The following is a 41,157-nucleotide window of genomic DNA, read 5'->3' as shown; positions in this document are numbered from 1 at the left end:
ACCGTACTGGCTAAAACCTACGGCGGTGCTGCTCGTGCATTCGACCAGATCGATAACGCGCCGGAAGAAAAAGCTCGTGGTATCACCATCAACACCTCTCACGTTGAATATGACACCCCGACTCGCCACTACGCACACGTAGACTGCCCGGGCCACGCCGACTATGTTAAAAACATGATCACCGGTGCTGCGCAGATGGACGGCGCGATCCTGGTTGTTGCTGCGACTGACGGCCCGATGCCGCAGACTCGTGAGCACATCCTGCTGGGTCGTCAGGTAGGCGTTCCGTACATCATCGTGTTCCTGAACAAATGCGACATGGTTGATGACGAAGAGCTGCTGGAACTGGTAGAAATGGAAGTTCGTGAACTTCTGTCTCAGTACGATTTCCCGGGCGACGACACTCCGATCGTTCGTGGTTCTGCTCTGAAAGCGCTGGAAGGCGAAGCAGAGTGGGAAGCGAAAATCATCGAACTGGCTGGCTTCCTGGATTCTTACATCCCGGAACCAGAGCGTGCGATTGACAAGCCGTTCCTGCTGCCTATCGAAGACGTATTCTCCATCTCCGGTCGTGGTACCGTTGTTACCGGTCGTGTAGAGCGCGGTATCATCAAAGTTGGTGAAGAAGTTGAAATCGTTGGTATCAAAGAGACTGCTAAGTCTACCTGTACTGGCGTTGAAATGTTCCGCAAACTGCTGGACGAAGGCCGTGCTGGTGAGAACGTTGGTGTTCTGCTGCGTGGTATCAAACGTGAAGAAATCGAACGTGGTCAGGTACTGGCTAAGCCGGGCTCTATCAAGCCGCACACCAAGTTCGAATCTGAAGTGTACATTCTGTCCAAAGACGAAGGCGGCCGTCATACTCCGTTCTTCAAAGGCTACCGTCCGCAGTTCTACTTCCGTACTACTGACGTGACTGGTACCATCGAACTGCCGGAAGGCGTTGAGATGGTAATGCCGGGCGACAACATCAAAATGGTTGTTACCCTGATCCACCCAATCGCGATGGACGACGGTCTGCGTTTCGCAATCCGTGAAGGCGGCCGTACTGTTGGTGCGGGCGTTGTTGCTAAAGTAATGAGCTAATTATTGATTAATTAGCTTTGAGCTTAAAAAGGGCGCTTCGGCGCCCTTTTTGCTGTCCGCTATTTAGCAGTTGTCATATTTATTCGCATTTTTCATTCATTCTCCCGCTGCGTAAATAGCGTTGTGCTATTGTAATCATAACTATTCTCATTTACACTTTGCGCAGAAATTGAACGGGAGCGATCATGTACGTTTGTTTGTGTAATGCGATAAGTGATAAAAAAATACGTCAGGCTGTTCGCCAGTTTCATCCTCAGTCCTTTCAGCAATTGCGTAAATTTATTCCTGTTGGAAATCAATGCGGTAAGTGCATTCGTGCTGCCCGCGAAGTCATGCAGGATGAATTAACGCAAATGCCAGAATTTAAAGAGATCGCCTAAGTCACACTCTTTTTTTTGACATCCCTGTAGCCCCATCTACGCTCTAAGAGTGGAAGCGGAGGGACTATAAAATGAAAGGTGATGTTAAAATCATAAATTATCTCAATAAACTATTGGGAAATGAGCTTGTCGCAATCAACCAGTATTTTCTCCATGCTCGTATGTTCAAAAACTGGGGACTGACTCGCCTCAATGATGTTGAGTACCATGAATCTATCGATGAGATGAAACACGCTGATAAATATATCGAGCGTATTTTATTCTTAGAAGGGCTCCCAAACTTACAGGATCTTGGTAAGTTGGGTATAGGCGAAGATGTTGAAGAGATGCTGCAATCCGATCTTCGACTCGAACTCGATGGGGCTAAAGATTTACGTGAAGCTATTGCCTATGCCGACAGCGTCCATGACTACGTTAGCCGGGATATGATGATCGAAATCCTTGCTGATGAAGAAGGTCACATTGACTGGCTGGAAACGGAACTGGATCTGCTCCAGAAGATGGGACTCCAGAACTATCTTCAGGCACAGATTCGCGAAGCGTAGACGCAAACTTTGCAGAGCGGCAGGCCTGCCGCTCCTTTCAGTACCCGATAACACCTGAGCTTTGCGCGCTGAAAATCAACCAGCCTGCCAGTCCAAGCCACGGACCGAACGCGATAAGCGGTATCGACGTCCTTCGGGTAAGGCGTAGGATCAGCCACCAGACAATGCCCAGCAATGATGCAGCGAGTAAAATGGGCGGTAGCGCTGGCCATCCACACCAGGCACCCATCGCCGCCAGTAGCTTAGCGTCACCCAGGCCGATGCCCTCTTTTCCCGCGAGTATTTTGCATCCCCACCAGACCAGCCATAGCGTCAGATAGCCAGCGACAGCGCCGTACAGCGCGTCGGATAACATCTCTCTGTCGTAAACGCTGTGATACATCAGACCGAGCCAGAGCATCGGCTGCGTCAGCACATCCGGCAGCAGGTACGTCCGGAGATCAATTTGCGCCAGCGCGAAAATAAACCAGAACAGCGTCATGATGGCAATCGCATCTGACATTGAAGGGACAAACGCGGCGCTAAGCGCAAAAACACAAGAACACGCCAGTTCAGTCAGTGGGTAACGCCATGAAATTGGCTTAGCGCAGGCCTGGCAACGCCCCCGCTGCCACAGCCAACTGAATAGTGGAATAGTGTTACGCACCGATAGCCTGTGCTGGCAGTGCGGACAGTGCGACGGAGGCCAGGCGATATTCCATGTTTCGCTGTGCCGATGCTCAATCATGATCGGCAGTCGATAAACCACTACATTCATAAAGCTGCCGACTATCAGCCCGACAAATGCGATTGCTGCAATGTTAATGAGTTCCGTCATTTCCCCACCGGATAGAGTTCAAGGGCTTCCACCGCAATCTCCCCGGCGACCGGGCGGGCGCTAAACGTGAGTTGCGAAACCTGTATTCCCTCATTTTGTAGGGTATTAAGCCACGCAAATAATGGTTCGGTTTTGACAACGGGAAGCGAGATCGCAAAATGATCGGGAGTGGATGTCACAACGCTGATATTCAGACCTGCCTGCTGCGCGCTATGTTGTATCAGTGCCGGATCGGTCTTTGTGCCCGGTCTACTGGCAACTAATCCGCGACGCTGAATCGCCTCATTTACCCACAGGATCTCACTCCTGAGACGATCATTTTCCTGCCTCTGCTGTGCAATAGCGTTATCCAGGGGCTGAACCACGCCGTACCAGAATCCCGCCAGCAGACAGAAAACGGCGAGGAATATCAGACTGCGTTGCTCTCTGCCCTTTTTTTCGCTCCACCAGCTATTCATATTCATTTGCGCTCCTTCAGGGTCAGCCGGACGCTATCTGTCGTCCCTTCTGGCGGTTGAGTCAGGATAAATTCGTCGTTTGTCTGCACCATAAAGCGGCGAAGATGTTCCGGATCGCGAACGTTGAGCGTCAGGGTAAAAAGGCGTTGTTCGAGCCGGTAGTTGACCTCGCGGATGGTAAGCCCCGGCAATGTGCTTAATCGGGTCTGAAGCTGAGTCAGTAACGTCAGCACATCCGGATAGCGATCCCTCGCGGACGATTCGAAGAAATATTTAAAATTGCTGTTGCGGTTATCACCTGGGAAATAGCGGTTCCACAGGGTGGCACCTTCCGCTGAGAGTGCCTGTTTCTGTTGATGAAGCTGCCAGAGCATCACCCCTTTCAGCCCTGAGAAGAGCGCTATTGCCAGGGCAAATGTTGCTATGGCGGCATATTTCAGCAGACGCGGGGTCGGTTGTGTCGGAGGCAAAGGGCGGAAGCTGCCGTGTAATACGTTAATGTCCTGAATATTATCGCTATTGCAGGCACACGCCAGCGGTGGCTGCCAGTCAAGGTATTCGACATGAGCGTGAGGCACAGGAAGCGGGCTGGCGCTGATGATTTTTTGCTCTGTATGGCTGGCGAGTAAATGCGTGAGCAGTGTTTCACTCAGCACGCCTGTTTTCCACGCGTCGTAACGGATTAACCATCGCTCATCTTGTTTTAGCAGACTCCAGCTATCCGTGACATACGGCAGCCAGAAACCATCCGGAACGATATACGTCAACGTCACGCCAGCTGTGCGGAAAGTCGTCAATAGCTCGTTCAGCGTGGTCCTGGCGATCCCGGCGAGATGGAGCGTGTTTTCCTCTCTGGCGAGAACCGTCCAGTGCAGGCTGTCCGTATCACCGACAACGGCGTCCTCCACCAGCCAGCCCAGCGTTTGTTCACTGATTTTGTAGTTTTCCGTCGGTAATTCGACGCGGCGAAAACAGAAATAATCAGGTGACAGGAACAGGCAGGCGTTACCGGCATCCGGCAGGTCGGCCAGCGCGTTCGGCTGGAGGTAAGCCGCCTGTTCAACAATAACCGGAGGCTGTGCCTCGTTGGGGCAGCACCATTCCAGTTTTCCCGGCAGCGGACGTAGCAGTAATGTGTCTGGCGTCATTTAGTTCCCTTTAATGGTCGCGCGCCACGCTTTTGCGGGCTGTAATAAACAGAGCCTTTCTTTTGGGATCGTATTCCAGCTGGCTGATGGTGCTCCCGGCGCTATCGCCCTGTTCGATAGTCGTTTCAAGGCGGAAGTAACGACTGGTCGCCACCGCAATGCTTTTGAATGTGGACTGCGACAGCTTATGAGCTGGATTATCCTTATCGAATGTCTTTAACAGCGTCTCAATGCTGATTTTTCGTCCTTTGCGCGGGGTATCAAAAAAGCGCTCAATCTCGCGTGGCGGGACAGCATTATTGATCATCGCCGCAAGCAACGGTGCATCCCGGCGCGTCAGGGTGTTGATGTTGATTTTTAGCTCATCATCAGGCAGCGCGCAGAGTAGCGGGGAGATTTGCTGGTAAAGAGAAAGCGTCATCCCTTTGATTTGTTTGAGCTCACTGATTGACCAGATGCGTCGTCCGCCAATGGTGTGGGGGTCGTTACTTGTCTGGTAATACTCATTTTCGGCACCGGAGGCGCGTGGAATATCGTCGTTATCGATGTAGTCGGCGATAGCATCAACCAGCGCCTCTGCCTGGGCATTGGTGACGCCAATGTTTTCCAGCAGTGCCAGAAAGACGCTCACGCTGGCGGGCGGCTCTTTCATTCGATCGGTCGGGGCGTTAATCAGCGCATTAATGTTGTAACAGGCCTGCTCGTCAGATAGCTGCCAGCTAACAGCGTCGCCGCTGGCGAGCTGAATACGCTGCGGCTGCGCCCAGAGCTGCTCGTGAGTGAGGTATTTCTCATTATCCCGCAGGTCCTGTTCAAGAATACGCATGGCCTGGCTTTCAGCCAGCTCTGCCAGCCAGTTTTGCTGTAGCCGCATCCGGGTGTAGCTGGTACGTTTGAGGTTGATCTGGTAGCGCACGGTCATTTCGCTGGCCAGCGCCGCCATAATTGCCAGGATCATCAGCACTACCAGCAGCGCCACGCCCTTTTGCCGGGTCATTGCTGTTCTCCTGGCTGGCGGTTCTCTGGTAACAGCGTCAGACGAGTTATCGTGCCGGAATCAGCAAGTTTGAGAGTGACTTCCATCGCGCCAGGAGATGGAATTTTCGCCGTGTCCGTCCACGCTTTCTCTTTACCGTTGTAATAACGCAACGTGAAGGTGTTCACACCATTGAGCATCGGCTGAGTGATGGCCGCGGTTGCATCTTCCGGGTAGCGCCAGAGCGTGCGGTATAAAGTATGATCCTGCAGATACCACTGAACTCGCTGGATATCGGGCGCGCAGCAGGCGCCAGGATAACTGTTACTGCTGGCTGTCGTCAGCATCAGCGTCTCTTTTTCGCCCTGCAATTGGGTTACCGGCACCCGCTGTCGGATATCTTTATCCAGCAAATTGACGGTACGCACGATAGCGGAAAAACGCTGCTGATGCTTTTTGGTCTGCTCGTTACTGTCAATTGTCGTCGTCAGCATCTGCGCCGTCAGCAGGCTGAGCATGGCGAACAGAGCAATAGCCAGTAAAACTTCCAGCAGGGTAAAGCCGCGCTGTTTCTCAGGGCGGGGAGACATTTTGCGGTCCTCCTTGCGGCGAGGGGATAAAGCGCTGCAGGCGGATCTGCTGTTTGTCCTCAAGAGCGACGTCTGCTGTCCAGGTGCTGAGGCCGGAAGCATCGGCGGGTGAGACTGTTAACGACCAGTCCCAGCGGCGTTTACCCATAATGCTGCTGCCTGTCGCTGTTTTAGCGGGGCTCTGCCCGGCCAGTTGATAGGTTTTGAGCACATTATCTGCTACCCAACCGGCAAGCACCTGTTCTTCCATTTTCGCGGTGGCGCTAACCTGACCGTGCAGGCTGTTGAGTAGCGCGAGAGAGCAGGTGGCGAAAATGAATATCGCCAGCAGCACTTCCAGAAGCGTCATTCCTGATTGCCTTTGGCTCATCGGCTTTCGCCTCGGGTGAGCACCAGCGGCAGCCCGCCGGTACTGGCGAGCGTGAACAGCAGCGTATTATTTTTACGGCTGCGGATGTGTAGCGTAAACGGCGTAATTTCACCGTCCGGGTGAATCAGAATTTGCGGCGTGCCGACGGATTGCCTGGCGAGCGACGCCGGGAACAGAGCCACCTGCCAGTCACTTTCCCACTTGCCCTCGGTCGCCAGGCGATAGAACTGGGTTGGCGTCTGCCAGCGATCGCCAATCGGTGTGACGATGCGCCAGCCTTGTTCGCGGATCTCAATACCGGTACTGCGGTCCTCCATGGTTGACCAGTCAGCGGCATATTCAGTCAGCGCCGCCAGCTGTTCGGCTGCAGTAATAGCTTTCGCGGTATCATTTTGTCGCCCGTAGGTCATCATCACCAGCGAGGCGCCAAGCGCGATAATCGTTATCACCAGAATGACCTCCAGTAGCGTGAATCCCTTCTGCCTCATTCCGATTATTTCGCTTTACCCAGTTCCCAGTTAGTAATGTCGTCAGCGGTGCCGGGTTCACCGTCCTGACCTGCGGAGAGAATATCGTAATCGCCGTGTTCACCAGGGCTAACCAGCAGATACTCATTGCCCCAGGGATCCTGTGGCAGACGCTTGATATAGCCCTTCGCGTTGTAATTTTCCGGGATTGGGCTGGCGGTCGGTTTTTCGACCAGCGCCTTTAGCCCCTGCGCCGTTAGCGGATAGCGATAGTTATCCAGTTTGTACATATCCAGCGCATTCTCCAGCGCCACGATGTCGCTGACGGCTTTCTGGTGATCGGCTTTGTCTTTATTGCCCATTAAACTGGGGACGACCAGGCTTGCGAGGATGCCCAAAATAACCAGCACCACCATCATCTCAAGCAGCGTAAATCCTCGCTGCTTATGTGCATCACTATTCACGTTTTATCCTTAACTTACCAATGAGTTGAGTTGCAAAATGGGTTGCAGAACCGAGATGATGATGAACAGCACAATCATCGCCATCGTAATAATCAGCGCGGGTTCAAACAGCGCCAGCGTCAGCGCAATGCGGTTTTGTAGCAGTGTTTCCTGCTGGTCGGCAGCGCGCGCCATCAGCTCGCTGAGCTGGCCGCTTTTTTCCCCGGAGGCAATCATGTAGAGCATCATCGGCGGGAAGAGATCGCATTTTTCCAGAGCGAGATGAAAGCCTGAGCCCTGGCGTACGCGCTCCGCGGCCTGACCCAGCCGCTGACTGATTTCTCGGTTACCGATGCCTTCGGTTGCCAGCGTCATCCCTTCCAGCAGCGGAACGCCGCTGATATTAAGAATGCTCAGAGTGCGCAAATAACGGGCGCAGTGGATAGCGCGCAGCAGGGCGCGACTGAGTTTGAAATCAAGAAGCCAGCGGTCAAGCAGATGCCGTTTGCCGGGGCGGGTGAGCCAGTGGCGAAACAGGAAAAAGGCAATCAGCAGCAATGCGATTACCCACAATCCGTAGTGGCGCATGGCATCGCTGATTGCCAGCAACACGCGCGTGGACATTGGCAGCGCTTCTTTCATATGCAGAAACTGCTCGACGATTTTGGGTACTACGGTGGTGAGCAGGATAGCGACGACGGCGATCGCCACGCTGGTCAGCAGAGAAGGATAAATCAGTGACTGGATGAGTTTACTGCGTGTTGCCTGGCGTAACTCATTGTAGTCAGCCAGCTTTTCCAGCACACAGCCGAGCTGTCCGCTTTTTTCACCGGCTTTCACCAGCGTGCGGTAAACGGAATCGAAGATCCGCGGCCAGGCGGCCAGCGATTCGGAAAGCGTATGTCCGGCGAGGATCCGTTCGCGCAGGTCGTGTAGCACCAGCCCCAGTTTATTATTTTTGTTCTGCCGGCCAATAACGAACAGCGCCTCTTCAAGCGGTAGCGAAGCGTTGGCCAGCGTGGCGAGCTGACGGGTGAACAGCGCCAGTTCACTGCCGCTAAGCCGTAAACGAGGCGTTTTTTTTACCGTCCGTAACAGCGAAATGACCTTTTTCTCATTTAACACCAGCGGGTGCAGACCCTGGGCGCGTAGCGCCTCGCGCGCCTCTTTGCTGCTGGCGGCATCCAGCGTTCCACGGTGAGTCGTGCCGCTGTCATCCATTGCCTGCCACTGATATTTCATCGCGAATCCTCTTGCGCAGAGGTGACGCGCATGACTTCCTCAAGCGTGGTCTCGCCTGCCAGCACGCGCAGCAGGCCGTTGTCCCGCAGGCTCCGGCTTTGCTGGCGCAGGCACTGCTCCAGGGCGTGTTCATCGGCGTCGCGATGGATGATGCTGCGCATAGTTTTATCCACCAGCATAATTTCATGAATCGCCAGTCGCCCCTGATAGCCAGTTCCCCGACATTCGCCGCATCCGCAAGCCTGCCAGATTGCCTGAGCGGTGGGATCGAGCGCGTGCAGGAGGGATTTCTGAGAGTCAGGAATGGGAGCATGCACGCGGCAGGCCGGACAGAGGCGACGCACCAGGCGTTGGGCGATAACGCCGCTTAGCGATGATGAGAGCAGGAAAGGTTCGACGCCCATATCCCGTAATCGGGTAATCGCACCGCAGGCGCTGTTAGTGTGCAGGGTGGAAAGCACCAGATGTCCGGTGAGCGATGCCTGAACCGCTATCTGCGCGGTTTCGGCGTCACGAATTTCGCCGACCATGACGATGTCCGGATCCTGGCGCAGGATGGCGCGCAGTCCCCTGGCGAAAGACATATCCACCCGGCTGTTTACCTGGGTTTGTCCGACGCCTTCCAGCTCGTACTCGATGGGATCTTCGACGGTCAGGATATTACGCTGGGGGGAATTCAGCTCGGCGAGAATCGCATACAGCGTGGTGCTTTTTCCCGACCCCGTCGGGCCGGTGACAAGAATGATGCCGTGCGGCTGCTGTACTAAACCCTTCAGCCGCAGGCTATCCACCGCCGATAGCCCCATATTCTCCAGCGTCAGGCGCAGACTGTTTTTATCCAGCAGACGCAGCACGGCTCTTTCGCCATACTGCGAGGGTAACGTCGAAACGCGGACATCAATATTTTTGCGTCCGAGGCGCAGGGAAATACGCCCATCCTGCGGCAGTCGTTTTTCGGCAATATCCAGTCGTGCCATTACTTTGATACGCGAAATCAGCAGCGGCGCCAGTTTTTTAGCGGGCTGAAGGACTGGCTTGAGGACACCATCGATACGAAAACGCACCACCAGCGATTTTTCGAAGGTTTCGATATGCACATCCGACGCGCCTTCCCTCACGGCTTCATGAAGAACCGCGTTGATCAGGCGGATAACCGGTGCGTCGTTTTCATCACTGAGCAGATCGGCGTTGTCGGGTAACTCCTCGCTCAGCGCCGTCAGGTCGATCTCCTGATCGATATCCTGGGCAATCTGCCGGGACTCTCCGGAGCCGTGCTGGAAAAGTTGCTCCAGGTGGTCGTCAAATTGCGCTGGCGTCAGGCGACTGAAGCGCTGACAGGCAACGCTGGCCTCGAGCACGTTTTCCAGCGGCGTGTCGGTGCGGTAGAACAATTCATCCGCCGCGACCGCGATACCAAATTTTTGCCCCTGCGCGTAATTAAGCGGCAGAGGATGCTGGGGAGGAATGCGCGTCCATAAGTCAGTCATGTTGGATCATTCCCGGAAGGGATTGCGCGATGGCTGGTCGTTGGGCGCGTCGGTCGGCACATCGAAATTCAGCTCTTTAAGCATCGGGCGTTCTTCGTCCTTCACGCCGACCAATCCACTGGATTGCTTATCAATACGCTGCTGCTGTAAATCACGAAATCGGGTGTACTTATCCTTTGAGAGCGAACGATAAACCTCGTCGTCGCGAATAATGGTCGGCCTGATAAAGACCATTAAATTACGCTTCGCATTTTCCGTTGAGGTGTAGCGGAATAGCTGTCCGAGAACAGGGATATCGCCCAGCAGCGGTACTTTGGAAACCTGCTCTTTGCTTGAATCATCCAGCAGGCCACCCAGCACCACGGTTTCGCCACTTTTGACCAGCACGGCATTCTGGATAGTACGGGTGTTGAACGTCGGACCGAGATCGCTGGCGTTACCGGAGGCGGTATCGACGCTCGACACCTCCTGCTCGATCTCCATCAGCACCGCGTCGCCTTCGTTGATTTGCGGTGTGACCTTCAGTTTGGTGCCGACGGTTTTACGTTCGACCGTATTAAAGACGTTGTCGCCGGAGGTCGTTTGCGAGCCGGAAAGCACCGGCACATCCTGGCCGACATTAAACGATGCTTCTTTGTTATCCAGCGTCACAATGCTGGGGGTGGCGAGGATATCGTTTTTGTTGTCGGAGGAGATCGCGGTGAGCAGGACGCTCCAGTCCCCCTCAAAGAAGCCCGTCGCCAGGCCGTTAAAACTGCTTAACGCGCTGGCAATAGGGTTGTCACTGGTCATCGAACCGTTTTTATCAAACTGGCGCGCGCCTCTTGAGGCGTCGAAAATCGGCAGCCCCGTTTTAGTAAACTGCTGACCGCCGACGTTGCTGTTGGCCCATTGCACGCCAAGATTCAGGCCGTTGCCATCCTGGACTTCCACAATGATGGCTTCAACCAGTACCTGTGCGCGGCGAATATCCAGACGAGCGATGACTTTTTCCAGTTCCTGCATGGTGCTCTGGTCTGCGGTAATGACCACCGAGTTGGTTTGTTCATCGGCGTTAATCGAGACATCCCGGGAAGGGGTAGCCACGCTCTGCGAAGACGACTGCTTGTCTTCCGTCAGTTTGGTTGACACGCCGGTCAGCACTTCAACGATTTTAGTGGCTTTGGCGTATTTCAAATAGAACACGCGAGTATTGCCCTGCGTGGTCTGTTCGATATCCAGTTTAGCGATTAAAGATTTCATCCGCTGGCGCACATTGTCCGGCCCGCTGATAAGAAGGGCGTTGGTGCGCTTGTCGGCGACAATTTTAGGCAGCAGGATCTGCGTTGGGTTTTCCTTTGACTCTTCGCGAATCAGGCTGTTAATTACGTCAGATAAATCAACTGCCGAGGCGTAGCGCAGTTTGATAAGCTCACGTTCCTGAGTACCGATAACATCGACCCGTTTCACAACCTCAAGGATGCGATTGACTATATTGGCTTTACCGGTGATCAACAGCGCATTAGAAGGATCATAGTGTACGACGTTGCCAATGCCGCCGCTGTCCATCATCTGGCGTAATAGCGGAGCCAGATCTCGTACCGGGACATTTTTCAGCGCCACGACGCGGGTGATAAATTCATCGCCAACCGCCGGTTGCGACTGTGCCAATACTTTTCCCGGCGCGGTCTTAAGCGTTGCGGAGCGAACAACCTTCAGCAGGCCGTTATCCAGGGTGATAACCGAGTAGCCGTAGATATCGAGAACGCTGAGAAAAAACTGGTAGTATTCCTCCTCGTTGAAACTGTCAAAGCTGCGAACGGAGATTTTTCCCTGGACGGACGGATCGATCAGAATGGTTTTGCCCATTTGCTTACTGACCGAGGTAATAAACTCCCGGAGATCCGCATCCTGGAAGTTTGCCGAATATTGCGCTGACATGGTTTGAAATGGAAAGGAGCAAAACTGTAGCGCCAGTATCCATGCAGCCGTTTTTTTAATTCCTTTGCGCAATTTTGTCGTCCTTAAGGTTAATCATTCTCAGTAACGGATACATTCACCAACGCTTCCTGACCGTTTCGTATCACGGTAAACTGGGCAGAGTTTAAGGTTACAAATTCCTGTAGTGCCGCTTTTGCTGACGTTTCCTGAGTTAGCGGATGGTTGTTCATTTTGATCGCAATATCGCCAGGCCTGAGTCCGGTTGCTATAAAACGTTCAATCGGACCACGGGCGTTTAATCTGACGCCCTGTAGCGCTTCCTGCTGATAGATAAAGTTAGTAATAATGATGTCGCTGAGGGAATGTGGCGCGCTGTCATGTGGCAGCGATGGTGCCGGTGCCCTGGATGATATATTAGGCTCATCAATAAAAACGATGCGTTGCCGGGCTCCATTGTTATCAATCGTCACGCTATTATTATCAATATCCGTAATTTTTACGTCCGGGAGATCGTCAAGCTTATCTCCGGTACTGTAAAATTTTGCTTTCTCATTAATGGTGATAATAGCCTGTGAACGTGTTTTTAGCGTGCTCGCAATAATGCCATTTAGCTGGAGATTGAGCATCGAATTTTTAATTGAAACATCTTCTTTATTATCAGTCGCATTTTCCCTACTGTTTTTCGGTAAATTCATTGGCAGCCTGAGGACAACGGACGTTATTGAGTGACTGGTTTTGTTTTTTGTATTTGTCGAATCAATAAATAATCTATAGGCATATAACGAATGAATAATAACAATGGCACCGACAAAAAACATAACGCAGTACAGCACATCGTTACGCTTTCTCTTAAATATAAAGGTAAATTGCTTCGCGATAACATCCATTGTTAATAGCACGCCTGTTCTTTTCGGGAGAAGCATGATATAGGCTTACTTTCAGGTTTTCAATTTAATCGTCGGAACATGTCGTTTAATTCAAATATAAAAAATTGATAATATTTACCTGGCATATAATAAGTTAAATACCCGCATAAATTACTGGAACTTATCGATGACTGAACGCGAATTACCGTATGCAATTTACTCTTTTTCGCAACATACCCTTATCAAGAATATCTTTATTCATGAGCTGGGCGCTGGCGATGTGGGCGTATTATGCGGCAAACCGGGGTGTGGTAAATCGACGCTTATTTATCAGTTAGGTAAGGATTTTCCCGGCAGGGTAGTGGTGTTTACCGCCACCGGTTTATCTGGTTTCTGTCAATTGACACACACGGCGTGTACGCACGGAAAACTCCAGCCAGACTGGCGAGATGTGAGAATTAGCCGTTTCTGGTCAACGCTGATGCCTGCCCTTAGTCCGGCAGCGCAACCAATAATAATTGTCATTGATAATGCTGACGCACTCGCCAGACATCTTCCGGCATTTGTCGATAATTTCCGTCATCTGGCGGCTTCATTTGACGCTGGCGCCAGCTTGCTACTGGTGGGGGGCGAAGCGCTCAGGCGTAACCGACGACTTAAACGGCGTATTACGCTGTCGGCGATCATCGCTGCGCCGACGGACGATGAATATCTTGATTTTATGCATCAACAGCAACTGCGTGAGGCGGATGGCGAGCCTGTGCGGATGCGTCATGAATTTGTGCGCAAAGCGGTTCGGGCAGAGCAGGGAAACCTGCCGTTGTTGGGGCGCATCGCCCGGGCGGCGAGAAAAATGGCAACGGACAGGCAAGCGGATGTGTTAACCGCTCAACAGGAAAAATTGTTGCTGGAAACATTTACTCTCCGCTCTTGCGTATTGCGCAAGGGAATATTGCCCGGACTTTACGCTGCGCTGGCTTTGACGTTCGGCTGGCTGGCGGTCGATGTTTTTCCCCTTCAACTTCCTGTGCCCGCCGGGTTAACGGTGGCGATGACGCAAAAAAAGGAAAACCTGCCGGATATTAGCGATGCACGGGGAGGATTACGCGACGCCATGCAGCAATTATTCAGCGTCTGGGGATTCGACACAGCGCATGACGAGGCATGGTGTGACCAGGCCGATCGCGCTGAGTTGGTGTGCGAAAGCGGTAAGGAACGTTTAGATAACCTCATCAGGCGCGGGTTGCCGTGGATCGCGCATTTGAATATCGATAAACAACCGGTCTACGGTGTTGTGATGCGTGTATCAGGAAACGAGCTGGATCTTATCATTGATAATAAAACCTGGATCGTCAGTCAGGAGTGGCTGGCGAAGCACTGGCAGGGAAATTATACCCTGATGCTCAATTTAACGCCTGACAGGAAAATGCAGATCGGTGAAAAGAGTCCGGCGGAAACCATCATCTGGTTTGATACGATGCTGAGCCGCGCGCTGGGCGTTCCCGGCGATAAATCAGGCTCATGGACGCCATGGTTAATCGAAAAGGTCAAAGCATTCCAGCAGCGGGAGAATTTGCCTGTGGATGGTAAGCCGGGAAAAGAGACGCTGATAAGGCTACGTCAGAGTCTTGGAGACGCGCCGGTATTAATCAATGAGGCGGCACCTGTGCTCACACATGTGTCATCTAAGGAGCGTATGTGATGATGCACATCTATCAACCCATTGATGCGAAAACAGTGTCGAGTTGCCGCTGGCGGCAGGCGCTGCATTCCTGTTGCTGGCTGTTGTGGGTCAGCCTGATGCTAATGTGCGGCTACTACGGACATTATGTCTGGTTGGTGCGCCATCCGACAACCACCACGCAGGGAGTGCCCGATTCTCAGGCGTATCGACTCTCGGATGTGCATTACATTTTTAAGCGGAAACCTCTGCCGATACGCATCGATTTACCCACCCAGAACGAAGAGGGTGACAGTATGTTGGAAGAGATACCCTATGATGAAGCATCCGGGCAGGAAGTGCCGGATGGCGAAGTATTGCGCTCACGTGTGCAACAAGCGCTGAGAGAAATCGATGGCAAATAGCCATAATCACTTGCATCCGTACCGGCTATACGTATAATACGCCAGCCTGTCAAATCTGACGGGTAGTTCGATATGAACTGTGGCGGTTTACCGTCAACAACGCTCCCAATCAGGGGGCTACGTAAGAACGGTTACACTCTCCCATCAATCGTAATGGGTTTGAGGAGTAACTATTTCGTCTATAAAATAATTGGAGCTCTGGTCTCATGCAGAACCAAAGAATCCGTATCCGTTTGAAAGCGTTTGATCATCGTCTGATCGATCAATCAACCGCGGAAATCGTCGAGACTGCCAAGCGCACTGGTGCGCAGGTTCGTGGTCCGATCCCGCTGCCGACCCGCAAAGAGCGTTTCACCGTTCTGATCTCCCCGCACGTCAACAAAGACGCGCGTGATCAGTACGAGATCCGTACTCACAAGCGTCTGGTTGACATCGTTGAGCCAACTGAAAAAACCGTTGATGCTCTGATGCGTCTGGACCTGGCTGCCGGTGTAGACGTGCAGATCAGCCTGGGTTAATCAGGTCATCGAGCGATTGAGAGGTTGATACAATGATTGGTTTAGTCGGTAAAAAAGTGGGTATGACCCGCATCTTCACTGAAGATGGCGTATCTATCCCAGTAACCGTTATCGAAGTTGAAGCAAACCGCGTTACTCAGGTTAAAGATCTGGCTAACGATGGCTATCGCGCTGTTCAGGTTACCACCGGTGCTAAAAAAGCTAACCGCGTAACTAAGCCGGAAGCTGGCCACTTTGCTAAAGCTGGCGTAGAAGCTGGCCGCGGCCTGTGGGAATTCCGTCTGGCAGATGGTGAAGAATACACCGTTGGTCAGAACATTAGCGTTGAACTGTTTGCTGACGTTAAAAAAGTTGACGTAACCGGTACCTCTAAAGGTAAAGGTTTCGCTGGTACCGTTAAGCGCTGGAACTTCCGTACCCAGGACGCTACTCACGGTAACTCCTTGTCCCACCGCGTTCCGGGTTCTATCGGTCAGAACCAGACTCCGGGCAAAGTGTTTAAAGGCAAGAAAATGGCAGGTCAGCTGGGCAACGAACGTGTAACCGTTCAGAGCCTGGACGTAGTACGTGTTGACGCTGAGCGCAACCTGCTGCTGGTTAAAGGTGGTGTTCCGGGTGCGACCGGTTGCGACCTGATCGTTAAACCAGCTGTGAAGGCGTAAGGGGATAGCAATGGAATTAGTATTGAAAGACGCGCAGAGCGCGCTGACTGTTTCCGAAACTACCTTCGGTCGTGATTTCAACGAAGCGCTGGTTCACCAGGTTGTTGTTGCTTATGCAGCTGGTGCTCGTCAGGGTACTCGTGCTCAGAAGACTCGTGCTGAAGTAACTGGTTCAGGCAAAAAGCCGTGGCGCCAGAAAGGTACCGGCCGTGCGCGTTCAGGTTCTATCAAGAGCCCGATCTGGCGTTCAGGTGGCGTGACCTTCGCTGCTCGTCCACAGGACCACAGTCAAAAAGTTAACAAAAAGATGTACCGCGGCGCGCTGAAAAGCATTCTGTCCGAACTGGTACGTCAGGATCGTCTGATCGTTGTCGAATCATTCTCTGTAGAAGCGCCTAAAACTAAGCTGCTGGCACAGAAACTGAAAGACATGGCTCTGGAAGATGTGCTGATCATCACCGGTGAGCTGGACGAAAACCTGTTCCTGGCTGCGCGCAACCTGCACAAGGTTGACGTACGCGATGCAACTGGTATCGACCCGGTTAGCCTGATCGCCTTCGACAAAGTCGTAATGACTGCTGATGCTGTTAAGCAAGTTGAGGAGATGCTGGCATGATTCGTGAAGAACGTCTGCTGAAAGTGCTGCGCGCACCGCACGTTTCTGAAAAAGCGTCTACTGCGATGGAAAAAACTAACACCATCGTTCTCAAAGTTGCTAAAGACGCGACCAAAGCAGAAATCAAAGCTGCTGTGCAGAAACTGTTTGAAGTCGAAGTCGAAGTCGTTAACACCCTGGTAGTTAAAGGGAAAGTTAAACGTCACGGACAGCGTATCGGTCGTCGTAGCGACTGGAAAAAAGCTTACGTCACCCTGAAGGAAGGCCAGAATCTGGACTTCGTCGGCGGCGCTGAGTAAGTCGGAGGAGTAATACAATGGCAGTTGTTAAATGTAAACCGACATCTCCGGGTCGTCGCCACGTTGTTAAAGTGGTCAACCCAGAGCTGCACAAGGGCAAACCTTTTGCTCCGCTGGTTGAAAAAAACAGCAAATCCGGTGGTCGTAACAACAATGGCCGCATCACCACTCGTCACATCGGTGGTGGTCACAAGCAGGCTTATCGTATTGTTGACTTCAAACGCAACAAAGACGGTATCCCGGCAGTTGTTGAACGTCTTGAGTACGATCCGAACCGCTCCGCGAACATCGCGCTGGTTCTGTACAAAGACGGTGAACGCCGTTACATCCTGGCCCCTAAAGGCCTGAAAGCTGGCGACCAGGTTCAATCTGGCGTTGATGCTGCAATCAAAGCAGGTAACACCCTGCCGATGCGCAATATCCCGGTTGGTTCTACTGTTCATAACGTAGAAATGAAACCAGGTAAAGGCGGTCAGCTGGCACGTTCCGCTGGTACTTACGTTCAGATCGTTGCTCGTGATGGTGCTTATGTCACCCTGCGTCTGCGTTCTGGTGAAATGCGTAAAGTCGAAGCAGACTGCCGTGCAACTCTGGGCGAAGTTGGCAATGCTGAGCATATGCTGCGCGTTCTGGGTAAAGCAGGTGCTGCACGCTGGCGTGGTGTTCGTCCTACCGTTCGCGGTACTGCGATGAACCCAGTCGACCACCCACATGGTGGTGGTGAAGGTCGTAACTTTGGTAAGCACCCGGTAACTCCGTGGGGCGTTCAGACCAAAGGTAAGAAGACCCGCAGCAACAAGCGTACTGATAAATTCATCGTACGTCGCCGTAGCAAATAATTTTAGAGGATAAGCCATGCCACGTTCTCTCAAGAAAGGTCCTTTTATTGACCTGCACTTGCTGAAGAAGGTAGAGAAAGCGGTGGAAAGCGGAGACAAGAAGCCCCTGCGCACTTGGTCCCGTCGTTCAACGATCTTTCCTAACATGATCGGTTTGACCATCGCTGTCCATAATGGTCGTCAGCACGTTCCGGTATTTGTTTCCGACGAAATGGTCGGTCACAAACTGGGTGAATTCGCACCGACTCGTACTTATCGCGGCCATGCTGCTGATAAAAAAGCGAAGAAGAAATAAGGTAGGAGGAAGAGATGGAAACTTTAGCTCAACATCGCCATGCTCGTTCTTCTGCTCAGAAGGTTCGCCTTGTTGCAGACCTGATTCGCGGTAAGAAAGTGTCGCAGGCTCTGGATATTCTGACCTACACCAATAAGAAAGCGGCTGTACTGGTCAAGAAAGTCCTGGAATCTGCCATTGCTAACGCTGAACACAACGATGGCGCTGACATTGACGATCTGAAAGTTACGAAAATTTTCGTAGACGAAGGCCCGAGCATGAAGCGCATTATGCCGCGTGCAAAAGGTCGTGCAGATCGCATCCTGAAGCGCACCAGCCACATTACTGTGGTTGTGTCCGATCGCTGAGACTCTGGAGACTAGCAATGGGTCAGAAAGTACATCCTAATGGTATTCGCCTGGGTATTGTAAAACCATGGAACTCAACCTGGTTTGCGAACACCAAAGAATTCGCTGACAACCTGGACAGCGATTTTAAAGTACGTCAGTACCTGACTAAGGAACTGGCTAAAGCGTCTGTATCTCGTATCGTTATCGAGCGTCCGGCTAAGAGCATCCGTGTGACTATTCACACCGCTCGCCCGGGTATCGTTATCGGTAAGAAAGGTGAAGACGTAGAAAAACTGCGCAAAGTCGTAGCGGATATTGCTGGCGTTCCTGCTCAGATCAATATCGCCGAAGTGCGTAAACCTGAACTGGATGCAAAATTGGTTGCTGACAGCATCACTTCTCAGCTGGAACGTCGTGTTATGTTCCGTCGTGCTATGAAGCGTGCTGTACAGAACGCAATGCGTCTGGGCGCTAAAGGTATTAAAGTTGAAGTTAGCGGCCGTCTGGGCGGCGCGGAAATCGCACGTACCGAATGGTACCGCGAAGGTCGCGTACCTCTGCACACACTGCGTGCTGACATCGACTACAACACCTCTGAAGCGCACACCACTTACGGTGTAATCGGCGTTAAAGTGTGGATCTTCAAAGGCGAGATCCTGGGTGGTATGGCTGCTGTTGAACAACCGGAAAAACCGGCTGCGCAACCTAAAAAGCAGCAGCGTAAAGGCCGTAAATAAGGAGCGTCGCTGATGTTACAACCAAAGCGTACAAAATTCCGTAAAATGCACAAAGGCCGTAACCGCGGTCTGGCGCAGGGTACGGATGTTAGCTTCGGCAGCTTCGGTCTGAAAGCTGTTGGCCGTGGTCGTCTGACTGCCCGTCAGATCGAAGCAGCACGTCGTGCTATGACCCGTGCAGTTAAGCGTCAAGGTAAGATCTGGATCCGTGTATTCCCGGACAAACCGATCACTGAAAAGCCGCTGGCAGTGCGTATGGGTAAAGGTAAAGGTAACGTGGAGTATTGGGTTGCCTTGATTCAGCCGGGTAAAGTCCTGTATGAAATGGACGGCGTACCGGAAGAGCTGGCCCGTGAAGCATTCAAGCTGGCAGCAGCGAAACTGCCGATTAAAACCACCTTTGTAACTAAGACGGTGATGTAATGAAAGCAAAAGAGCTGCGTGAGAAGAGTGTTGAAGAGCTGAACACCGAGCTGCTGAATCTGCTGCGTGAGCAGTTCAACCTGCGTATGCAGGCTGCAAGTGGCCAGCTGCAACAGTCTCACCTGTTGAAGCAAGTGCGTCGTGATGTCGCACGCGTTAAGACTTTACTGACTGAGAAGGCGGGTGCGTAATGACCGATAAAATCCGTACTCTGCAAGGTCGCGTTGTTAGCGATAAAATGGAGAAATCCATCGTTGTTGCTATCGAACGTTTTGTGAAACACCCGATCTACGGTAAATTCATTAAGCGTACGACCAAACTGCACGTACATGACGAGAACAACGAATGCGGTACTGGTGACGTGGTTGAAATCCGCGAATGCCGTCCGCTGTCCAAGACTAAGTCCTGGACGCTGGTTCGCGTTGTAGAGAAAGCCGTTCTGTAATACAGTAGGCATTCTCAACGAATAAACGGCTCAGCGATGAGCCGTTTATTTTTTCTACCCATATCGTTGAAGCGGTGTTATAATGCCGCGCCCCCGATATGGGGCTTTTTTAACGACCTGATTTTCGGGTCTCAGTAGTAGTTGACATTAGCGGAGCACTAAAATGATCCAAGAACAGACTATGCTGAACGTCGCCGACAACTCCGGTGCACGTCGCGTAATGTGTATCAAGGTTCTGGGTGGCTCGCACCGTCGCTACGCAGGCGTCGGCGATATCATCAAGATCACCATCAAGGAAGCAATTCCGCGTGGTAAGGTCAAAAAAGGTGATGTGCTGAAGGCGGTAGTGGTGCGCACCAAGAAGGGTGTTCGTCGCCCGGACGGTTCTGTCATTCGCTTCGATGGTAATGCATGCGTTATTTTAAACAATAATAGCGAGCAACCTATCGGTACGCGTATTTTTGGGCCGGTAACTCGTGAACTTCGTAACGAGAAGTTCATGAAAATTATCTCTCTGGCACCAGAAGTACTCTAAGGAGCGAATCATGGCAGCGAAGATCCGTCGTGATGACGAAGTTATCGTGTTAACCGGTAAAGATAAAGGTAAACGCGGTAAAGTTAAGAATGTCCTGTCTTCCGGCAAGGTCATTGTTGAAGGTATCAACCTGGTTAAGAAACATCAGAAGCCGGTTCCGGCCCTGAACCAACCAGGCGGCATTGTAGAGAAAGAAGCAGCTATTCAGATCTCTAACCTTGCTATCTTCAACGCGGCAACCGGCAAGGCTGACCGTGTAGGCTTTAGATTCGAAGACGGCAAAAAAGTCCGTTTCTTTAAATCTAACAGCGAAACTATCAAGTAATTTGGAGTAGTACGATGGCGAAACTGCATGATTACTACAAAGACGAAGTAGTCGCTAAACTCATGACTGAGTTTAACTACAATTCTGTCATGCAAGTCCCTCGGGTCGAGAAGATCACCCTGAACATGGGTGTTGGTGAAGCGATCGCTGACAAGAAACTGCTGGATAACGCAGCAGCTGACCTGACAGCAATCTCCGGTCAAAAACCGCTGATCACCAAAGCACGCAAATCAGTTGCAGGCTTCAAAATCCGTCAGGGCTATCCGATCGGCTGTAAAGTAACTCTGCGTGGCGAACGCATGTGGGAGTTCTTTGAGCGCCTGATCACTATTGCTGTTCCACGTATCCGTGACTTCCGTGGCTTGTCCGCTAAGTCTTTCGACGGTCGTGGTAACTACAGCATGGGTGTCCGTGAGCAGATCATCTTCCCAGAAATCGACTACGATAAAGTCGACCGCGTGCGTGGTTTGGATATTACCATTACCACTACTGCGAAATCTGATGAAGAAGGCCGTGCTCTGCTGGCTGCCTTTGACTTCCCGTTCCGCAAGTAAGGTAGGGTTACTGAATGGCTAAGCAATCAATGAAAGCACGCGAAGTAAAGCGCGTAGCTTTAGCTGATAAGTACTTCGCAAAACGCGCTGAACTGAAAGCTATTATCTCTGATGTGAACGCGACCGACGAAGATCGTTGGAACGCAGTTCTCAAGCTGCAGTCTCTGCCGCGTGATTCCAGCCCGTCCCGTCAGCGTAACCGCTGCCGTCAAACAGGTCGTCCGCATGGCTATGTGGGCAAGTTCGGGTTGAGCCGTATCAAACTGCGTGAAGCCGCTATGCGCGGTGAAGTACCAGGCTTGAAAAAGGCTAGCTGGTAATTACCAATTGAATCACGGGAGTAAAGACAGATGAGCATGCAAGATCCGATCGCGGATATGCTGACCCGTATCCGTAACGGTCAGGCCGCGAATAAAGCTGCGGTCACCATGCCTTCCTCCAAGCTGAAAGTGGCAATTGCCAACGTGCTGAAGGAAGAAGGTTTTATTGAAGATTTTAAAGTTGAAGGCGACACCAAGCCGGAACTGGAACTTACTCTTAAGTATTTCCAGGGTAAAGCTGTTGTAGAAAGCATTCAGCGTGTCAGTCGCCCAGGTCTGCGCATTTATAAGCGTAAAGACGAGCTGCCGAAAGTTATGGCTGGCATGGGTATCGCAGTTGTTTCTACCTCTAAAGGTGTTATGACTGATCGTGCAGCGCGCCAGGCTGGTCTTGGTGGCGAAATTATCTGCTACGTAGCCTAATCGGAGGAAAAAATGTCTCGTGTTGCTAAAGCACCGGTCGTTATTCCTGCCGGCGTTGATGTAAAAATCAACGGTCAGGTTATTACGATCAAAGGTAAAAACGGCGAGCTGACTCGTACTCTCAACGATGCTGTTGCAGTAAATCATGCAGATAATGCACTGACCTTCGGTCCGCGTGATGGTTACGCAGATGGATGGGCTCAGGCTGGTACCGCGCGTGCCCTGCTGAATGCAATGGTTGTCGGTGTTACCGAAGGCTTCACTAAGAAGCTACAGCTGGTTGGTGTAGGTTATCGTGCAGCGGTTAAAGGGAATGTAGTAAACCTGGCTTTAGGTTTCTCTCACCCTGTTGACCATCAGCTGCCTGCGGGTATTACTGCAGAATGTCCGTCTCAGACTGAAATCGTGCTGAAAGGCGCTGATAAACAGCTGATCGGTCAGGTTGCAGCAGATCTGCGCGCCTACCGTCGTCCTGAGCCTTATAAAGGCAAGGGTGTTCGTTACGCCGACGAAGTCGTGCGTACCAAAGAGGCTAAGAAGAAGTAAGGTAACACTATGGATAAGAAATCTGCTCGTATCCGTCGTGCGACCCGCGCACGCCGCAAGCTCCAGGAGCTGGGCGCAACTCGCCTGGTGGTACATCGTACCCCGCGTCATATTTACGCACAGGTAATTGCACCGAACGGTTCTGAAGTTCTGGTAGCTGCTTCTACTGTAGAAAAAGCTATCGCTGAACAATTGAAGTACACCGGTAACAAAGACGCTGCTGCAGCTGTAGGTAAAGCTGTTGCTGAACGCGCTCTGGAAAAAGGCATCAAAGATGTTTCTTTTGACCGTTCCGGGTTCCAATATCATGGTCGTGTCCAGGCACTGGCAGATGCTGCCCGTGAAGCTGGCCTTCAGTTCTAAGGTAGAGGTGTAAGATGGCTCACATCGAAAAACAAGCTGGCGAACTGCAGGAAAAGCTGATCGCGGTTAACCGCGTATCTAAAACCGTTAAAGGTGGTCGTATTTTCTCCTTCACAGCTCTGACTGTAGTTGGTGATGGTAACGGTCGCGTTGGTTTTGGTTACGGTAAAGCGCGTGAAGTTCCAGCAGCGATCCAGAAAGCGATGGAAAAAGCCCGTCGCAATATGATTAACGTCGCGCTGAACCACGGCACCCTGCAGCACCCGGTTAAGGGTACTCACACGGGTTCTCGTGTATTCATGCAGCCGGCTTCCGAAGGTACCGGTATCATCGCCGGTGGTGCAATGCGCGCCGTTCTGGAAGTCGCTGGAGTTCGTAACGTTCTGGCTAAAGCGTATGGTTCTACTAACCCGATTAACGTGGTTCGTGCAACTATCGATGGCCTGGAAAATATGAAATCTCCGGAAATGGTCGCTGCCAAGCGTGGTAAATCCGTTGAAGAAATTCTGGGGAAATAAACCATGGCAAAGACTATTAAAATTACTCAAACCCGCAGTGCAATCGGTCGTCTGCCGAAACATAAGGCAACGCTGCTTGGCCTGGGTCTGCGTCGTATTGGTCACACCGTAGAGCGCGAGGATACTCCTGCTGTTCGTGGTATGGTCAACGCGGTTTCCTTCATGGTTAAAGTTGAGGAGTAAGAGATGCGTTTAAATACTCTGTCTCCGGCCGAAGGCTCTAAAAAAGCGGCTCGCCGCCTGGGTCGTGGTATCGGTTCTGGCCTCGGTAAAACCGGTGGTCGTGGTCACAAAGGTCAGAAGTCTCGTTCTGGCGGTGGCGTACGTCGCGGTTTCGAGGGTGGTCAGATGCCTCTGTACCGTCGTCTGCCGAAATTCGGCTTCACTTCACGTAAAGCAGCGATTACAGCCGAAGTTCGTCTGTCTGATCTGGCTAAAGTTGAAGGCGGTGTTGTAGACCTGAACACGCTGAAAGCAGCTAACATTATCGGTATCCAGATCGAGTTCGCGAAAGTGATTCTGGCTGGTGAAGTCACTACTCCGGTAACTGTTCGTGGCCTGCGTGTTACTAAAGGCGCTCGTGCTGCTATCGAAGCTGCTGGCGGTAAAATCGAGGAATAAGTAGCAGATGGCTAAACAACCGGGATTAGATTTTCAAAGTGCCAAAGGTGGCTTAGGCGAGCTGAAACGCAGACTGCTGTTTGTAATCGGCGCGCTGATTGTGTTCCGTATTGGCTCTTTCATTCCGATCCCTGGTATTGATGCCGCTGTACTTGCCAAACTGCTTGAGCAACAGCGAGGCACCATCATTGAAATGTTTAACATGTTCTCTGGTGGTGCTCTCAGCCGTGCTTCTATCTTTGCTCTGGGGATCATGCCGTATATTTCGGCGTCGATTATTATCCAGCTGCTGACGGTGGTTCATCCAACGCTGGCAGAAATTAAGAAAGAAGGGGAGTCTGGTCGTCGTAAGATCAGCCAGTACACCCGCTACGGTACTCTGGTGCTGGCAATATTCCAGTCGATCGGTATTGCTACCGGTCTGCCGAATATGCCTGGTATGCAGGGCCTGGTAATGAATCCAGGCTTTGCATTCTATTTCACCGCTGTTGTAAGTCTGGTTACAGGGACGATGTTCCTGATGTGGTTGGGCGAACAGATTACTGAACGTGGTATCGGCAACGGTATCTCAATCATTATCTTCGCCGGTATTGTCGCGGGACTCCCGCCAGCCATTGCCCATACTATCGAGCAAGCGCGTCAAGGCGACCTGCACTTCCTCGTGTTGCTGTTGGTTGCAGTATTAGTATTTGCAGTGACGTTCTTTGTTGTATTTGTTGAGCGTGGTCAACGCCGCATTGTGGTAAACTACGCGAAACGTCAGCAAGGTCGTCGTGTCTATGCTGCACAGAGCACACATTTACCGCTGAAAGTGAATATGGCGGGGGTAATCCCGGCAATCTTCGCTTCCAGTATTATTCTGTTCCCAGCGACCATCGCGTCATGGTTCGGGGGCGGGACTGGTTGGAACTGGCTGACAACAATTTCGCTGTATTTGCAGCCTGGGCAACCGCTTTATGTGTTACTCTATGCGTCTGCAATCATATTCTTCTGTTTCTTCTACACGGCGTTGGTTTTCAACCCGCGTGAAACAGCAGATAACCTGAAGAAGTCCGGTGCATTTGTACCAGGAATTCGTCCGGGAGAGCAAACGGCGAAGTATATCGATAAAGTAATGACCCGCCTGACTCTGGTTGGTGCGCTCTACATTACCTTTATCTGCCTGATCCCGGAGTTCATGCGTGATGCAATGAAAGTACCGTTCTACTTCGGTGGGACCTCACTGCTTATCGTTGTTGTCGTGATTATGGACTTTATGGCTCAAGTGCAAACTCTGATGATGTCAAGTCAGTACGAGTCTGCATTGAAGAAGGCGAATCTGAAAGGCTACGGCCGTTAACAGTCGCCCGAGAAGTTACGGAGAGTAAAAATGAAAGTTCGTGCTTCCGTCAAGAAATTATGCCGTAACTGCAAAATCGTTAAGCGTGATGGTGTCATCCGTGTGATTTGCAGTGCCGAGCCGAAGCATAAACAGCGCCAAGGCTGATTTATTCGCATATTTTTCTTGCAAAGTTGGGTTGAGCTGGCTAGATTAGCCAGCCAATCTTTTGTATGTCTGTGCGTTTCCATTTGAGTATCCTGAAAACGGGCTTTTCAGCATGGTGCGTACATATTAAATAGTAGGAGTGCATAGTGGCCCGTATAGCAGGCATTAACATTCCTGATCAGAAACATGCTGTGATCGCATTAACTTCGATCTACGGCGTCGGCAAGACCCGTTCTAAAGCCATTCTGGCTGCCGCGGGTATCGCTGAAGATGTTAAGATCAGTGAGCTGTCTGAAGAACAAATCGACACGCTGCGTGACGAAGTTGCCAAATTTGTCGTTGAAGGTGATCTGCGCCGTGAAGTTAGCATGAGCATCAAGCGCCTTATGGACCTTGGTTGCTATCGCGGTTTGCGTCATCGTCGTGGTCTCCCGGTTCGCGGTCAGCGTACCAAGACCAACGCACGTACCCGTAAGGGTCCGCGCAAACCGATCAAGAAATAATCGGGGTGATTGAATAATGGCAAAGGCACCAATTCGTGCACGTAAACGTGTAAGAAAACAAGTCTCTGACGGCGTGGCTCATATCCATGCTTCTTTTAACAACACCATCGTTACCATTACTGATCGTCAGGGTAACGCACTGGGTTGGGCAACAGCCGGTGGTTCCGGTTTCCGTGGTTCTCGCAAATCCACTCCGTTTGCAGCTCAGGTTGCAGCAGAGCGTTGCGCTGAAGCCGTAAAAGAATACGGTATCAAGAATCTGGAAGTTATGGTCAAAGGACCGGGTCCAGGTCGCGAATCTACTGTTCGTGCTCTGAACGCCGCTGGTTTCCGCATCACTAATATTACTGATGTGACTCCGATCCCTCATAACGGTTGTCGTCCGCCGAAAAAACGTCGCGTATAACGCTGTCGTTTCTAGGATTGTTGGAGAAAGAAAATGGCAAGATATTTGGGTCCTAAGCTCAAGCTGAGCCGTCGTGAGGGCACTGACTTATTCCTTAAGTCTGGCGTTCGCGCGATCGATACCAAGTGTAAAATTGAACAAGCTCCTGGCCAGCACGGTGCGCGTAAACCGCGTCTGTCTGACTATGGTGTGCAGTTGCGTGAAAAGCAAAAAGTTCGCCGTATCTACGGTGTGCTGGAGCGTCAGTTCCGTAACTACTACAAAGAAGCAGCACGTCTGAAAGGCAACACCGGTGAAAACCTGTTGGGTCTGCTGGAAGGTCGTCTGGACAACGTTGTATACCGTATGGGCTTCGGTGCCACTCGTGCAGAAGCACGTCAGCTGGTCAGCCATAAAGCAATTATGGTAAACGGTCGTGTTGTTAACATCGCTTCTTATCAGGTTAGTCCGAATGACGTTGTTAGCATTCGTGAGAAAGCGAAGAAGCAGTCTCGCGTGAAAGCCGCTCTGGAGCTGGCTGAGCAGCGTGAAAAGCCAACCTGGCTGGAAGTTGATGCTGGCAAGATGGAAGGTACGTTCAAGCGTAAGCCGGAGCGTTCTGATCTGTCTGCGGACATTAACGAACACCTGATCGTCGAGCTTTACTCCAAGTAAAGCTTAGTACCAAAGAGAGGACACAATGCAGGGTTCTGTGACAGAGTTTCTAAAACCGCGCCTGGTAGATATCGAGCAAGTGAGTTCGACGCACGCCAAGGTGACCCTTGAGCCTTTAGAGCGTGGCTTTGGCCATACTTTGGGTAACGCACTGCGCCGTATTCTGCTCTCATCGATGCCGGGTTGCGCGGTGACCGAGGTTGAGATTGATGGTGTACTACATGAGTACAGCACCAAAGAAGGCGTTCAGGAAGATATCCTGGAAATCCTGCTCAACCTGAAAGGGCTGGCGGTGAGAGTTCAGGGTAAAGATGACGTTATTCTTACCTTGAATAAATCTGGCATTGGCCCTGTGACTGCAGCCGACATTACCCATGATGGTGATGTCGAAATCGTCAAGCCACAGCACGTGATCTGCCACCTGACCGATGAGAATGCATCTATTAGCATGCGTATCAAAGTTCAGCGCGGTCGTGGTTATGTGCCGGCTTCTACCCGAATTCATTCGGAAGAAGATGAGCGCCCAATCGGCCGTCTGCTGGTCGACGCATGCTACAGCCCTGTAGAGCGTATTGCCTACAATGTTGAAGCAGCGCGTGTAGAACAGCGTACCGACCTGGACAAGCTGGTCATCGAAATGGAAACCAACGGCACAATCGATCCTGAAGAGGCGATTCGTCGTGCGGCAACCATTCTGGCTGAACAACTTGAAGCTTTCGTTGACTTACGTGATGTACGTCAGCCGGAAGTTAAAGAAGAGAAACCAGAATTCGATCCGATCCTGCTGCGCCCTGTTGACGATCTGGAATTGACTGTCCGCTCTGCTAACTGCCTCAAAGCAGAAGCTATCCACTATATCGGTGATCTGGTACAGCGTACTGAGGTTGAGCTTCTTAAGACGCCTAACCTTGGTAAAAAATCTCTTACTGAGATTAAAGACGTGCTGGCTTCCCGTGGACTGTCTCTGGGCATGCGCCTGGAAAACTGGCCACCGGCAAGCATCGCTGACGAGTAACCGGATCACAGGTTAAGGTTTTACTGAGAAGGATAAGGTCATGCGCCATCGTAAGAGTGGTCGTCAACTGAACCGCAACAGCAGCCATCGCCAGGCTATGTTCCGCAATATGGCAGGTTCACTGGTTCGTCATGAAATCATCAAGACGACTCTGCCGAAAGCGAAAGAGCTGCGTCGCGTAGTTGAGCCGCTGATTACTCTTGCCAAGACTGATAGCGTAGCTAATCGTCGTCTGGCATTCGCCCGCACTCGTGATAACGAGATCGTGGCAAAACTGTTTAACGAACTGGGCCCGCGTTTCGCGAGCCGCGCCGGTGGTTACACTCGCATTCTGAAGTGTGGCTTCCGTGCAGGCGACAACGCGCCGATGGCATACATCGAGCTGGTTGATCGTTCAGAGAAAACAGAAGCTGCTGCAGAGTAATCTGTAGTAACGTAAAAAAACCCGCCTCGGCGGGTTTTTTTATATCCGTCATATCCCCACTTACCTACAATATCTGTACTTTTTTTGTTCATCACTGGAGTGTTGTATGTGGTTACTGGACCAGTGGGCAGAGCGCCATATTATTGATGCGCAGTCTAAAGGTGAGTTTGATGGTTTGCCTGGTACAGGAGAACCGTTGGTTCTTGACGATGATTCCCACATTCCGCCTGAACTTCGAGCCGGATTCCGTTTATTAAAAAATGCGGGATGTCTTCCTCCTGAGCTAGAGCAGCGCAGAGAGGCAATACAGCTGCTTGAAATACTTGCAGGGATCCGCAAAGATGATCCCCATTATCAGGAAGTGAGTCGAAGACTGTCACTACTGGAACTGAAACTTCGGCAAGCTGGACTCAGCACCGAGTTTTTACACGGTGAATACGCAGATAAGCTGTTACAGAAGATCAACGACGAATAGCGGAGATAGCATGTACCGTATTGGTGAATTAGCGAAACTGGCTGACGTGACGCCTGATACTATCCGCTACTATGAAAAGCAGCAGATGATGGAACATGAAATACGTACAGAAGGCGGGTTTCGTCTCTATACGGAAAGCGATCTTCAGCGTCTAAAGTTTATTCGCTATGCCCGTCAGCTTGGTTTCACTCTGGAATCGATCCGCGAACTGCTTTCGATCCGCATCGATCCCGAACACCATACCTGCCAGGAATCAAAAGGGATCGTCCAGGAAAGATTGCAGGAAGTGGAAGCGAGAATAGCTGAGCTTCAGGCGATGCAACGGTCGCTGCAGCGATTGAATGACGCGTGTTGTGGTAAGGCACACAGCAGCGTGTACTGCTCTATCCTTGAAGCACTTGAGCAAGGCGCCAGTGGATCACCATCAGGCTGTTGATTTATTGAACGGTCAGGTCTACACTCGCGGCGTAAATTACGACAACTGGAGGTATTATGAGTCGTTATCAGCACACTAAAGGGCAGATAAAAGATAACGCCATTGAGGCGCTTCTACATGACCCACTGTTCAGGCAGCGCGTTGAGAAAAATAAGAAAGGGAAAGGAAGTTATCTACGTAAAGGTAAACATGGTAATCGGGGTAACTGGGAGGCCAGTGGCAAGAAAGTCATTCACTTTTTTACCACTGGCCTTCTTGTTTCAGTGAGTGCTTAAGAGCGGTTATTCTGTTCTTTCAGCAGGTCACGAATTTCACTCAGCAATACTTCTTCTTTCGATGGCGCTGGCGGTGCTGCTGGCTCTTCCGCTTTTTTACGGTTCAGTTTGTTGATCAGCTTGATTGCCATAAAGATAGCAAACGCAACAATAACGAAATCAAAGATATTCTGAATAAATACACCGTAATGCATAACGACTGCAGGAATATCTCCCTGTGCATCACGTAGTGTTAAAGCAAACTGTTTAAAATCAATTCCACCAATTAACAACCCCAGCGGCGGCATGATGATATCGGCAACCAGTGATGAAACAATCTTCCCAAATGCCGCACCAATAATGACACCCACTGCCAAATCGACAACATTCCCGCGCATCGCGAATTCGCGAAATTCTTTAATAATGCTCATCTTATTCTCCCTATGCAGCTGACGTTTATAAGTTTAACAAATGTTTAGGCAATTTCCATTTATGTATTGCCTAAATAGAAATTTATTAAACCATGAAAAATAAAGGGAAATAATTTAGGCGCAGTTTCAGCGCCCAAATTATTACAGGAAGAACGGACTTGGCTGGAATAGTCGCTCGACGTCGGTAATAAACTTTTTATCTGTCAGGAACATAATTACGTGATCGCCCTGTTCAATACGCAGGTTATCATTGGCAATCATCACATCGTTACCACGCACAACGGCGCCAATAATGGTTCCTGGTGGAAGTTTAATTTCATCAATTGAGCGACCCACAACCCGTGACGTCGTTTCATCACCGTGTGCAACGGCTTCAATGGCTTCCGCGACGCCACGGCGCAGTGAAGATACACCAACAATATCCGCTTTACGCACATGACTGAGCAGCGCAGAGATGGTTGCCTGCTGCGGTGAAATCGCAATATCGATCACGCTGCCTTGCACCAGATCGACGTATGCTCTGCGTTGGATCAACACCATCACTTTCTTGGCGCCCATCCGTTTGGCAAGCATCGCCGACATGATATTCGCTTCATCATCGTTGGTTACCGCAATGAACAGATCAACCTGATCGATATGTTCTTCCGCCAGCAGCTCTTGATCCGAGGCATCACCAAAAAAGACGATCGTATTTTGCAGTTTCTCTGCAAGCTCGGATGCGCGCTGTTGATTACGTTCAATCAGTTTGACGCTGTAATCTTTTTCTAGTCGCCGTGCCAGCCCCGCGCCAATATTCCCACCGCCCACTAACATAATGCGTTTGTAAGGCTTTTCCAGACGCTGTAATTCGCTCATTACGGCGCGAATATGCTGCGAGGCCGCGATGAAGAAAACTTCATCACCCGCTTCAACAATGGTAGAACCTTGCGGACGGATCGGTCGGTCATGACGGAAAATCGCCGCAACGCGGGTATCGATGTGCGGCATATGCTCACGCATTGTCGACAGCGCATTACCAATCAGCGGCCCACCGTAATAGGCTTTCACCACGGCCAGGCTGACTTTTCCTTCGGCAAAATTCACTACCTGCAATGCGCCCGGATATTCAATCAGGCGATAAATGCTATCGATAACCAGTTGCTCAGGCGCAATCAGGTGATCGATAGGCACCGCATCAGATTGAAATAGCTTGTCCGCATCACGAACGTAATCCGGTGAACGAATACGAGCGATACGATTAGGCGTGTTAAACAGTGAATAAGCTACCTGGCAGGCAACCATATTTGTTTCATCTGAGCTGGTTACGGCAACCAGCATATCGGCATCGTCGGCACCGGCTTCACGTAGAACGCGGGGATGCGAACCATGCCCTTGCACGACACGGAGATCAAACTTGTCCTGTAGGCTACGCAGGCGCTCACCATTGGTATCGACTACCGTGATATCGTTGTTCTCTCCAACCAGGTTTTCAGCCAGCGTACCGCCAACTTGCCCTGCGCCCAGAATGATAATTTTCATCAGTCGCGACCCGTTATCTCATCACTTTTTGATTAGCTTAGCGTAAAAGAAGCCATCACCATCTTCCGCACTCGGTAAATTCTGACGTCCAGGTTTTTCCGGCGTACCGGTTACGCTTAATACCGCATCTGGCGTGCGAGCAAGGAAGGCGGCAATTTGCTGTTGGTTTTCTTCTGGCAGGATAGAGCAGGTTGCATAAACCAGCGTGCCGCCAGGTTTAAGATGTGGCCAGGTTGCATTCAGGATTTCAGCCTGCAACTGGGCAAGTTCAGCAATATCCCGGTCGCGACGCAGCCATTTGATATCCGGATGGCGACGGATCACTCCGGTGGCAGAACACGGAGCGTCCAGCAAAATACGGTCAAACTGTTGTTCACCGCACCACTGCTGTGGATAGCGGCCATCACCCTGTTTTACGGTTGCCTTCATACCCAGACGTTTTAGATTGTCGAAAACGCGCGATAAGCGTTTTTCATCAACATCGACAGCCATTACGTTAGCGTGCGGAGCAACTTCCAGAATGTGAGTGGTTTTGCCCCCCGGTGCACAGCATAGGTCGAGGATCTGTTCACCGTCCTCCGGCAACAGATAATTTATGCATCCTTGAGCGGAAGCATCCTGGACGGTTACCCAGCCTTCATCAAAACCAGGGAGGGCGTGCACAGGAGCTGGCGTTTCCAGACGCACTGCATCCGGGTAATCTGGATGCGGGAAACCGGTTAATCCCGCTTCGGTCAGCAGGTCCAGCCAGGCATCGCGCGTATGATGGTTACGATTGACACGTAACCACATCGGCGGTCGCTGGTTATTGGCTTCAAGAATGGCTTCCCACTGCTGCGGATAAGCGGTCTTAATACGTTTCACCAGCCAGGAGGGGTGTAAGAAACGTAAATCGCTTTGAGAGAATTCAGCCAGTAGCTCTTCTTGACGGCGCTGAAACTGGCGCAGCACGCCGTTGATCAGCCCTTTAAGCTGCGGACGCTTAATAACGACTGCGCCTTCTACGGTCTCTGCCAAAGCAGCATGCGGTGGAATACGAGTATGCAGCAGTTGGTAGAAGCCCACCATGATCAGATAGTGAACAGTGCGCTGTTTGCCCGTCATTGGACGTTCCATCAACTGCTGGATCATCCACTCCAGTTGGGAGAGTGTACGCAACACGCCGAAGCAAAGCTCCTGCAACAGTGCTTTGTCTTTATCGGCAACTTTTTGCTGCATGGCGGGCAGCACGTTGCTTAATGATTGTCCCTTTTCGACAACCTGTTCGACGGCCTGGGCCGCCATACTGCGTAAATTAAGATGTTTTTTCATAAGCGCAAAAATAAAAATGCCCGGAGATACCGGGCTTAAAGAGATGAACCGTCATACCAGACGGTTACCGGGTACAAACCATTCCCGGCGCGAATTAAGCAGATCCTGCGCGCTCATGGCTTTTTTACCGGCGGGTTGCAAATAGACGAGATTCAGGATGCCGTCGCCCGTTGCGACCTGGATACCCTGTTTTGTCGCCTCAAGAATAGTGCCTGGTGCGGCCTGTGTGTTCGCTGTAATAACCGTAGCTTGCCAGACTTTCACTGGCTGGCCGTCGATTTCAAGCCAGCTCATTGGCCACGGGTTAAAGGCGCGGATGCAGCGTTCCAACTGAGCGGCTGAAAGCGACCAGTCGATACGGGCCTCTTCTTTGCTGAGTTTTTCTGCATGCGTAACCAGTGATTCATCTTGTACAACGGGTTTTATGGTGCCAGCCGCCAGCTGTTTTAGCGTTTCAATCAGCCCCTGAGGCCCTAAATCTGCCAGCTTATCGTATAACGAACCGCTGGTATCTTCTGCAGTTATCGGGCAGGACAGCTTAAGCAGCATATCACCGGTGTCGAGGCCAACATCCATCTGCATGATGGTCACACCAGTTTCGGCGTCGCCTGCCCACAGTGAGCGCTGGATTGGGGCTGCGCCACGCCAGCGTGGAAGCAGGGAACCGTGAACGTTGATACAACCCAGACGCGGCATTTCCAGTACGGCTTTTGGCAGTATCAGGCCATATGCTACCACTACCATCACGTCTGCGCGTAAATCAGCAACCAGCTGCTGGTTTTCCTGAGGACGAAGAGAGACGGGTTGGAAAACCGGTATCCCTTTTTCTTCCGCCAGCACTTTTACCGGGCTGGGCATCAGCTTTTTACCGCGTCCCGCCGGACGGTCCGGTTGGGTAAACACGCCAACGACGTTATGTCCAGAAGACAACAGCGCGTCGAGATGACGCGCTGCAAAGTCAGGTGTACCCGCAAAAATAATACGTAGTGAGTCTGACACGTTGATTCTTGTCCTTAAGCTCGGGCGTTCAGGCGGTCGAGTTTTTCAACTTTCTGACGAATGCGTTGTTGCTTCAACGGAGACAGATAATCGATAAACAGTTTACCGACCAGGTGATCCATTTCATGTTGAATGCAGATAGCCAGCAGGCCATCGGCTTCCAGTTCAAAAGATTTGCCGTTGCGATCGAGCGCACGAATTTTTACTTTCTCTGCGCGCGGTACTAACGCACGCTGTTCGGGAATAGACAGGCAGCCTTCTTCAATACCTGTTTCGCCGTCTTTTTCCAGCAGCTCTGGGTTAATGAGTACCAACTGCTCGTCGCGATTTTCAGAGACATCAATAACAATGATGCGCTGATGAATATCGACCTGAGTTGCTGCCAGACCGATACCTTCTTCGGCGTACATCGTTTCGAACATATCATCAACGATACGCTGAATTTCTGCATTCACTTCTTCGACCGGTTTTGCGACTTTGCGAAGGCGCTCGTCCGGAATATGTAACACTTGCAAAACTGACATAGTTATCCAGAGTTGTGTTCAGGAGTTGAAAAGATTATTACCTCTATTCTAGACAAAACCCCCTCTGATTGACAGCATCAGTGACCAATCGCAAAGATTGCCAGGACTGCTTGTGGCAGGGGAACAGGGATGACCAAAATCGAGATTTGGCTACGTTTAGCACAAGTGAATGAACTGTATGGTGATGAGATGGTGCGCGTTGCCCACTGGCTCAATACTCAGCCGTGTATTAACAACGTGGTACTTCATCATGCTGGACTCTCTCCCCGCCAGGCCCGGCGCTTTTTAACCTTTCCAGATCAGACGCTGGAAAAAACGCTGCGCTGGCTTGAACAGCCCAACCATCATTTTGTGGTTGCCGACAGCGAGCATTATCCGGCACAGCTCCGTGCAATTGAGGATTATCCTGGGGTGCTTTTTGTTGCAGGAAATCCCATATGCCTTAGCTCGTTTCAGGTTGCCGTCGTCGGTAGCCGACAGCACTCCTGGTATGGCGAACGCTGGGGGCGGCTGTTTTGTGAAAAGCTTGCAGCATGCGGCGTGACGATCACCAGCGGCCTGGCCCGGGGGATTGATGGTGTGGCGCACAATGCTGCGATAAACCGAGAGGGCACGAGTATTGCGGTGCTGGGAAATGGGCTTGAGACCATTCATCCACGACAGCATGTCCGTCTGGCTAAACGACTGATTGAGGCTGGAGGCGCACTGGTGTCTGAGTTCCCATTAGATACGCTTCCTTTGCCGCGCAATTTTCCCCGACGAAATCGCATTATTAGTGGTCTAAGTAAAGGAGTCCTGGTTGTAGAAGCTGCTCAGCGTAGCGGGTCACTGGTCACTGCGCGTTGCGCACTGGAACAAGGGCGGGAGGTTTTTGCGTTGCCTGGACCGATTGGGAGTCCGGGAAGTGAAGGTCCACATTGGCTTATTCAGCAGGGAGCCACGCTTGTGACGGCCCCAGAAGAAATTCTGGAAAATTTGCAATATGGGCTGCAATGGTTGCCAGATGAACCTGAAAAATCAATTTATTCGCCAGATCACGAAGAGGTGGCATTGCCATTTCCGGAGCTCCTGGCTAACGTAGGAGATGAGGTAACACCTGTTGACGTCGTCGCTGAACGTGCCGGCCAACCTGTGCCAGAGGTAGTGGCTCAACTGCTCGAACTGGAGTTAGCAGGATGGATCGCAGCTGTACCCGGCGGCTATGTCCGATTGAGGAGGGCATGCCATGTTCGACGTACTAATGTATTTGTTTGAGACATATATCCATAACGAAGCTGAGCTGCGTGTGGATCAGGACAAACTGGAACGGGATCTTACCGACGCTGGTTTTGATCGTGAAGACATCTACAACGCGTTACTTTGGCTGGAAAAGCTTGCTGATTATCAGGATGGTCTTGCCGAACCTATGCAGCTGGCATCTGATCCTCTTTCTATACGTATTTATACCGCAGAAGAGTGTGATCGACTGGATGCAAGCTGTAGAGGGTTCCTGCTATTCCTGGAACAGATTCAGGTGCTAAACCTCGAAACACGAGAAATGGTCATTGAGCGCGTACTCGCGCTGGATACGGCAGAGTTCGATCTGGAAGACCTGAAGTGGGTGATCCTGATGGTGCTTTTCAATATTCCAGGTTGTGAAAATGCCTATCAGCAAATGGAAGAATTACTCTTTGAAGTGAATGAAGGTATGCTGCATTAATCAATCTTCATTCAGTATGAGTTGTTATGGCTAAATCAGCACTGTTTACGGTGCGTAAAAACGAGCCCTGCCCACAATGCGGGGCTGAACTGGTTATTCGTTCCGGGAAACACGGTCCGTTTCTCGGTTGTTCACACTATCCAGAATGCGATTACATCCGTCCGCTGAAATCTTCCGCGGACGGACATATTGTCAAAGTTCTGGAGGGTAAGCTATGTCCTGCATGTGGCGCCGAGCTGGTGCTGAGACAGGGAAGATTCGGGATGTTTATTGGATGCAGCGATTATCCAACGTGTGAACACACCGAACTTATCGACAAGCCAGATGAAACAGCAATAGTCTGTCCTCAATGCCAGACTGGCCACCTGGTCCAGCGGCGTTCCCGTTATGGCAAAACGTTTTACTCCTGCGATCGCTATCCGGAGTGCCAGTTTGTCATTAACTTCAAACCGTTAGCCGGAGAGTGTCCTGAGTGCCATTATCCGCTACTCATCGAAAAGAAAACCGCGCAGGGTGTGAAGCATTTCTGTGCCAGTAAACAATGTGGAAAGCCGTTCTCGGCGGAATAAAAAAGTGAATAATAACCTGCCCACAGGCCCTATCGCTGCTGCGATAGCGGTTCTGAAACAAGAAAAAGTCATCGCCTATCCAACAGAAGCTGTATTTGGTGTCGGCTGCGATCCCGACAGCGAAACGGCAGTTACCCGTCTGTTGGAGCTAAAACAACGCCCAGTCGATAAAGGCTTAATTTTGATTGCGGCAAATTTTGACCAGCTCAAGCCCTATATTGACGATAGCACGCTTACTGATGCTCAACGTGAGGCTGTGTTCGCTCGCTGGCCTGGTCCTGTCACCTTCGTTTTCCCTGCGCCTGCGACTACGCCCCGTTGGCTGACCGGTCGTTTTGACTCGCTGGCCGTGCGAGTCACCGATCATCCGCTGGTGGTTGCATTGTGCCAGGCTTATGGCAAACCGTTAGTCTCCACCAGTGCTAATTTGAGTGGCTTACCGCCTTGCAGAACGGTAGAGGAAGTCCGCGCGCAGTTTGGTACAGACTTTCCCGTAGTTGAAGGGGAGACCGGAGGGCGTTTGAATCCTTCTGAGATCCGTGATGCTCTGACCGGTGAACAGTTTCGACAGGGGTAATATGAAAGAAGCCTATGCTGTTTTTGGTAATCCGATAGCGCACAGTAAATCGCCCTTTATTCATCAGCAATTTGCAGAGCAGTTGAAAATTGATCATTCCTATGGACGTGTACTGGCACCTATCAATGATTTTGTGAATACGCTGAATGCCTTTTTTGCTGAGGGCGGGAAGGGGGCAAATGTCACTGTGCCTTTTAAGGAAGAGGCGTTTGCGCGTGCCGATGAATTAACGGAGCGGGCATCGCTTGCTGGAGCGGTCAACACTCTTAAACGACTTGAGGATGGGCGTTTACTGGGAGATAACACGGATGGTATCGGCTTATTAAGCGATCTTGAACGTTTATCTTTCATTCGCCCCGGATCGCGAGTTCTGTTGATTGGCGCCGGTGGCGCATCCCGTGGGGTTTTATTACCTCTTCTTTCTCTGGATTGTGCGGTAACCATCGTTAACCGTACTGCTTCGCGCGCAGAAGAACTGGCACAAATCTTCTCCCATACCGGCAGCGTGCAGGCGGTGGGAATGGACGAGCTTGATAATTACAGTTTTGATTTAATTATTAATGCGACATCCAGCGGAATTAGCGGTGAGGTACCAGCCATTCCGACATCGCTTATTCACCCCTCTGTCTATTGCTATGACATGTTTTATCAGCAAGGGAATACACCGTTCCTTTCCTGGTGTGCTGAACATGGGGCGAAACAGTATGCCGATGGTCTGGGGATGCTGGTGGGACAAGCAGCGCACGCCGTTTTACTCTGGCATGGTGTATTGCCACAGATTGAGCCCGTCATCAAAAGCATGCAACAGGAAATGTCGGCATGAATCAGGCGATCCAGTTTCCCGATCGAGAAGAATGGCGGACGGATATTAGCGCCGTTGTTTTCCCAGCGTTGGTCCATGGTATGCAGTTAACATGCGCTATATCAGGGGAGACGTTGGCGTCCCGCTTTGGCGGCTGCACGTCTGAACAATGTCTGGAAACCTTTCAACAGCATCGCTGGGACCTGGAAGAAGAGGCCGAAGCATTGATCCAGGACCAGCAGGAAGACTCTCAGGGTTGGGTTTGGTTACTCTGATTTAAATACTCATCTTTCCATTTAACGTAGTTGTTAGCAGAGTATTTTAAGCCTGCTTTCTCTTCGTCACTTAATGGCCGGATCTGTTTAACCGGACTACCCAGGTACAGATATCCACTCTCCAGGTGTTTGTTTTGCGGCACCAGGCTTCCTGCCCCAATCATAACGTCGTCTTCTACCACTACGCCGTCCAGTAAAATTGATCCCATACCGACCAATACGCGGTTGCCAATGATGCAGCCGTGTAGCATGACTTTATGACCGACCGTCACATCCTCACCCACGATCAATGGATTACCTTGCGGATTAGATGTGGATTTATGTGTGACATGGAGAACGCTGCCGTCCTGAATGTTTGTACGGGCGCCGATTTGTACATAGTTGACGTCGCCACGAATCGCAACCAACGGCCAAATCCCGACGTCATCAGCCAAACGAGTATCACCAATGACGACGCTACTGGTGTCGATCATCACGCGTTTTCCGATCTGTGGGAAAAGATCCTTAAAAGGACGTAATACATCAGACATGTTTACCTCAATGAAAATAGAGCAGTAATGAAGACTTTGGTTGGATTATTGAGACTGTGCAAGTGATTTAGCTATCAAAAATCAGCCAAATTGCGCAGGAATATAGCGAAAGGGGTGAAAAACAAGCACTCAGCAAAAAAGATCCAAAAAATACTTGTGCTAAAAAATGGGATCCCTATAATGCGCCTCCATCGACACGGCGGATGTGAATCACTTCACGCAAACAGCCGGTTCGGTTGAAGAGAAAAACCTGAAAATGAGGGTTGACTCTGAAAGAGGAAAGCGTAATATACGCCACCTCGCGACAGAGCGCTAAAGCGCGTCGCACCTGCTCTTTAACAATTTATCAGACAATCTGTGTGGGCACTCGAAGATACGGATTCTTAACGTCGCAAGACGAAAAATGAATACCAAGTCTCTGAGTGAACACGTAATTCATTACGAAGTTTAATTCACGAGCATCAAACTTAAATTGAAGAGTTTGATCATGGCTCAGATTGAACGCTGGCGGCAGGCCTAACACATGCAAGTCGAACGGTAGCACAGAGGAGCTTGCTCCTTGGGTGACGAGTGGCGGACGGGTGAGTAATGTCTGGGAAACTGCCCGATGGAGGGGGATAACTACTGGAAACGGTAGCTAATACCGCATAACGTCGCAAGACCAAAGAGGGGGACCTTCGGGCCTCTTGCCATCGGATGTGCCCAGATGGGATTAGCTAGTAGGTGGGGTAACGGCTCACCTAGGCGACGATCCCTAGCTGGTCTGAGAGGATGACCAGCCACACTGGAACTGAGACACGGTCCAGACTCCTACGGGAGGCAGCAGTGGGGAATATTGCACAATGGGCGCAAGCCTGATGCAGCCATGCCGCGTGTATGAAGAAGGCCTTCGGGTTGTAAAGTACTTTCAGCGAGGAGGAAGGTGTTGTGGTTAATAACCACAGCAATTGACGTTACTCGCAGAAGAAGCACCGGCTAACTCCGTGCCAGCAGCCGCGGTAATACGGAGGGTGCAAGCGTTAATCGGAATTACTGGGCGTAAAGCGCACGCAGGCGGTCTGTCAAGTCGGATGTGAAATCCCCGGGCTCAACCTGGGAACTGCATCCGAAACTGGCAGGCTAGAGTCTTGTAGAGGGGGGTAGAATTCCAGGTGTAGCGGTGAAATGCGTAGAGATCTGGAGGAATACCGGTGGCGAAGGCGGCCCCCTGGACAAAGACTGACGCTCAGGTGCGAAAGCGTGGGGAGCAAACAGGATTAGATACCCTGGTAGTCCACGCCGTAAACGATGTCGACTTGGAGGTTGTGCCCTTGAGGCGTGGCTTCCGGAGCTAACGCGTTAAGTCGACCGCCTGGGGAGTACGGCCGCAAGGTTAAAACTCAAATGAATTGACGGGGGCCCGCACAAGCGGTGGAGCATGTGGTTTAATTCGATGCAACGCGAAGAACCTTACCTACTCTTGACATCCAGAGAACTTAGCAGAGATGCTTTGGTGCCTTCGGGAACTCTGAGACAGGTGCTGCATGGCTGTCGTCAGCTCGTGTTGTGAAATGTTGGGTTAAGTCCCGCAACGAGCGCAACCCTTATCCTTTGTTGCCAGCGGTCCGGCCGGGAACTCAAAGGAGACTGCCAGTGATAAACTGGAGGAAGGTGGGGATGACGTCAAGTCATCATGGCCCTTACGAGTAGGGCTACACACGTGCTACAATGGCATATACAAAGAGAAGCGACCTCGCGAGAGCAAGCGGACCTCATAAAGTATGTCGTAGTCCGGATTGGAGTCTGCAACTCGACTCCATGAAGTCGGAATCGCTAGTAATCGTGGATCAGAATGCCACGGTGAATACGTTCCCGGGCCTTGTACACACCGCCCGTCACACCATGGGAGTGGGTTGCAAAAGAAGTAGGTAGCTTAACCTTCGGGAGGGCGCTTACCACTTTGTGATTCATGACTGGGGTGAAGTCGTAACAAGGTAACCGTAGGGGAACCTGCGGTTGGATCACCTCCTTACCTTAAAGAA

General features: G+C 51.3%; 60 protein-coding genes and 1 rRNA gene. 43 read left to right on the top strand and 18 right to left on the bottom strand.

Annotated elements, in window-relative coordinates:
• From tuf to bfr, 3 genes are all read left to right on the top strand, one after another.
• Positions 1-1,086 (top strand): elongation factor Tu (gene tuf / locus OGV93_RS13940; protein ID WP_131348470.1); only part of this gene is annotated, 1,086 nt, incomplete at its 5' end.
• Positions 1,087-1,271: 185 nt separating this feature from the next.
• Positions 1,272-1,466 carry a bacterioferritin-associated ferredoxin gene (gene bfd, locus OGV93_RS13935; protein WP_003031111.1) on the top strand — a complete coding sequence of 65 codons (195 nt, stop codon included), beginning with the start codon at positions 1,272-1,274 and terminating at the stop codon, positions 1,464-1,466.
• Positions 1,467-1,537: 71 nt separating this feature from the next.
• Positions 1,538-2,011 (top strand): bacterioferritin, encoded by a 474-nt coding sequence (gene bfr, locus OGV93_RS13930; protein WP_016154761.1) that lies wholly within the window; start codon positions 1,538-1,540, stop codon positions 2,009-2,011.
• Between the two features lie 37 nt (positions 2,012-2,048).
• On the opposite strand, the gene OGV93_RS13925 is transcribed toward bfr, so the two are convergent.
• From OGV93_RS13925 to gspC, 12 genes are read right to left on the bottom strand one after another with little or no spacing between them, the layout of a single operon-like run.
• Positions 2,049-2,828 carry a prepilin peptidase gene (locus OGV93_RS13925; RefSeq protein WP_287109621.1) on the bottom strand — a complete coding sequence of 260 codons (780 nt, stop codon included), beginning with the start codon at positions 2,826-2,828 and terminating at the stop codon, positions 2,049-2,051.
• Positions 2,825-3,292 (bottom strand): type II secretion system protein M, encoded by a 468-nt coding sequence (locus tag OGV93_RS13920; protein WP_287109620.1) that lies wholly within the window; start codon positions 3,290-3,292, stop codon positions 2,825-2,827. Before OGV93_RS13920 ends, OGV93_RS13925 begins: the two co-directional genes overlap by 4 nt.
• Positions 3,289-4,434 carry a type II secretion system protein GspL gene (gene gspL / locus OGV93_RS13915; protein ID WP_131405407.1) on the bottom strand — a complete coding sequence of 382 codons (1,146 nt, stop codon included), beginning with the start codon at positions 4,432-4,434 and terminating at the stop codon, positions 3,289-3,291. Before gspL ends, OGV93_RS13920 begins: the two co-directional genes overlap by 4 nt.
• A gap of 10 nt (positions 4,435-4,444) precedes the next feature.
• Entirely contained in the window at positions 4,445-5,431 is a 987-nt protein-coding gene (gene gspK / locus OGV93_RS13910; RefSeq protein WP_153647288.1) for a type II secretion system minor pseudopilin GspK, read from the bottom strand.
• Positions 5,428-6,000, bottom strand: a complete 573-nt coding sequence (locus tag OGV93_RS13905; RefSeq protein ID WP_155574827.1) for a type II secretion system protein GspJ — start codon at positions 5,998-6,000, stop codon at positions 5,428-5,430. The genes gspK and OGV93_RS13905 overlap by 4 nt, the downstream gene beginning before the upstream one ends.
• Positions 5,984-6,370, bottom strand: a complete 387-nt coding sequence (gene gspI, locus OGV93_RS13900; RefSeq protein ID WP_103767378.1) for a type II secretion system minor pseudopilin GspI — start codon at positions 6,368-6,370, stop codon at positions 5,984-5,986. Before gspI ends, OGV93_RS13905 begins: the two co-directional genes overlap by 17 nt.
• Positions 6,367-6,858, bottom strand: a complete 492-nt coding sequence (gspH, locus tag OGV93_RS13895; protein WP_019078172.1) for a type II secretion system minor pseudopilin GspH — start codon at positions 6,856-6,858, stop codon at positions 6,367-6,369. The genes gspI and gspH overlap by 4 nt, the downstream gene beginning before the upstream one ends.
• Positions 6,859-6,863: 5 nt before the next feature.
• The gene (gene gspG / locus OGV93_RS13890; protein WP_016154753.1) at positions 6,864-7,301 is read right to left on the bottom strand and encodes a type II secretion system major pseudopilin GspG; all 438 of its coding nucleotides are present in this window, start codon (positions 7,299-7,301) and stop codon (positions 6,864-6,866) included.
• A 9-nt stretch (positions 7,302-7,310) separates the two neighbouring features.
• On the bottom strand, positions 7,311-8,522 hold the full coding sequence (gspF, locus tag OGV93_RS13885; RefSeq protein WP_185655137.1) for a type II secretion system inner membrane protein GspF: 1,212 nt from the start codon (positions 8,520-8,522) through the stop codon (positions 7,311-7,313).
• On the bottom strand, positions 8,519-10,009 hold the full coding sequence (gspE, locus tag OGV93_RS13880; protein ID WP_284201939.1) for a type II secretion system ATPase GspE: 1,491 nt from the start codon (positions 10,007-10,009) through the stop codon (positions 8,519-8,521). The genes gspF and gspE overlap by 4 nt, the downstream gene beginning before the upstream one ends.
• A 6-nt stretch (positions 10,010-10,015) precedes the next feature.
• Positions 10,016-12,001, bottom strand: coding sequence for a type II secretion system secretin GspD (gspD, locus tag OGV93_RS13875; protein ID WP_016157610.1), 1,986 nt, complete (start codon positions 11,999-12,001; stop codon positions 10,016-10,018).
• A gap of 17 nt (positions 12,002-12,018) precedes the next feature.
• Positions 12,019-12,816, bottom strand: a complete 798-nt coding sequence (gene gspC / locus OGV93_RS13870; protein WP_287109619.1) for a type II secretion system protein GspC — start codon at positions 12,814-12,816, stop codon at positions 12,019-12,021.
• Positions 12,817-12,982: 166 nt separating this feature from the next.
• Here gspC and OGV93_RS13865 point away from each other — a divergent pair, with 166 nt between their 5' ends.
• The 33 genes from OGV93_RS13865 to arfA all read left to right on the top strand — a co-directional run bounded on the left by OGV93_RS13865 (position 12,983) and on the right by arfA (position 29,922).
• Positions 12,983-14,497 (top strand): peptidoglycan-binding protein, encoded by a 1,515-nt coding sequence (locus tag OGV93_RS13865; protein WP_287109618.1) that lies wholly within the window; start codon positions 12,983-12,985, stop codon positions 14,495-14,497.
• Entirely contained in the window at positions 14,497-14,880 is a 384-nt protein-coding gene (locus OGV93_RS13860; RefSeq protein ID WP_049270594.1) for a type II secretion system protein GspB, cryptic system variant, read from the top strand. The genes OGV93_RS13865 and OGV93_RS13860 overlap by 1 nt, the downstream gene beginning before the upstream one ends.
• 206 nt (positions 14,881-15,086) lie before the next feature.
• The gene (gene rpsJ / locus OGV93_RS13855) at positions 15,087-15,398 is read left to right on the top strand and encodes a 30S ribosomal protein S10 (protein WP_001181005.1); all 312 of its coding nucleotides are present in this window, start codon (positions 15,087-15,089) and stop codon (positions 15,396-15,398) included.
• A gap of 32 nt (positions 15,399-15,430) precedes the next feature.
• On the top strand, positions 15,431-16,060 hold the full coding sequence (gene rplC / locus OGV93_RS13850) for a 50S ribosomal protein L3 (RefSeq protein WP_003031117.1): 630 nt from the start codon (positions 15,431-15,433) through the stop codon (positions 16,058-16,060).
• Positions 16,061-16,070: 10 nt separating this feature from the next.
• Positions 16,071-16,676 (top strand): 50S ribosomal protein L4, encoded by a 606-nt coding sequence (gene rplD / locus OGV93_RS13845; RefSeq protein WP_003031119.1) that lies wholly within the window; start codon positions 16,071-16,073, stop codon positions 16,674-16,676.
• Positions 16,673-16,975 (top strand): 50S ribosomal protein L23, encoded by a 303-nt coding sequence (gene rplW / locus OGV93_RS13840; RefSeq protein WP_000617546.1) that lies wholly within the window; start codon positions 16,673-16,675, stop codon positions 16,973-16,975. Before rplD ends, rplW begins: the two co-directional genes overlap by 4 nt.
• A gap of 17 nt (positions 16,976-16,992) precedes the next feature.
• On the top strand, positions 16,993-17,814 hold the full coding sequence (gene rplB, locus OGV93_RS13835) for a 50S ribosomal protein L2 (protein ID WP_016154746.1): 822 nt from the start codon (positions 16,993-16,995) through the stop codon (positions 17,812-17,814).
• A gap of 16 nt (positions 17,815-17,830) precedes the next feature.
• Positions 17,831-18,109, top strand: a complete 279-nt coding sequence (rpsS, locus tag OGV93_RS13830; RefSeq protein WP_001138115.1) for a 30S ribosomal protein S19 — start codon at positions 17,831-17,833, stop codon at positions 18,107-18,109.
• Between the two features lie 14 nt (positions 18,110-18,123).
• The gene (rplV, locus tag OGV93_RS13825; protein WP_000448832.1) at positions 18,124-18,456 is read left to right on the top strand and encodes a 50S ribosomal protein L22; all 333 of its coding nucleotides are present in this window, start codon (positions 18,124-18,126) and stop codon (positions 18,454-18,456) included.
• Between the two features lie 17 nt (positions 18,457-18,473).
• Positions 18,474-19,175, top strand: coding sequence for a 30S ribosomal protein S3 (gene rpsC / locus OGV93_RS13820; protein ID WP_000529945.1), 702 nt, complete (start codon positions 18,474-18,476; stop codon positions 19,173-19,175).
• Positions 19,176-19,187: 12 nt separating this feature from the next.
• The gene (gene rplP / locus OGV93_RS13815; protein ID WP_000941212.1) at positions 19,188-19,598 is read left to right on the top strand and encodes a 50S ribosomal protein L16; all 411 of its coding nucleotides are present in this window, start codon (positions 19,188-19,190) and stop codon (positions 19,596-19,598) included.
• The gene (gene rpmC / locus OGV93_RS13810; RefSeq protein WP_000644742.1) at positions 19,598-19,789 is read left to right on the top strand and encodes a 50S ribosomal protein L29; all 192 of its coding nucleotides are present in this window, start codon (positions 19,598-19,600) and stop codon (positions 19,787-19,789) included. Before rplP ends, rpmC begins: the two co-directional genes overlap by 1 nt.
• Positions 19,789-20,043: a 30S ribosomal protein S17 gene (gene rpsQ, locus OGV93_RS13805; RefSeq protein ID WP_003031120.1), complete on the top strand. Its 255-nt coding sequence runs from the start codon at positions 19,789-19,791 to the stop codon at positions 20,041-20,043. The genes rpmC and rpsQ overlap by 1 nt, the downstream gene beginning before the upstream one ends.
• A gap of 163 nt (positions 20,044-20,206) precedes the next feature.
• Positions 20,207-20,578, top strand: a complete 372-nt coding sequence (gene rplN, locus OGV93_RS13800) for a 50S ribosomal protein L14 (protein WP_000613954.1) — start codon at positions 20,207-20,209, stop codon at positions 20,576-20,578.
• Positions 20,579-20,588: 10 nt separating this feature from the next.
• Positions 20,589-20,903, top strand: coding sequence for a 50S ribosomal protein L24 (gene rplX / locus OGV93_RS13795; RefSeq protein ID WP_003031122.1), 315 nt, complete (start codon positions 20,589-20,591; stop codon positions 20,901-20,903).
• 14 nt (positions 20,904-20,917) lie between these two features.
• Positions 20,918-21,457, top strand: coding sequence for a 50S ribosomal protein L5 (gene rplE, locus OGV93_RS13790; protein ID WP_003031123.1), 540 nt, complete (start codon positions 20,918-20,920; stop codon positions 21,455-21,457).
• A gap of 14 nt (positions 21,458-21,471) precedes the next feature.
• Positions 21,472-21,777: a 30S ribosomal protein S14 gene (gene rpsN, locus OGV93_RS13785; RefSeq protein ID WP_003031125.1), complete on the top strand. Its 306-nt coding sequence runs from the start codon at positions 21,472-21,474 to the stop codon at positions 21,775-21,777.
• Between the two features lie 30 nt (positions 21,778-21,807).
• A complete protein-coding gene (gene rpsH / locus OGV93_RS13780; RefSeq protein ID WP_003031127.1) occupies positions 21,808-22,200 on the top strand; it encodes a 30S ribosomal protein S8 in 393 nt (130 codons plus the stop codon).
• Positions 22,201-22,212: 12 nt separating this feature from the next.
• Entirely contained in the window at positions 22,213-22,746 is a 534-nt protein-coding gene (rplF, locus tag OGV93_RS13775) for a 50S ribosomal protein L6 (protein ID WP_003031129.1), read from the top strand.
• Between the two features lie 9 nt (positions 22,747-22,755).
• Positions 22,756-23,109 (top strand): 50S ribosomal protein L18, encoded by a 354-nt coding sequence (gene rplR, locus OGV93_RS13770; RefSeq protein WP_000358960.1) that lies wholly within the window; start codon positions 22,756-22,758, stop codon positions 23,107-23,109.
• 14 nt (positions 23,110-23,123) lie between these two features.
• Positions 23,124-23,627, top strand: coding sequence for a 30S ribosomal protein S5 (gene rpsE / locus OGV93_RS13765; protein WP_003031131.1), 504 nt, complete (start codon positions 23,124-23,126; stop codon positions 23,625-23,627).
• Positions 23,628-23,630: 3 nt separating this feature from the next.
• Complete coding sequence (rpmD, locus tag OGV93_RS13760) at positions 23,631-23,810, top strand: 50S ribosomal protein L30 (RefSeq protein WP_001140434.1); 180 nt, start codon at positions 23,631-23,633, stop codon at positions 23,808-23,810.
• Positions 23,811-23,813: 3 nt separating this feature from the next.
• Positions 23,814-24,248, top strand: a complete 435-nt coding sequence (gene rplO, locus OGV93_RS13755) for a 50S ribosomal protein L15 (RefSeq protein WP_003031132.1) — start codon at positions 23,814-23,816, stop codon at positions 24,246-24,248.
• Between the two features lie 7 nt (positions 24,249-24,255).
• Positions 24,256-25,587: a preprotein translocase subunit SecY gene (secY, locus tag OGV93_RS13750; protein WP_001118864.1), complete on the top strand. Its 1,332-nt coding sequence runs from the start codon at positions 24,256-24,258 to the stop codon at positions 25,585-25,587.
• 30 nt (positions 25,588-25,617) lie between these two features.
• Positions 25,618-25,734 (top strand): 50S ribosomal protein L36, encoded by a 117-nt coding sequence (rpmJ, locus tag OGV93_RS13745; RefSeq protein ID WP_000868187.1) that lies wholly within the window; start codon positions 25,618-25,620, stop codon positions 25,732-25,734.
• A gap of 146 nt (positions 25,735-25,880) precedes the next feature.
• Positions 25,881-26,237, top strand: coding sequence for a 30S ribosomal protein S13 (rpsM, locus tag OGV93_RS13740; protein WP_003031135.1), 357 nt, complete (start codon positions 25,881-25,883; stop codon positions 26,235-26,237).
• A 16-nt stretch (positions 26,238-26,253) separates the two neighbouring features.
• Complete coding sequence (gene rpsK, locus OGV93_RS13735; RefSeq protein WP_003031137.1) at positions 26,254-26,643, top strand: 30S ribosomal protein S11; 390 nt, start codon at positions 26,254-26,256, stop codon at positions 26,641-26,643.
• Positions 26,644-26,676: 33 nt separating this feature from the next.
• Entirely contained in the window at positions 26,677-27,297 is a 621-nt protein-coding gene (rpsD, locus tag OGV93_RS13730; protein ID WP_003031138.1) for a 30S ribosomal protein S4, read from the top strand.
• A 25-nt stretch (positions 27,298-27,322) separates the two neighbouring features.
• A complete protein-coding gene (locus OGV93_RS13725; RefSeq protein ID WP_003031139.1) occupies positions 27,323-28,312 on the top strand; it encodes a DNA-directed RNA polymerase subunit alpha in 990 nt (329 codons plus the stop codon).
• Between the two features lie 40 nt (positions 28,313-28,352).
• A complete protein-coding gene (gene rplQ / locus OGV93_RS13720) occupies positions 28,353-28,736 on the top strand; it encodes a 50S ribosomal protein L17 (RefSeq protein WP_001216370.1) in 384 nt (127 codons plus the stop codon).
• Positions 28,737-28,842: 106 nt separating this feature from the next.
• Entirely contained in the window at positions 28,843-29,211 is a 369-nt protein-coding gene (locus OGV93_RS13715; RefSeq protein WP_049281757.1) for a DnaJ family domain-containing protein, read from the top strand.
• Between the two features lie 10 nt (positions 29,212-29,221).
• Complete coding sequence (gene zntR, locus OGV93_RS13710; protein WP_016154744.1) at positions 29,222-29,647, top strand: Zn(2+)-responsive transcriptional regulator; 426 nt, start codon at positions 29,222-29,224, stop codon at positions 29,645-29,647.
• Between the two features lie 56 nt (positions 29,648-29,703).
• Positions 29,704-29,922 carry an alternative ribosome-rescue factor ArfA gene (arfA, locus tag OGV93_RS13705; protein WP_016157605.1) on the top strand — a complete coding sequence of 73 codons (219 nt, stop codon included), beginning with the start codon at positions 29,704-29,706 and terminating at the stop codon, positions 29,920-29,922.
• Here the strand turns inward: arfA and mscL are convergent.
• The 5 genes from mscL to def all read right to left on the bottom strand — a co-directional run bounded on the left by mscL (position 29,919) and on the right by def (position 34,684).
• Positions 29,919-30,332, bottom strand: a complete 414-nt coding sequence (gene mscL / locus OGV93_RS13700; protein WP_016154742.1) for a large-conductance mechanosensitive channel protein MscL — start codon at positions 30,330-30,332, stop codon at positions 29,919-29,921. The genes arfA and mscL overlap by 4 nt on opposite strands.
• A gap of 141 nt (positions 30,333-30,473) precedes the next feature.
• Positions 30,474-31,850: a Trk system potassium transporter TrkA gene (trkA, locus tag OGV93_RS13695; protein WP_003031153.1), complete on the bottom strand. Its 1,377-nt coding sequence runs from the start codon at positions 31,848-31,850 to the stop codon at positions 30,474-30,476.
• Between the two features lie 21 nt (positions 31,851-31,871).
• Complete coding sequence (gene rsmB, locus OGV93_RS13690; RefSeq protein ID WP_016154741.1) at positions 31,872-33,161, bottom strand: 16S rRNA (cytosine(967)-C(5))-methyltransferase RsmB; 1,290 nt, start codon at positions 33,159-33,161, stop codon at positions 31,872-31,874.
• A 51-nt stretch (positions 33,162-33,212) separates the two neighbouring features.
• Complete coding sequence (gene fmt, locus OGV93_RS13685) at positions 33,213-34,160, bottom strand: methionyl-tRNA formyltransferase (RefSeq protein WP_200084688.1); 948 nt, start codon at positions 34,158-34,160, stop codon at positions 33,213-33,215.
• A gap of 14 nt (positions 34,161-34,174) precedes the next feature.
• A complete protein-coding gene (gene def / locus OGV93_RS13680; protein ID WP_003031159.1) occupies positions 34,175-34,684 on the bottom strand; it encodes a peptide deformylase in 510 nt (169 codons plus the stop codon).
• A 129-nt stretch (positions 34,685-34,813) separates the two neighbouring features.
• On the opposite strand from def, the gene dprA reads away from it, so the two are divergent.
• Genes dprA through OGV93_RS13650 form a run of 6 tightly spaced genes read left to right on the top strand, consistent with a single transcriptional unit; the run spans position 34,814 to position 38,606 of the window.
• Positions 34,814-35,938, top strand: a complete 1,125-nt coding sequence (gene dprA / locus OGV93_RS13675; RefSeq protein ID WP_019078182.1) for a DNA-protecting protein DprA — start codon at positions 34,814-34,816, stop codon at positions 35,936-35,938.
• Positions 35,910-36,383, top strand: a complete 474-nt coding sequence (smg, locus tag OGV93_RS13670; RefSeq protein WP_003031162.1) for a DUF494 family protein Smg — start codon at positions 35,910-35,912, stop codon at positions 36,381-36,383. The genes dprA and smg overlap by 29 nt, the downstream gene beginning before the upstream one ends.
• A 26-nt stretch (positions 36,384-36,409) precedes the next feature.
• Complete coding sequence (locus OGV93_RS13665) at positions 36,410-36,952, top strand: DNA topoisomerase family protein (protein WP_016154737.1); 543 nt, start codon at positions 36,410-36,412, stop codon at positions 36,950-36,952.
• Between the two features lie 4 nt (positions 36,953-36,956).
• Positions 36,957-37,529 carry an L-threonylcarbamoyladenylate synthase type 1 TsaC gene (tsaC, locus tag OGV93_RS13660; RefSeq protein WP_043018532.1) on the top strand — a complete coding sequence of 191 codons (573 nt, stop codon included), beginning with the start codon at positions 36,957-36,959 and terminating at the stop codon, positions 37,527-37,529.
• 1 nt (position 37,530) lies between these two features.
• Entirely contained in the window at positions 37,531-38,352 is an 822-nt protein-coding gene (aroE, locus tag OGV93_RS13655) for a shikimate dehydrogenase (RefSeq protein WP_131380200.1), read from the top strand.
• The gene (locus OGV93_RS13650) at positions 38,349-38,606 is read left to right on the top strand and encodes a DUF1488 family protein (RefSeq protein WP_131380197.1); all 258 of its coding nucleotides are present in this window, start codon (positions 38,349-38,351) and stop codon (positions 38,604-38,606) included. The genes aroE and OGV93_RS13650 overlap by 4 nt, the downstream gene beginning before the upstream one ends.
• On the opposite strand, the gene OGV93_RS13645 is transcribed toward OGV93_RS13650, so the two are convergent.
• The gene (locus OGV93_RS13645; RefSeq protein WP_131380195.1) at positions 38,582-39,136 is read right to left on the bottom strand and encodes a gamma carbonic anhydrase family protein; all 555 of its coding nucleotides are present in this window, start codon (positions 39,134-39,136) and stop codon (positions 38,582-38,584) included. The two genes, OGV93_RS13650 and OGV93_RS13645, sit on opposite strands and share 25 nt — an antisense overlap.
• Before the next feature lie 469 nt (positions 39,137-39,605).
• Here OGV93_RS13645 and OGV93_RS13640 point away from each other — a divergent pair.
• A 16S ribosomal RNA gene (locus tag OGV93_RS13640) occupies positions 39,606-41,147 on the top strand.
• The last annotated feature ends 10 nt before the right edge of the window (positions 41,148-41,157 follow it).

It is taken from the genome of Citrobacter sp. Cb031, from assembly GCF_030336725.1.
Lineage (GTDB): Bacteria > Pseudomonadota > Gammaproteobacteria > Enterobacterales > Enterobacteriaceae > Citrobacter > Citrobacter braakii.
This window is presented reverse-complemented; position numbering and strand designations above follow the sequence as displayed.

What these genes read in the sequence shown, in the direction of transcription:
- rpsS (WP_001138115.1), top strand. Translation starts at nt 17,831, where the DNA reads ATGCCACGTTCTCTCAAGAAAGGTCCTTTTATTGACCTGCACTTGCTG.
- rplB (WP_016154746.1), top strand. Translation starts at nt 16,993, where the DNA reads ATGGCAGTTGTTAAATGTAAACCGACATCTCCGGGTCGTCGCCACGTT.
- rpsJ (WP_001181005.1), top strand. Translation starts at nt 15,087, where the DNA reads ATGCAGAACCAAAGAATCCGTATCCGTTTGAAAGCGTTTGATCATCGT.
- rplV (WP_000448832.1), top strand. Translation starts at nt 18,124, where the DNA reads ATGGAAACTTTAGCTCAACATCGCCATGCTCGTTCTTCTGCTCAGAAG.
- arfA (WP_016157605.1), top strand. Translation starts at nt 29,704, where the DNA reads ATGAGTCGTTATCAGCACACTAAAGGGCAGATAAAAGATAACGCCATT.
- rpsQ (WP_003031120.1), top strand. Translation starts at nt 19,789, where the DNA reads ATGACCGATAAAATCCGTACTCTGCAAGGTCGCGTTGTTAGCGATAAA.
- rpsH (WP_003031127.1), top strand. Translation starts at nt 21,808, where the DNA reads ATGAGCATGCAAGATCCGATCGCGGATATGCTGACCCGTATCCGTAAC.
- rplR (WP_000358960.1), top strand. Translation starts at nt 22,756, where the DNA reads ATGGATAAGAAATCTGCTCGTATCCGTCGTGCGACCCGCGCACGCCGC.
- OGV93_RS13715 (WP_049281757.1), top strand. Translation starts at nt 28,843, where the DNA reads ATGTGGTTACTGGACCAGTGGGCAGAGCGCCATATTATTGATGCGCAG.
- OGV93_RS13645 (WP_131380195.1), bottom strand. Translation starts at nt 39,136, where the DNA reads ATGTCTGATGTATTACGTCCTTTTAAGGATCTTTTCCCACAGATCGGA.
- gspE (WP_284201939.1), bottom strand. Translation starts at nt 10,009, where the DNA reads ATGACTGACTTATGGACGCGCATTCCTCCCCAGCATCCTCTGCCGCTT.
- aroE (WP_131380200.1), top strand. Translation starts at nt 37,531, where the DNA reads ATGAAAGAAGCCTATGCTGTTTTTGGTAATCCGATAGCGCACAGTAAA.
- gspI (WP_103767378.1), bottom strand. Translation starts at nt 6,370, where the DNA reads ATGAGCCAAAGGCAATCAGGAATGACGCTTCTGGAAGTGCTGCTGGCG.
- OGV93_RS13905 (WP_155574827.1), bottom strand. Translation starts at nt 6,000, where the DNA reads ATGTCTCCCCGCCCTGAGAAACAGCGCGGCTTTACCCTGCTGGAAGTT.
- bfr (WP_016154761.1), top strand. Translation starts at nt 1,538, where the DNA reads ATGAAAGGTGATGTTAAAATCATAAATTATCTCAATAAACTATTGGGA.
- rplE (WP_003031123.1), top strand. Translation starts at nt 20,918, where the DNA reads ATGGCGAAACTGCATGATTACTACAAAGACGAAGTAGTCGCTAAACTC.
- rpmJ (WP_000868187.1), top strand. Translation starts at nt 25,618, where the DNA reads ATGAAAGTTCGTGCTTCCGTCAAGAAATTATGCCGTAACTGCAAAATC.
- rplW (WP_000617546.1), top strand. Translation starts at nt 16,673, where the DNA reads ATGATTCGTGAAGAACGTCTGCTGAAAGTGCTGCGCGCACCGCACGTT.
- rplO (WP_003031132.1), top strand. Translation starts at nt 23,814, where the DNA reads ATGCGTTTAAATACTCTGTCTCCGGCCGAAGGCTCTAAAAAAGCGGCT.
- zntR (WP_016154744.1), top strand. Translation starts at nt 29,222, where the DNA reads ATGTACCGTATTGGTGAATTAGCGAAACTGGCTGACGTGACGCCTGAT.
- rpsK (WP_003031137.1), top strand. Translation starts at nt 26,254, where the DNA reads ATGGCAAAGGCACCAATTCGTGCACGTAAACGTGTAAGAAAACAAGTC.
- rplX (WP_003031122.1), top strand. Translation starts at nt 20,589, where the DNA reads ATGGCAGCGAAGATCCGTCGTGATGACGAAGTTATCGTGTTAACCGGT.
- dprA (WP_019078182.1), top strand. Translation starts at nt 34,814, where the DNA reads ATGACCAAAATCGAGATTTGGCTACGTTTAGCACAAGTGAATGAACTG.
- trkA (WP_003031153.1), bottom strand. Translation starts at nt 31,850, where the DNA reads ATGAAAATTATCATTCTGGGCGCAGGGCAAGTTGGCGGTACGCTGGCT.
- smg (WP_003031162.1), top strand. Translation starts at nt 35,910, where the DNA reads ATGTTCGACGTACTAATGTATTTGTTTGAGACATATATCCATAACGAA.
- bfd (WP_003031111.1), top strand. Translation starts at nt 1,272, where the DNA reads ATGTACGTTTGTTTGTGTAATGCGATAAGTGATAAAAAAATACGTCAG.
- rplC (WP_003031117.1), top strand. Translation starts at nt 15,431, where the DNA reads ATGATTGGTTTAGTCGGTAAAAAAGTGGGTATGACCCGCATCTTCACT.
- gspH (WP_019078172.1), bottom strand. Translation starts at nt 6,858, where the DNA reads ATGAGGCAGAAGGGATTCACGCTACTGGAGGTCATTCTGGTGATAACG.
- OGV93_RS13665 (WP_016154737.1), top strand. Translation starts at nt 36,410, where the DNA reads ATGGCTAAATCAGCACTGTTTACGGTGCGTAAAAACGAGCCCTGCCCA.
- rpmD (WP_001140434.1), top strand. Translation starts at nt 23,631, where the DNA reads ATGGCAAAGACTATTAAAATTACTCAAACCCGCAGTGCAATCGGTCGT.
- gspC (WP_287109619.1), bottom strand. Translation starts at nt 12,816, where the DNA reads ATGGATGTTATCGCGAAGCAATTTACCTTTATATTTAAGAGAAAGCGT.
- rplP (WP_000941212.1), top strand. Translation starts at nt 19,188, where the DNA reads ATGTTACAACCAAAGCGTACAAAATTCCGTAAAATGCACAAAGGCCGT.
- gspF (WP_185655137.1), bottom strand. Translation starts at nt 8,522, where the DNA reads ATGAAATATCAGTGGCAGGCAATGGATGACAGCGGCACGACTCACCGT.
- rplF (WP_003031129.1), top strand. Translation starts at nt 22,213, where the DNA reads ATGTCTCGTGTTGCTAAAGCACCGGTCGTTATTCCTGCCGGCGTTGAT.
- rpsD (WP_003031138.1), top strand. Translation starts at nt 26,677, where the DNA reads ATGGCAAGATATTTGGGTCCTAAGCTCAAGCTGAGCCGTCGTGAGGGC.
- rpsC (WP_000529945.1), top strand. Translation starts at nt 18,474, where the DNA reads ATGGGTCAGAAAGTACATCCTAATGGTATTCGCCTGGGTATTGTAAAA.
- OGV93_RS13920 (WP_287109620.1), bottom strand. Translation starts at nt 3,292, where the DNA reads ATGAATATGAATAGCTGGTGGAGCGAAAAAAAGGGCAGAGAGCAACGC.
- rpsN (WP_003031125.1), top strand. Translation starts at nt 21,472, where the DNA reads ATGGCTAAGCAATCAATGAAAGCACGCGAAGTAAAGCGCGTAGCTTTA.
- OGV93_RS13650 (WP_131380197.1), top strand. Translation starts at nt 38,349, where the DNA reads ATGAATCAGGCGATCCAGTTTCCCGATCGAGAAGAATGGCGGACGGAT.
- OGV93_RS13860 (WP_049270594.1), top strand. Translation starts at nt 14,497, where the DNA reads ATGATGCACATCTATCAACCCATTGATGCGAAAACAGTGTCGAGTTGC.
- secY (WP_001118864.1), top strand. Translation starts at nt 24,256, where the DNA reads ATGGCTAAACAACCGGGATTAGATTTTCAAAGTGCCAAAGGTGGCTTA.
- rpmC (WP_000644742.1), top strand. Translation starts at nt 19,598, where the DNA reads ATGAAAGCAAAAGAGCTGCGTGAGAAGAGTGTTGAAGAGCTGAACACC.
- mscL (WP_016154742.1), bottom strand. Translation starts at nt 30,332, where the DNA reads ATGAGCATTATTAAAGAATTTCGCGAATTCGCGATGCGCGGGAATGTT.
- rpsE (WP_003031131.1), top strand. Translation starts at nt 23,124, where the DNA reads ATGGCTCACATCGAAAAACAAGCTGGCGAACTGCAGGAAAAGCTGATC.
- rplD (WP_003031119.1), top strand. Translation starts at nt 16,071, where the DNA reads ATGGAATTAGTATTGAAAGACGCGCAGAGCGCGCTGACTGTTTCCGAA.
- gspL (WP_131405407.1), bottom strand. Translation starts at nt 4,434, where the DNA reads ATGACGCCAGACACATTACTGCTACGTCCGCTGCCGGGAAAACTGGAA.
- rplQ (WP_001216370.1), top strand. Translation starts at nt 28,353, where the DNA reads ATGCGCCATCGTAAGAGTGGTCGTCAACTGAACCGCAACAGCAGCCAT.
- OGV93_RS13725 (WP_003031139.1), top strand. Translation starts at nt 27,323, where the DNA reads ATGCAGGGTTCTGTGACAGAGTTTCTAAAACCGCGCCTGGTAGATATC.
- OGV93_RS13925 (WP_287109621.1), bottom strand. Translation starts at nt 2,828, where the DNA reads ATGACGGAACTCATTAACATTGCAGCAATCGCATTTGTCGGGCTGATA.
- gspK (WP_153647288.1), bottom strand. Translation starts at nt 5,431, where the DNA reads ATGACCCGGCAAAAGGGCGTGGCGCTGCTGGTAGTGCTGATGATCCTG.
- rplN (WP_000613954.1), top strand. Translation starts at nt 20,207, where the DNA reads ATGATCCAAGAACAGACTATGCTGAACGTCGCCGACAACTCCGGTGCA.
- def (WP_003031159.1), bottom strand. Translation starts at nt 34,684, where the DNA reads ATGTCAGTTTTGCAAGTGTTACATATTCCGGACGAGCGCCTTCGCAAA.
- OGV93_RS13865 (WP_287109618.1), top strand. Translation starts at nt 12,983, where the DNA reads ATGACTGAACGCGAATTACCGTATGCAATTTACTCTTTTTCGCAACAT.
- rsmB (WP_016154741.1), bottom strand. Translation starts at nt 33,161, where the DNA reads ATGAAAAAACATCTTAATTTACGCAGTATGGCGGCCCAGGCCGTCGAA.